A 55,259-nucleotide genomic window follows, 5' to 3' on the forward strand; every position below is an offset into this window, starting at 1 on the left:
AGCATATCTTTGGCAACGTATTGGTTTTCATAGCACAATATAACCCCAGCACAGCAGTTTTTACCGTCTATTAATAAATGAGTCATTGTACAAGATATGTTAGCGTGAGAGCACGGTTTATCTTTGGTTAATAATGGAGACAAATAATTTACCAAAAGCAATGGACAAAGAGGCATATGCCTTATTACATTGGAAGTAAAATATAAAGCCTTTTTGGTATAGTAAACTAGAATGTTCTCCACTTTTTCTTATAAAATAAGGTTCAACAAGCGAAAGCCATTGTTCACAGGATATTTTTCAAGTAAACTATTTCATGGGTTATTCCTTTATTTTGGATTTGAATTTGTGTACTACCACCCAACCATTATTTTTAGGGTTGAGTGCATTATAAAACATTCTTTTTTGTTAAATGGTCAACCATGCAGTGCTGATCACCGCCAAGAAAAGGCATGAAGATAATCATAACAAGGAAGAACGAATAAGATCTTTATGCCATTAACTTTATAGGATAGACTCCAATTCAATGGTAAAGATAACCACAGAGAAGATGATCACCGTAAATGAGAGAACAAACAACTAAATTACAAAACTCTTTGGACAGCGTTAAAGTGCAAATTGACATCATGCGGTGTTATGAAACACCGCCAATAGAAAATATAATAATCACACAGAGAGGAGCAAGTCAAATGGCAGGGTTACCAATAAAAAACAACACAGAAATCACACTTAAAATTTCTATCGTCCCTAAAACAAGAGCCGAAGGAGATTTGAACGTAGCCATCGAATTAGAAGGAAACGATCACGATGTGATGACCGTCGCGGAAATCGCTCAAAATACGAAGGTGTTGGGTGAAGCTGGTGTGGAACACATACTTTTAAAAGTTCTCAATGAGGAAAAGCCATTACATATTGATTTTGATGGACCGATCCAGTAAGTATAACGGATCGGTTTATTTTGTTAATTTTTTAAAAAAATGCAGTTCGTGACCGCAGTGGGTATTCTCCTTCTTTCTTAACACCACACTTATATAGTTGAACGATGAGCCGATCACTCCCGTCTGTGCAAACACGGCCAGTGCGATTGCCAGAGTGCGAAACAAATGCGTCAATACAGCTCTATAACCGGTGCGATAAACGCACCGGTATTTTTTTGATTACTTTCGCATCATTCGAAACCAAATGCTCTCTCAAAATCTCTTTCCCTTTCGGACTGATACACAACCATAAATACTTTTTTTGTTGAAAAGTCTTTTTTTTCCTTAAAATGTATAGTAAACTATACACACACTGAATAAAGTAGGTGATCTATATGACCGAATCAAACAAATCTCATACAGCAACCAAGCACGTCCATAATCGAGTGAAGGAATTACGGAAGAAAAACCATTACACGCAGAAACAACTGGCGGATCACATCGGCGTGACGCGTTTAACGGTCATTTCGATAGAAAAGGGGAAGTATGAACCTTCGATTGGGATTGTATTACGTTTAGCAGCTGTATTGGGGTAACCATTGAAAATAGTTACTTCCATTAACGATTTTACCCAATTCACTAGATAGCTGCGATTTACCTGTTCCTGCTTCACCAATAAACAGAACATGTTGCTTACTTAACATTCCAATCAACAGACCTTCTACTTCATTTTCTCTTTCATAATACTTTTTGTTTAATGCTTCTTTTATCTCTTTAATTTTATTCACAATAATTTCTCTCCTTTGGTTTTTTAAAATTGAATTTATCTTTGTTTCATCTGAAGATTAATTAAAGCTTCTTGCTGATCTAATTCTCTTTCTTTTAATCTTAATTCTCTTTCTTTTAATTGATTAGCTCGTTCTAATTCATTACCAATTCTGTGTAAGGAATGAACCATACTTGGAATTTGATTTTCTAATAGATTTTTGCCATACCCTGTTTCATGCAATTTCATATTTTTTCTCTCCTTTTTTAAGTTTTTAAAAAAAGAAACCACTTTTTCTCACGTTAGAAACGTTAAAAGTGCTTTCTTATTTAGTGATTTTTTGAGTTAGCTCGACAGCCGAGATTCGCAAATCATTTAGCATTTCTTCAAGATTATTAACATCAATTGTTAATGTTTCCTTATATGCCTTATAAGTATTTGCGACACGTCTTGCTTCCTCAATACTATCTTTGTATATTTGTTTTTTAAGGTTTTCTTGATCAGACAATTCTTTACAACGATTTAAAACTTCTTTCATCTCATTTTCGAGTTTTGATAGTACCAAGTTTTTATTTTCAGATGTGTCTTGAAGTGGTACGGATACACCTTCTGATTGTAAGTATTCACATAATAATTGAAGTTTCTTTAAATCCTTTGAAAAAGATTGAGGAATAAAGTAAACTCCACCATTACTTCTAACAGGTGTTGGTGCTAAACTCGATAGATATTTGTTAATCATTACTCGTAACTGTTGAGCTGAATAGTAATCAATATATTTTTGGAAACGTTGTTTAGCCTGTTCTGCAAGTTCACTAGCTGTATTATTACTTGATTGAATTGAAAAGCTATTATCCTCTTTATTTAATTGCATAACAGTTGCATTAGAATCGTAGTCTAATCGTTTTCCATTGTGATCAACAGTTTCAATGACAATGTTTCGTTGTATTAATTTATTGTCTGAATAAACCTCTCTTACTAAGAAGTTTTGAAACATATTTGGATCGCTTGTAGGTACTTTTTTTCGTTGCACCTCTTTAGTAGCTCTCCTAAATGCGTCACTAGAACGGATAGGATTTGGTAACCAATTTTCATCAATTCCAATCGTTTGGAACTGTTGCTCTAGCTCAATTCTGGTTACTTCAACATTAGAAGTTACTGAATACCAGAAAATATAGCCTAATTGTTCAATTCCTTCCGAACTTGTTGCTACAACTTCTTTACTTTTGATTTTTTCATTTACACTCGCCATGTAAATACACTCCTTTTAAATGTAATTTTAAAAATCTCTTTCTTCTAGAAACATTCGCGATAAGCTTCATCTGGTACAAGATTTTCATTAAATGCTTCAACCAAGCAATCTTTATCGCAAAAATAATGATCTTCCCACTTTATAACCTTTTCATCATCTTCAAAGACTTCATCATCACAAAATGAACAACAACCAATTGACTGTTCTGATTGTTCATCTATGTAATGTTTTTCTCTAGGAAGATAACCATGTTGGTTATAGTAGGTAATTGCAGGGTGTTCCATTTTAATACTCCTTTCTTATTAATTTTGTATATAAAAAAAATCAATTCTCCCTTATCTGATAAGAGAAAAATTGATTTTTAATAAAACAATCTATATAAATGGTTATTTGACGCTCACTATTAAATGATTTTTCGTAACTATATGTAGTTACAGCTGTTCCGTTAGTAGTGATTAATACGGACAGAATGTTTTTTCGTCAGTCTTTTCTCCAGAATTGTGGAGAATACACTAACCACTCAATAATAACGAGTGAGTAAAATACTAAATAAATATAGTTTTATTATAACGGAATGCTGTTATAATTTTCAACCCTTTTTTATTAGATATTAATTTAAAGTGATATTAATGAAAATTTAAATATTGATTAATAATAATATATTGTTAAATTAATGAATTACAATCATTAATATTTTAATAACTTTACATTAACATTAATATCAATATTACATTAACTATGGTCAGCATGATCCAACCTTCAGACGAAGATTTTATTACATATGACATATCAGTTCATGACTTCCACGAAATGCTTGGTTTAGAAGGACGTGAAAAATATAGTGAACTTAAAGAAATCGTGAAGGATTTAATGTCAAAAGTAGTTGAGATTCCCCGCAAGGACGGTGGGTAGTTTTTAACGCACTGGGTATCTACTGCTGAATATGTATCAGGAGAAGGTGTTATAAAATTTAAATTTCCACCTGAATTAAAACCTTATTTATTACAGCTTAAACAAGCATTTACTTCTTATCGACTAAGTAATATTTTGTCGCTAAGAAGTTCTTATTCTACCATTTTTTTAAAACTTTTTGATAGAATTAAAGGCGTAAACAAGTACTAAAACTATTATTTTTTTGATAAAATGAACGCAAGGCTGACACACCGTCTGTATGTTACACGATTTTATTAAGATTGATAAAAGTCGCTTTAAAGACGCAGTAAAAGCTTACTGGTTATGGAAAGAGCTTAATTCTATTATCAAGAATAGTCATAATCGGGGGATTAATTTCCCTGAGACAATAAGTGAATCATTAATGTGTTATGCTCTTGGTTTTGAGTTAAATAGAGGTACTGGTGGCGATGCCCGAAACCCTGAAACGGGTGAAGTGTGTGAAGTGAAGGCAACTTCTAACTGGGATCGTGACACTTCAAGTTTTTCTCCAAAGGAAGAATTTGATTCTCTTTATTTCGTCCGATTGAATCAACGAGATGATCATGTCTATATTTACGATCTTCAGTTAGATTCAAATAGTTTAAAGAAAATACCAGTAAGCAAAACTCAAACCGTTGAAGATCAACAAAAGCAAGGCAGACGACCTAGATTTTCTATCATAAAACAAATAATTGAAGCTAATAACCTTGATCCGATAGCGTTTATTGACCTAAGAAAAGAAAAAGTCAAAAAGCTTTAATACGGATAGAAGGGAGAGAAGGTGTGTCGCCTTCTCTCCAAAATTTAGCAGCGTGCCGCAAAAAAATACATAGGGGGTAACATAAAAATGAATGCAGCAGGACTTTTTTCAGGAGTAGGTGGAATTGAATTAGGTTTTGAAAGAAGTGGTTTTAATATAGTTTGGGGCAACGAAATAGATGAAAAGGCTAGTCAAACGTATCAACTTAACCATAATCACGAATTAGTTACTGAAGATATCAACGAAGTTAGTAGTGCTGATATACCTGATCACGATATATTATTAGCTGGGTTTCCATGCCAAGCTTTTTCAATCGCTGGTTACAGAAAAGGATTTGAAGATGAGCGAGGCAACATTTTTCTTCAAGTAGTAAGAGTCTTGAGAGATAAAAGACCATCTATTGTGTTTTTAGAGAACGTTAAGAACTTGGTAGGACATGATAAAGGGAATACGTTTAAAGTGATTTTAGAAGCCTTGCATGAGTATGGCTATTACGTTAAGCACAAGGTCATGAATGCTTGTGAATACGGAAATGTCCCTCAAAATAGAGAACGAATTTATGTAGTTGGGTTTCAAGATCCCGAAGCATTTAGGAATTTTGACTTTCCTAATCCTATTCCATTAACTCGAAACCTTTCTGACATAGTGGACTTTAAAAGTAAGGTTGATGACGCTTTTTATTATACGCCTGAAAAATATTCTTTCTATGAAACACTAAAAGAGAAGATGAAAAATAAGGACACTTTATATCAGTGGAGAAGAGTTTATGTGAGAGAGAATAAATCGAACTTATGTCCAACGTTAACAGCGAACATGGGTACAGGAGGTCATAATGTTCCACTTCTTCTATCAGATCATGGGATACGTAAGTTAACACCGAAAGAGTGTTTCAAGTTACAAGGATTCCCTGATGATTTTATATTACCTAGTGATATGGCTAAATCTCACCTTTATAAACAAGCAGGTAATTCTGTTGTGGTGCCTGTTATTGAAAGGATAGCCCAAAACATAAGACAGGCTGTTCAAAAACATAATATCGAAGAAGTGATTTATTAAATATTAGCAGCCTTAGGGCTGCTCTTTTTAATTTTGATGAAAAAATTAAAAAAGGGTTTAACAAAAAAGATTGCAATAGTAAATACAGGAGGTGATTCAATGAACATTCAAATTCAGATTGATTCTAAACTTCTGGTCACTATTGCAACGTTCTCTTATCTGTTTTTTCTGTAAAAGAAAAAGAACTCCGAAAAAAAGGATTCCTTTTCCAGTGTGATAAGATGGTAGAGATCTTATAAATCCTGAGTTACTGCTCTAATTTCATCTTCACGTCTGCCAGAACTCTGCCAGAACGTAATTCTAGTTCTTTAATTGAAGGTTTGTGACCTTTTCGAGTGTTATGCTGAATAATAGTTATTAATTTTCGTTCAAAATCTGTTAATTGATTAACTTCTTCCATTAACAGCACTCTCCTTTGGTTTATAGTGTCCAACTGTACTCAGCTACCTTGATTATAACAATAACATAATGTATATAAAATATTTGTAATATATTAATATTATATTAATGTTAATGTTTTATTAATATTATTATAACATCAAAAAAACGTAAAAATTATATCAAATTAATGATATGTTTTTATATAATTAAAATTTACCTATATGATTATTAATGTTAAACTTACTACAAAGTAGTACGGTATGTCGTTAAAATTTATATTTAAAAGGGGAGTGCTGTGTAATGGCTAAAGTAATCTCAATTGTTACGCACAAAGGGGGAACTTTAAAAACATCTATAGCAACCAATGTGGCAGGAGTGCTATCACAAAAGAAAAATAGCTCTAAAGCTTTTTCTAGAAAGAATCGAGTATTAATTGTTGATACTGATGGACAAGGAAATGTGGGAATGTCATTTGGTTTCATTCCAGAAAAACAGTTTGAGACGAATGTTTATAGTGTGTTAGTTGAAAACTATCCAATACAAGATTGTATAACTAAAGCTTATAAGAGCATTGACATTCTTGGTTCAAACACTTATATGATTAGATTTGAATTAGATATGTTAACAAAAACTGACCTTCCAAAGAAAGACTATTTTAATATTATAAAAAAAGCGTTAGAACCGATTAAAGATGAATATGACTACATACTTATTGATACTCCACCCAGTCTTGGCTTGCTTGTCGGTAACGTACTAAATGCTTCTGATGAAGTTATTATCCCTTACTCGCCAGAACCTTATTCTGTTCAGTCTGTTAAAACAATTATTAGTCAGATAGAAAGTTTTCAGGAAAAAATGAATCCAGACTTAAAAATAAAAGGAATTGTTGGAACATTAGTAGATTCTAGAACTACATTACATTCTGAATTACTATCTGAATGTAGGAAATATGCACTCAAAGAAAACATTACTTTTTATGATACGGTGATACCAAAAACTATTCGGTTTTCAAATAGTATTGCATATGATGGTTTACCAGCAACATTAGTAGATAAAAAGAATAAATTAGTTCAGTCATATTATGATTTAGTAGATGAAATGAATTTATAAAATCATGGAAGGGGAATATTATTGTGTCTAGGAAAAGAAAATTAATGACTTCTTTTTTTGATGAAGATATTGACGAATCAATTAAAACAGATGGAGAAACTGAATCCAAAGATAATACTGATAACCAAAAGAAAGATAATAAATCTAATAGTCAAAAAGATAAAAACAAAGAAAAGACTGAAAAACAATCCAAAGATAAGGAAACAGATAAATTGAAAAATGAAACTAATTATACTCCAAAAGGTAATAGCAGCGATCCACAGCAAGAAGAGACAAACGATAGTGCACTAGAAGAAAAAAATGATATATCACAAGGTTCGGAAGAAACAGAAGAACCTAATGCAGAATCAAACCAGATAACACCTAATAACGATGAGAAAGAAATGCAGAAACACAACTTATTGCAGGATTTAATAGAACAGAAAAAGAAAAGAGACAGTAAAAAATTGATTGGCGTTTACTTTGAGGGTGATGTAGCCAAAGTCCTCGATAAGCTAGGAGATAAAGGGGGAAGGGGAGCTAAATCACAAATTGTTAATGACGTAGTAAGGGAATTTCTTGTTAAACAGGGGTTATTAGATGATTAAAGCTATACTTCAATGAAGTACAGCTTTTTTATTTTTAGTCGATTAATACTCTTTTTATCCAATCAAAACTTATAATATAAGCTAAAAATAGAGTAATATATATTATCGTAAAAAATACAGGTGATGTATCACTTGTTATTAATAAATTAATTGATAGGCCGAATAAAAATGGAGCTATTATTGAAAGCAAAGCTATGCCTTTTTCTAAGTATTTATGTTGGTAGTACATATAAACAAATGGTGTGATCGCGATTACTATAAGTAAGATCATAATATCCTCTAACACCTTAATATCCATAAAAATACAAAAAATAGCAGGTATAAAGATATAAATTAAAGCTATAATTATGCCATCTGTTCCCACATTAGCCAACTTTTCTTTTATATTCATTGATTCATCTCCCTTCTTATACACCATATATCGACATAATTAAAATATTAATTCGAGGTATAAAGACTCCTCTCCTTCTAGAATAATAAACAACTAGAAAAAAGAGCGACATTTGCGCCGCTCCTTAATCATTTATTAATAGTTTCCGAATTTTCCCTTTCGCCCGCCGCCCCCAGTTTTTCACGGCATCCTTCGTAACCTGCTCCTTATTCGCAATCTCTTTTATCGTTAAATCCTCAAAAATAAACAGCCTAAACCACTTCATTTCATTATCCGTAAGCACTTCTTTGATCTGGTCGTACAGGTATGGATCAAAGCCCATCTCAAGCGTCGCTGACACCTGGCTCATGTCGGTTGTTTGATGCGCCCTGTACACTTCATCCTTTTCCTCCTGATGATTCCGCGCCCGAATGAGGCTGAGCAAGGCCTTTTGAATCAAGAAATACGCATAGCTCGAGAACTTCCCTTGCTTTTCCTCATACGTTTCATAAGCCCTCCAAAGCGCAAACAACCCCTGTTGGCGGAGATGAGTTTATCCTAATTTCACAGAATGTAAAAGAAGAGGAAATGACTCAGCTTGCGAAACAGTTTATAAAAGAAATGAACCAGCCCGTTATACTACAAGAACATGAAGTGATTGTTACAATTAGTATTGGAGTTAGTTTGATGCACGAAGGAGAAAGTAGCGTTGATGACCTCATTAGGCAATCAAATCAAGCCATGCTGTTAGCTAAAAAGACAGGAAAAAACAACTATCAGTTCTACACAAAGGAATTACATGAGAAGATCACACGCAAACAACAAATTGAATGGGCTTTACGCAATGCCATTGTGCAGGATGAGTTCTCACTAGTCTATCAACCACAAGTGGACGTAGTAACGGATAAAATTACGGGTATGGAAGCCCTACTTCGGTGGAATCCAGCTTTTGGTGTTGTACCTCCTGATGAATTTATTCCTATTGCGGAAGAGACAGGACTGATTCTTCCAATTGGGGAATGGGTATTAAGAGAGGCGTGCCGTCAAATTAAAAAGTGGGAGAAACAAGAACTTCCGAAAGTAAGGGTATCTGTCAATGTATCGGCAAGGCAATTCAAAGATAAACAGTTCACATCAAAAGTAAAGGCCATTGTCGAAGAAGAAAAGGTTCAGCCATGTGATCTTGAAATAGAGATTACAGAAAGTGTGATGCTAGATGTCGAGGGGGCATCACAACTGATCCAAGAGTTGAAGGAATTGGGCGTGAAAGTGGCAATTGACGATTTTGGTACGGGGTACTCATCCTTGAACGTCATGAAAAATGTTGAAATTGACACTTTGAAAATGGATAAATCTATGATTAATGATGTTTCGGAGAATGGTCGTATGATGTCTTTGTTGATTGCTATGATTCGTTTAGGGAAGGATTTGAATACTCAAGTTATTATTGAAGGCGTGGAAACGAAGGAACAAAAAGAATTTCTAAAAGAGTATCAGGTCATCGCACAAGGTTATTTCTATAGCCGGCCGCTGCCAGCAGGTCGGTTACAACAAGTTTGGGAGAAACATGGGGCGGTGCTTGGCGTAACCAGTGAATGATTACATATATATTACTTTTCACTTGTAAGATAATTGAACAACATGTTATATAGATATTTTAAAAGAGTCATTAGCATCATCATAAGAAGTGTCCCAATTGACCAATATAATCTCTATATATGTATTACGTCAATCCAAGATAATTTATGCAAAAAGTATTAAATTTAGGCATAGGAGGAGATTACGAACGTTATGTGTGAAACGTTAAGAGAAAATATAAAGCAGAAGTTGGAAAATGGTGATTATAATTGTGAGAAGGAATTAACATTATCGATTATTAGTGGAAAGTACAAAGTAGTGATTCTTTGGCATCTTGGTGTAGAAGGTCCTCATCGATTCAGTGATTTAGAACGCCTCTTTAATCATGTATCTCATAAGACATTATCTAATCAATTAAAAGAATTAATAGATGATGGGATTATAAGTCGAAAGGTTTATCCAGAAATGCCACCTAAAGTGGAGTACGATGTAACAGAGCTTGGAAAGACATTAGTGCCAATTGTGGAGATGATGTACGATTGGGGTAAAAAGCGAATTTCCCAATTGAAGGAAGAAGGAATAATAGGAAGTTAAGTTTTATTGTATTCAAAAATCACCAGTATGCTGTTACAGACAGCATACTGGTGATTTTATTAGATTCTTATTTTAGCAATTTTAATGCTTCACGATTGAAAGCAGGTAGGTCATCAGGTGTTCTACTTGTAACAAGGTTACTATCGACAACAACCTCTTCATCCTTCACAATAGCCCCTGCATTCTCTAAGTCTTTTCTAACTGACACGAAGCTTGTTAATTCTTTCCCTTCTAATAAGTCAGTTTCTACTAAGAATTGAGGACCATGGCAGATTGCGAATACTGGCTTTTCTTCTTCCATAAACGCTTTTGCGAATGCTCCATTTTTCGGATTAATTCGGAGCAAGTCTGGAGAGAAGCCACCAGGAACTAATAATGCATCATAGTCATTCGCATTTACTTCATCAATTCCTTTATCTGCTTTTATTTCTTCACCGTTTTTCCCTTTAATCATTTTTCCTGCTTCGTCACTAATAATTTCTACTGTATGACCTGCATCTTCATAAGCTTTAACAGGATCTGTTAATTCTATTTCTTCCACGAGATCTGTAACGATAACTGCAACTTTTTTTGTCATTTTTATCTTCTCCTTTCTATAATTCTGTATTAATGGTATCGAAAATTCATTGATCTGTGAAGAACGCACTTTTATGTACGGAGGTTACTTTGAGGTAACTTAGATGTAATTTTCCGTTACCAAAACAACGAGTATTTAGAAGAATACAGGGTGTCTATCGATTCGTACTTTTGTCTTAATATAAATGGATTATTTTTATGTTGTAAAAAGTAAAAATATGTTAATATAATATTACTTTTATTTTAGTAGCTTTCCCTAATACAGTAATTGGTAAAGTTTGAAGTGTTATTTAGGGGAGGACCTTACATAAAGGTAAATACATCACAAGAATCAACTAGGGAGGTTTTACACAAATAAAATGGCCGAATGATTAGTCTTAGTCAAAAATTAAAAGTACATAAAACCAGGGGGAAAACTACCATGAAAAACAGAATATTATTCTTTTCAAATTCAACTATTTTTTTCACAGTACTTTTTAAGTTTATTTGAGGAATTTACACTATTTAATAGTAATTCATAAATTATTTCTTTATCTTCATTTGTCATGCCTTCTTTCTCTAAACATCTGCTATAAAAGTTGGATATTTCTCTTGTCTTGCAATAACAAGCCATTAAATCTTCAATCTTCATATATACCTTCCTTTCTTAATTTTAATTATCTTTTTTTAGGTCTTTAATGACTGCCGACAGCTCTAAAATCACTGCTTCAAGTTGATCAAACTTTTTTTCAAATCTAACGAATAGATAAACTGTTATGGCAATAGGAAAGCCAAAATTTCCAATTATACTTACCCATGTCGGAATTGTTTCAGGTGTCATTTTCAGATCCCTCAACTTTCGAGCATTTTATAATACCTAAAGAGATACATAGATAAATATATAAACCAACTCCGACATTTTAATTATTTGGTTTAAATCCAACAATAATTTTCACTTTATAATTTAAAGTCTAATTATGAAGGGTGAAAATGTGATGAAACAAGTAATTTTATATTCTAGTGACCATTGTATTTTTTGTGTAAAAATGAAAGAGTGGCTTAAACAAAATCAAATAAGTTACATTGATAAGAACCTAAAGAAACGGGAATACTCACAAGAACTTAAACAGTACAATGCGGTAGGAATACCTTTTATTTTAATCATTGATAATAAAACAAATGATAAAAAGATAGTACAAGGTTTCCAGCCTGATTTAGTTAAAAAGTATCTAAATGATTAATAAATTAAAAACCCCACCTATCTAAAAAAACGGTGGGGAACTATCCTTTAACGTCTATTGGTTTTAGAAAACACCATATACTAGGAGGATCTTTAAATTCAACAGTAAACATTTTCTCTATAATTTTTAATTTGATTTCTTGCTCTAAATCACTTTGTTCTTGATAGCTTGTATTTTTTAACGATTGCTTTATTTTATAATCAAACTTGTTTAGAATTTCTTCTATTTCTCTACAATCAATTTCATTTCCTTTCAATTTGATTCACTCCCATTATCACTTGATCCAATAATTTTATATAACTTTTTTAAAGCCTTATTATGTTGATTTGAAATATTTTGAGAGGTTGTACCAATTAATTCAGCAATTTCATTAATACTCATTTCTTTTAGATATTTCAATTCCAGTATTTCCAATTGTTTTTTTGTAAGTGCATTCAACGCCTGATATAATTTATCATTCTCTATGTGATCCTTTAATTTCTTACCATAAGCCTCTTGTTCAGAATACAGGGGTTTTGTTTCAATAAGGTCTTTGTATGTGGTATTACCTTCCTCTAACACTTCTTTATCAAGAGTTAAGGAGAAACGCTTATTCAATTTTTTAATTTTTTTATCGTAGTCAATACTAAAGTATCGAATCAAATTGCTAATGTACTTTATCTTCTTTATCTTTTTATAGTGTTCTTTAAAAGCGTTATCAATCTCTCTTTTATTTTCATCAGTTGGATTAGTAATTGCCTTTTGTAATAACTCGTAATTTTTATCATTTTCCAAAAAACTCTCAATTATAGGGTTTTGAATTGCTTCTTTATTTCTTTCGATAAATTTTAACATCAGGCTTTCTTTTGATGATTTCTTTTCTAACATTAGTAATAAACCCCCTATCTTTTTATTAAGATATAAAGTGAACCACAACTAAAATTATAAACCAAAACAGAACAAGCGTTCGTATATATTTGCAATTTTTTAAAAGATTGAGTTTATATTCGATATACTTTATCATTGGAAATATATAGTTTGTGTTAATACTTTTCTTGAAGGTGATACAATGGATATTTTCATTCCAATTGGAACAGGTTTTATAATTAACGTTGTTATATTTATAATTTCTTTAGTAATTACTAAGGAAAAGAAAAAGTCTGCATATATAACTTTTTTTGCGTCAATTCTAACTTTTATCGTATCTTTAGTTGTTGGATCATGGACTGGTATGGGAATAGGTGTTATTAGTTCAGGAATGTTAATAGCTTCGTTATTCTTTCTCGCTTACAGTTACTTATCCAAAGAAAAATAAAAGCATATTAAAAAGCCTTCAAAAGAAGTAACTCTTTTAAAGGCTTTTTTTATTGAATCTTTAACAGAGCAATCCCTGTGGTCCGAAATATGCTCGAATACCAACTGCTGCCCAAGTATCGTGACCTTCAACACAAGAAACCAATTCCTTATCACAACAATTATCATTATCCCCAAATACTCTGTAACACCTGTCGTGTGCAACACAACAAGTATCTGTCGCATTTATAGGATCATCACCGCCATGGTCTAAATTATAACCACAGTTACCACCGCAATGTTGATACCCACCTGGTAAGCAACCATCACTTGTCCACCAAGCTTGAGTGCTGATACCATCTGGATCATTGACTTTAATATCTTCCTTTGTAAATTCCAATTTTTCTAAATCAGTTTCATTGTGTGTAATTAAAATTTCCTTGTTTTCAAATTTGTATCTGTAAACGTTGTTAGGACTTCCTTTTTCTATAATTTGTCCGAAATAATAATCCTCATATGCTGGTATTTCATTGTATAGAATGTTGATATTTTTTTCTTCATTAACTAAATTGATAATCGTTGCATTAAACTTCATTACACTTCGGTCTTTTTCTCCAACTACTGCTTCAAAAGCGTATGCTTTTTCTACAGCCAATTGTTTAGGATTAAATTTTTCCTTTTCTTGCATTTTTTCAACCAATTTCTTGAATTTCTTTTGCTGAAATAAAACATCTAGTTTAGTATCTAAGTCAGATCCCGTTAAATCTTTTTTAGAAAGAACTGTACCAATCATCATATTCACCCCTTTTTTTATGCAATAACTACATCATCACAACCACAATGATCAAAAACGTAGGTTGATCCATACAACGGAACGAAAGTACCCATGCAACCAGGTTCTAGGCAACATTTCCGAATTGGAGAACACATACTTTGAATAGAAACATCACCATCATTTTTCACTTCAATAATAGGCTTTTTTTCATTCATGTCATTACCTCCTTTCTTAACTTAAAGAGAAAGAAGTCACTAAATAGTAAATTGAAAAGAGAAATTATTTGGTGAAAAAAATATTTCATTTATTTTTTTAATAAAGGTTGTTTTTTTAGCTACTTTAACTCCTTTTATTTTAGGTACGTACCTAAAATAAATTTAAAAGTAAGGAGTTGAGTTGTATGGCAAATTTGCGTCGTGTTGAAGAATATAGAGGTACTTTCACAGCAAGTTTAAGCACTCTACGAGATATGGAAGACGCTAATTATCAAGCTTTTACTTCTTTGTATCGACAATATAGAGATTCTAATGTTGTAGAAAATTTACTAACTGGAATAGGTGGGGCTGCGTTGGGTATTATTTTTGCCCTTGCACCTGTAAAACCCCCTATTGTTGGCAAGAAAAAAGATATATTTCATAAAATCATCATGAAATCAAATTTAAATTGGAAAGTAATAAGAGATTAATATGAATTACATATTAATCTCTTATTTTTAGGTATTTGCAACAGCATTTACTTTTTTTAAATATAACTTTTCAATTCCTAAGTTCATTAAACTAAGTATTATGTTTATGGCAGTTGTACCTAAAAAGACATATATTATATTTATAAATTGATTTTGAATAGCACCTTCAATAGAATATTGGATCATAATTATCAATGTATATCCTAACGAAAAAACAAAAACTTGAATTACAAGGCGTTTCCATATGTTTTTTACCTTATATGAAGTAAATCCAAACAATAAAGCTACTATATAAGTCATTGGGTTAATCAGCGAAGATATAATTCCTATAAATATTGATGTTATTACTGCCACGGAAGTAGACATTGTTTGACTAAACCCGATTAAAGCAAATATAAATCCTAATATAATCGTAGGTGTCATAGCTGGAAACAACGCTATAAAAAGGTATTTTTTCATTTTATAGTTCCTCTCCTGTTAATAAACCGTTCCGCATTGTTTTAAATAGTCTAATGGAACACCATGACCCGACTTTATCAAATCACATTTATAAACAAACCATTCATATGGTATGGATTTTCTACCACCGTTTTTCATGTTTTCCCACCATTCATTTGCTTTATCAATAGGTAAGAAATAATGTTCTAAGTGTTTAGCAAATTCTATAATAAAAAACGATATACCACCTTGATCTTTATGTTTTAAAAGGTATTCCATTTGATGTTTTTCAATATTATTTAAAGGAAAAGATGTGCGACTGTTGGTACTTTTAGTATCAAAAGCAATAGAACGACCATGTGAAATTCCTAAGAAATCGACCAGCCCTTTTTTATTGGGATAAGCATATATAACTTTTCTTTGCTTTTTATCATAGTGTACTGTCCAGTCTGTAGGTACTTTATCCACTAAAGCAAGACCTTTATTTTTGTAAGCATTATTAGTGAACTCAATAATTTCTTCTAATTCCATACCTCGTTTTCCGTACCCCATAAAATCACCTTCTTTATTTCCTTCCTATCCGAAACATTTAGAACAAAATTATTTTCAGCATTGAGTTTTATGGCTTGTAATCAATGATTTGTATGCCAATAAGAAAATCAGAGCATTCTTCTAAATCGAAATTAATGGTTTCACCGTTAGGATAATAAAATATAATCTCTCCTACTTCTCGGTAAGATTTATCTTTATCTTCATCATTATAGAACTTAACGTGTTTTTTGGTTAAATCATGGTCTGCCGGTACTGTTAATCCTGTATCGAATTCCGTTGTCATTACACTTCCACCCGAAACATTCCCACCCATAGTTGTGATTATTTCCGCAAAAGCAGTTTCAAATTGAAATGTGTAAAGAAGTGTATGTTCTTGATCAATATTTCTCATTTCATCTGGCTGATAATAATCCATTTTATAATTTTCATTCATCACACTATTCTCCTCTCTTTTTATAACTGTGAACTGTTATATTTATATTATAACTGAATACCGTTGTATATACAATTACTATTTACTTAGTTTCAAAACTTAAAAGAATTGACACCGTTTTTAAAACCCTGTAAAATCAGGGTATAAGCTTGTGTCGCAACTTAGTGCCATAAGTAGGAGGTATTTTAAGTGAAATATGGGTATGCAAGAGTATCAACTATACACCAAGATTTGGAATTTCAAATTGATATGCTAAATAAAGAAGGGTGTGAAATGATTTATAAGGAAAAATTTACAGGAACTAAAAAGGAAAGACCTGAATTTCAAAAACTGTTAGATGTTCTCCAATCAGGAGACACATTAGTGGTTACCAAATTAGACAGGTTCGCCAGATCCACAGCAGACGGAATACAAACTATCAAAAACTTATTTGAACGTGGAATTAAAGTGCACGTTCTTAATATGGGGATCGTTGAAGATACACCAACCGGTAGATTAATTTTAAGCATTATGTTAGCTTTTGCAGAATTTGAAAGAGATATGATTGTTGAACGAACACAGGAAGGTAAAGCGATCGCAAAACGGAAAGAGGACTTTAGGGAAGGTAGACCAAAGAAATATAGTAGGAAGCAAATTGATCATGCTATTAAGTTAAAAGATGAAGAAGGATTTTCTTATAAGCAAGTACATGAAATGACTGGAATATCAAAAAGTACACTTATACGAGCTAAGCGTGAGAAAGGGTTAATATAATAGGAAGAAACTTTTTGAAAGACTAAATGGGGAAGGGGTGTGATTATATGAACTCGCTGTATGAGAATAGTTTAGAAATACTTAATTTATCAGATGTAGAAATTGTTCAAAAAGAAGAAGGTAAATCATACACAGCTTTATTATTATGTTTAAGAACCCAATTAAAGTACAAAACTTCAAATGACTATGACGATGAAGATAATAATTCAAAAGAGATTTCTTTTTATTACCTGGTTCAAATAGTAGATGGTAAAGTGAATGATACTGCATTAAGTGAAGATAATTCTAATGAGTTCTGGTTAGACATTAAAAATCAATTATCTGAAGATGAAGTTTTATCATTAAAGAACAAACTTAAAGGTATTTTTAACGATTATCTCAAAGGGAGGGAATTAATCAAATGAAAAATATAACTACGAAAGAAGCTATGCAGGAATTGGACAACCTTAACCATGAAATAAAACGATATTTTAATAAAGTTGATATTGAATTAGATTGTGAAAATATTAGCTTCGATTCAAATAATCCAGATGATTACTTTATGAGGAATGAAATCCGTTCTATTTCAGATAAGCTAGATGATATTCATAGAAAGCTCAATTATTTATCAAAACCCATTTCAGACCAAGGATATATAAGGCGCAATTCGTCTGGAAGATATGAATTGCCAAGTGGCGATTATTTTACAAGTGGTTCAGCCTGCGAAATCTTATATACTGATGATATAGATAATGAACAATATTGGATTTATACCCGAATAGAACATAATGGGGAAGATTACTTTGCTACAGCATTAGGTAGAGATATTTCTATTAATGGAATGATGGTAAGAGTAAGAAGGTAATTTATAGGGTGAGTGGAAAATGAAATTTGATAAGTTTAAAGCAGAATTTGAAGAAAAATTACGATTAGAACGTTTGTATGATGTTAAGGAACTTAGTGAAGGTCAAACTCTCGGGTTACCAAATGGAACAAATATAGCAATTGATGATAATACGAAAGGTTATTTAATTGAAAGACCTGAAAACACCAATTATGAGGTTTATTTAATCAAAAAGGTTGTTGTAAAACCTATTATTTGGGTTTTTAAAAGAAGTGGTGAATACATTGATAATAAGGAATTTAACGATATTGACGAAGCTCTTAAATGGATGAGAGAATCATATATAAGAGACGCAGAAATTAAGCTAAATATAAAACAAAATTAAAAAAATAAAAGACTACACCGATTGTTCTTGTGTAATATGAACAATAAGTGTAGTCTTTTTTTTGTGTTTATTATCTGCTATTTTCTCCTTCTAAATATACCTGCTTGTTATGTTTTTTCGTTTCCCCTTTAGCGTATGGTAAAGAAATTTAATTAACTTATATGCTAAAAAGGCAAATAAAATAGGAATACCAATTTGAATGCATATCACTAAGAAAAACATCAGCATTGGTAAGGCAACAATAAAACCCATAAGAAAGAAGATTGATAGTATTATCATTGCTACCAATAAAATTTTCTTTGCTCTTTCTGATAATTCATTGTATCCCTTTTTTACTGACTTTCCTACTTTCATTTTTCATTCCCTCTTTCTTAGTTTTTCCTACAGACTTATCACTTACTTTTAATACCATCATTTATATAAGATTCTTTAATATCTTTATCCATCCGAAAATTGATAACCAAAGAGGAATACTTAAAGTAATTCCCCATGTAAATCCTTTAAGAAAGTTGGATTTATCAGTATCAGTATGATAAATACTTTCATTATTTTTAATTTCCATTTTGTTTCGTTCCTTTATAAGTTTCTAAATAACTTTCAATAACTTTCTTTATAAACTTTAAATCCCTATCATTTAATAAAATATTCTTATAATATTTTTGATTCACTAGATCTTCTAAGTGATAATTCAAATCATTTACAGGGTAATCAAAAGTATCGCTTTCTAAGCTTTCATTTTTAATTTTGCAAATAGTAAATGGAGAATTTACTTGTTTTGGTTTTTCTGTGAATCCTGCTAATTCAAATAATTTAAATGTTATTTCCTTACCATCTAATCTATTTGTTTCAGCAAGTGCTTTAGCAATCTTTACTAGAATTTTCTTGCTCGGCTTTACAGATTTTCCACTAGCGCGACTATATCCATTCTCAATATCAAGCCAATAACTATGACTTATACCAGCCCTATCAGCAATTTTTCTAGCAGATTCATTCCCTCTTAATTTCCTTATATAATGATTAAGTTCCAAAGCATTATTTCCTTTCTTCCTATTATTAAGATATTTTTAAATGTTTAAGCTCCAAACTCCACGATCAACAGCTGTAAAGTTGTCGTGTAATTGCAATGTCTGTCTAATTTTTTCTTTCCAATGGTTATTTTTTAAAGCTTTTTTACTACCTTCTATGACCTTATAAATTTGAGATAAGGTTGCTTTTCCACCAAGCCATTCTAGTGCACCTTGAATCAAATCTCTCCAAGTGATGTTCTGGAATTGACGTAAATCAAAAGACTGTGTGACTGTGCGTTTTAATTGAACAGCCCATACCTCATTCTTTTTAAACACCAAAAGATGTTCGTGAACAATTGGAATGAAGTTGTTGTTAGAATACGTTTTGTTATTCGATAAACAGTTATGCTGCGCTTTGATGATATGACTTTCCAGATCACCAAACCAGGTCATGTCTTTTATTATCGAATAATATTTCCCTTTTTTACGTACATCACCAATAAGGAAGGCGTGTCGCCCACCATTTAATAAGGACTGATAGATTTTTGCATTAACCTTGTCCAACTTTGCTATGAATTCTTCATAGCTCATTACATTGGATAAATCATCTGGATCATATGAACCTCTTTGAGTTTCATATCGAATAATATCCCAATAAGGTGGATGGCTAAAAACAAAATCTGATCCTGTCGGCATTTCCGAAACTAACGCATTCCAGCCATTATTTAAATCTAAATGAACTGAATTTGTTATGCCTAAATCCTTTGCAACGTCTAAGCCTGTTCCACCACCAGAGAATACTTCAACGAACTTTTTAGGCTTGGAATTTGGGTAGAAATGTTCAATCAAGTCTTTAATAACAAAACCAGAGCAATTCCCCCGATAAGAAGAATTGCCCCAGTTTCCACGATTGGAATAGCTGATTAATGACTTCATTTGTTTCAGCCCCTTCCAACCACTAATTCATTCTTGAATTTTTCTTCAAGCATTTTCATCTTTTGAAAAATTAATGCATTCGTTTGAGCTTCAATTAATATTTGGTTTAAATCCGTTTCAATTTCAGTATTTTTCCACCCATTAGCTTCAACATAAATGTCAGTATCATCATTCTCATGATTGATTACAACCAACATTTTTTTGCTTGGAGAAATGTGATTATTAATGAAAATATGGTAATTATCATCTTCTACTTCCACATTTTCTACAAAAAAATCTAAAGCTTCAGTAATGGAATATACTTTCTCGATAGCAAATAAACTAATTAGCTCTATTCTTTCTTCATTCTTGATTTTTAAAATCTCTTTCATTTTTATAACCCCCTTGTAACGCCAATAACATTCATTTTGCCTTCTAATTTTGTCATTAACTCAAAGGCTTCCTCTGTTTCCATACCAACTAAGCTAACTCCATCTTCATCAATTTCTTTTTTTAGAAAGAGAAGATTACCAGCTAGTTGGATTCGACCATACTGAGTTTGAATATCAAAGACGGGGTTTCCTTCTACTAGCAGACCTTCATCATCAACTACAATGTCGAATTCATCATCAAACCTTGCAATATCAATCATGTCTGCATTAATTAGTTCGCGATATTTTTTCAGGTTATCATCTTCCGTTTCAACTTCTACAACACCAACTCTCACCATTTCAAAGTTGGGATAGAATTTCACTAATACACCTTTCTTTGTGTTTACTGCTGTTTTCATAAATACTCTCTCCTTTTAAATGTAATTTTAAAATCTCTTTCTCTTATAGCTTTAAACTAAGCTATAAACCTTTTTAAATTGTCCGATCGTTTTATATAGCGTCTGCTTATGCTGACCATTAACAAATGTTCTGTTCATGATTTGAACATAATCATTCAATTTATAATGGTTAATTATTGAATGCATAAAGCTACTTGCTATATCTTCGGACACGTTACTTACTTGATCTATGATTTTATTACCTAAATCACTAATTTCTACAAGTAGAACGTGATAATGAAGGAAGTCGAACTCATAGATCACAATGCAGTATTTCTCTTTCTGCAAACATTTTTCACTCCTTTCCTGTTTTGGTTTTATATAATAAAAAAAGCCAATCGTATCCCTTCGAAAAAATAAAGAGAACAATTGACTTTTTTATATCAACTATTAAATTTTTCATTAATAACGAGAACACAATTTTTAGTAACTAAGTAGTTACAACTTCCTTATCCCATTTGGGAAATAGAAGTAACAATTTTTCGTTAGTCTTTTCTCCTGTATAGTGGAGAATACACTAACCACTCAATAAATAATGAGTGAGAAAAACAAAATAAATATAATTATATTATAACGGAATGCTGTTATAAATTTCAATACCTTTTCAAAAAAATAAGAGCATATCAATGATATATTGATATGCCCCATTATCTATCTATTTACTGAATTCTGCTCGATCCATTCTGCTATTTCACTAATTTCTGGCTTTTCCTTAACAACCATTACAGTAAATTCTACTGCTTCTCTTTGATTAGCGATTAAGTTATAACCATTTAGCCACAAAAATTGTTTCATAGCCGAAAAACCTGTTCGTTTATTAGCATTATGGAAAGAATGGTTTTGTGTTAAACTCGCAAAAAGTGCAGCTGCTTTATCAAAAATTGTAGGATAAGCATCTTGACCAAATACAGTTTGTTTAGGTCTGTGTAATGCACTTTGTAAAAGTCCAACATCTTTTACTCCTTGTTGTTCTCCTGGTGTGTACTTTTGTATTACTATTGAATTGATAAATATTACTTCTTTTTCTGTTAGATATCTTACCATAATTGCCTTACCTACTACCTATCTGCTAAATTTTCTAAGGTTTGATCGTAATTATCAAATAAGTCTTTTAAACCTTCTATAAATTCTTGATCAATACCTTCTAAAACTTCAACATTTATAGGATTGTGTTTTTTAATTATTACAGTTCCATCTTCTTCTAAATTGAATTTTATTTCATCACCTTGTTTGATGTTTGCATGTTTTAATACTTCTTGTGGCAAAGTTAATCCTAAACTGTTACCAATTCTCGTTACTTTTCGTTCCATTTCTTTCACCGCCACAGTCATCATTTTTATTTCACTCCTTTTAATATTCTTATCACTTTTCATTAAAGTTATAACAAGAATATAAAATTTTACTGTTATAACGGTTATTACTTGTATATTATTATATCAGTCAACCCTTTATTTGTACATAATAATACACCAAAAAGTAATAAATAGGCACAAATCATATTTAGTGTTCTTGTCTTTATTTATTCAAATACTGTCCAATAAGAATCTCCTTCACCATCTGCATACAACTTTGTGTATTCAGCCAATGTCATATTTTGAGTTAAGCATTCATCAGAACAGTAGTAATTTAAACCATTATCAATAACATATCCTGAATACATTTTACTGTTGCATTGTGAACAAATTCTATATTCGTTTTGTTCTTCTGTCTGGTCAAGGTGTTCTTCATAAATAGCTTTTGTCACTTTCTTCACTCCCTCATTAAATTAATAATTTCTTAAAATATCTTCGTTTTTCTTTGATTTCCTAATGAACTATTGAAGTTTCATTAATTGGTGGCCACCAATTAATGAAAAATTAGGTTGAATTTGGAATCAATTATTATACCTAAATAAGCTTCAAAGGATTTTTTCCTTTTTTTAGGATAAATTAATATAATCGCACCTTTGGATCTCCACATCAAACATGGTGGTACACCCTCCCATATCTCACAGCGTCGATGCGCAAAAATTCCTTCGTTCAACCTAACCATGCGTGGATGCCGAATATGCTCCTTTAGTGGGTCTATGCCCTGAGTGATTAATATTGATCGGCTAATCCTGTGCTTCAATTGTCAATGTCTTATCAAAGTGTTAACGGTGATATTTATGCAGCTTGGTTGATATTGTCTAACATAGGTATGTCAGCCAACATTCTTGATTCGCTAAACGCACACTCACGTGTGCCTAATACAAAGAAAATCTTAATTAGTTTACGGCTCAAAGCGACAAAGGATTGCTTTCCAGTCAATGGGTTGTTAGGTCGATTTCGATAATATTCATGTAACTGTTTAAAACCTTCATTGTGACAAGATAATGGTCTCGCTACTTGGAATAGAATGGAGCGTAGACGCCTTCTCCCACGTTTTGAAATCGATGTCCGACCTTTATGAAGTCCTGACTGGTTCATCGTTAAATTCAGTCCCGCTAATTTAATGATCTGGCGTGGATCTGAGTAATTAGAAAGGTCTCCAACTTCAGCGAAAAAACCTGCAACGGTCATCGCACTAACCCCTTTTATAGCTGTCATTTCAACAGCTCCGGGAATATGTTGGATGAGTACCTCAAGTTGCTCTTGATGAACTTGCAATCGCTTGGTTAGTAACTCATATTGCTCGACTAAATATTTGAGCTCTTGCTTTGCCATGTTCAATCCAATCTGTAAGCCAACAGATTGTTCAGCGGCTTGTTTAAGCTCTTGAACCCGCTTTAGGCCTACGGCTCTTTTCGCTGCTTTGTTTATTTCGTTTAAAAGCTCTTCCTCAGTTGACTGAATAATGTCACGGGGGAAATAGCCCTGTTTTAGTAGTTGAATCGCAGCTTTTCCAGTCCAGCTTTTGAACACTTGCTGGAACTCCGGGAAATAGCGGTCAAGCAAGTTATGCATTTGAGCTTTAATCGATGATAAATCCTCTTGAATGATGTCATAAAGCTTCATGCCTTCGCGAAGTTCAGCGTACACATCTTCAGGTAGTGTCGGTTCATGAAACCGACCATCGCGGACAACTTGTGCAATCACTTTAGCGTCCTTCGTGTCGTTTTTAGTTGGAGAATCATCATCCAGTTCTTTCGAACGTTTAACCTTCATCGGATTCACCACGACTGTCTGCAGGCCTCGATCCTTTAAATAGTAAGCAAGGTTTAACCAGTAGTGGCCCGTTGGTTCCATGCCAATGATGACATGAGTTCGATTGAGTTTATTAGATAGAGATTCAATCCAATCAAGTAGATTGGTGAAACCTTCAAATGAGTTGTGGAACATGAGTCGTTTAGCGAGATCAAGCCCACGATCATCAATAGCACGCGCAACATGCTTTTGTTTTGCGATGTCTACTCCGATAATCAATGTGTTTTCTGTAATTTGCTTTAATCGTTGATTTTGTGTAAAATCCAATTTGAGTCCTCCTTCGGTATTTTCGAGGTCCTTGCAGACACTCTCTATACTACCAAGGAGGTCTTTTTTTGTATAATCACGAAATCTTCGATTTTGAGTCAAATTTTTTTATTACAGGAATGCTCCTTATATTATTAAAAAAGACAGGCTACTAAGCCTTTAATAGACTTTGCAACCTGTCGTCTGTCTTTATTTTTTCCGATTAACAAATCGATTAGATACCTTTTTCTTTGCAAAATTAGCAAGGTAATCATCATCTAACTCAAATTTATCAATCTTTGGTTTAGAAATAGTCACAACACTATATGGATCAGTTGTTAAACCATCAATCACTAAAGATTTTAGGAATTCTTTAGTTTTATCAGATTCACTAAAATCCCAAGAAACCGATTGTTGAAATTTCCAAACTGTGTCTCCTGCAACTAATTCACCATTTTCTTCAACATACTCTTTTAATTGTTTTTTCATTTCTTTTACCGTTGCTTCCAAGCGTAATATTTCGTTTGAAAGCTCAATTGCTTGTTGCTCTGTTAGTTTAGAAGTAGTTTGAGTAGCCATTATAAAACCACTTCCTTTCTAACAGGGGTGAACTCTCTTTCTTTATCTAAAGAAGGAACTAATGAAGGATCTTTTACAAGAACATATGTCTTTAATTTATATACTTCTCTTACAATCAATTTAAGGACTGCTAAACCTTCAGAATAAGGAATTTCTTTCACTCCCAATAAATTAGGGTTATTGTCTACTGTAACTAATCGAGTAAACTTTCCATTTTCGTATGAAAGAACCCCTTTTCCAATGCCTGTGTCCTCATAAGATACAATAATTCTGCTAATCCCGTCTTTTCTCATTCGTTCCATGCTTTCTTGAACAGTTAATACTTTACCTTTTAAATTCATTTTTAAAATCCCCTCTCTTAAATTTTAAAATTGAAATGAGTTTTGTTTATAGCAATCAACTACAAACGGACAATGATCACATAAACTAGAAGCCTTATATGGAAATAATTCATTCCATTTATTTGGCGCGAACTCTAACATTTCTAATTTGAAGTTAATCTCGCTTACCAGGTTTCTAGCCCACTCGACAGCTTCATTCATTATGGTTTGATCAAACACATGAGAACTTTCTCTACGCTGACGTAAAAATAATAGTGATCCTTGTACCTCATTAAATCCTTTCAATTGAGATAAAGCCCACGCATATAACGCAATTTGGTAATTGTCCAATACGTTGTAGGCTACTCGGTTAGTTTTGTAATCGAAGATCCGATTACCATTAACAAGGTCGATATATCCCTGTAGCTCTGGAGAATCTTCGTTATCATAAAAAAGAGGGATACGGAAATATAATTCCGTTTCCCCCTCTAAATTTTGAATAGGTGCTTTTCTCACAAGCTCTCTGATCTCATCAGGAGTTACTTCTTCGTGAAAATCGCACTCTATCAATCCTTGTTTTATTGCTTCCTCAAAATCAGTACCTTTTACTAATTGCTCTAACGATTTATGAACTGCCTTACCCAAAGCTAATGGTTTAGTAACAGGTTCTTCTTTTTCAAGAATGTACTTGTAATAAAACCTTTGAGGACATTGTTCATATAACTTTAACCGACTAAACGAAAATAGTTTCATGCTGATCTACCCTTTAAAATGGTAATTCATCATCATTAATGTCTATCGGTTGTCCAGCATTAGTAAATGGATCTTGATTTTGAGTTGGCTGTCCTTGATTTTGGTATGGCTGCCCTTGATTTTGATAATTGCCATTATTACTGTTGTTGTTTCCATTCTCCCACTTCTTAACTTTTAAGAATTGTGGAAAACCCTCAACTACAAATTCAGTAACGTAAACTTTCTTACCATCTTGTCCATCATAGGAACGTGTTTGAACACGAGCTTCAATAGCGATTGTGTCACCTTTAGATAGCTGATTAGCCATGTTTTCTGCTGGTTTATTCCATACAATACAACGAATAAAGTCAGCTTCACGATCTCCATTTTGATTTGGAACAGCTCTAGTTAATGCTAAATTAAAATTAGCTACAGCCTTTCCATTTGGAGTATAACGAAGTTCCACATCACTACCTAATCTTCCTACAAATACACATTTGTTAAGCATTTGAAAATCCTCTCCTTCATCATTTTTTAAATTTGATTTATTTATTAGATACGTCTCGTATGGGTGAGTACGCCCAACTAATTCACAAGCTGTGCTTTCCACTTGAAACGTTTTGTCACCTTTACTTTCTTGAAACACTAGATTAAGAAGGTCATCTAAAAACTCTTCTCCAATTTCCTTCTCAACCTCTTTAACTTTTTTAATACATTCATTAAATTCACCTGAACATATACCTACAAAGAGTATTTGGTAACAAAATCTCTTTTTATCACTCACGTAAGATATCCATTCATTCCAAACCTTGTCACGAAAGTCTTTATATAAGTGATAATCATACTCACGATTTTTCACCCAATTAATATCTGGATAGCCAATCATTTTGAGTTGAGATTTCGTCAACCGTTCTGCAGGGTGTTTCTTATAATGAGATCCACTTTGCTGTCGGATTTCTTCGATTAAATCCTGTTCAGATTTACCTTCCAACAACGAAATGAATTTCAAAACGCCCCCACTTTCTTTACAGTACCAACATTTGAACACATTCTTTTCTTCATTAACTGATAGAAAGAATTTATTACTTCTGTTAGCGTCAGCTTCGCAAAAAGGACATTTATATCTCACTTCTTTTTTGTTAATTGATTTAGAATCAACTTCGAGATTGTTCCTTTCAGCTACTTGTAATATGTTGGGTAACAGGCTCGTTTGCACTCTCCTTCACCTTCTTTAAGAATTCAGCCATTTCATTTTTGGTTAGTTGATACCATTTAGGGTTCGGAGTAACTTTTCTTTGTAAGATAGAATAAGAAGGATAATCTTTTTTTACACGTTGTTTATAGTAATTGATCCCTTCTTTCACATAAGGACAATTTTCATGTCCATAAGCCTTACAAATCATACAATCATGAATTACTCTCACTTGTTCAGACCCTTTTTCTTTGCCACATAAGACTGCGGTAAATCCCTGAAATATTGAAGGAAAAAGGGTTACGAAAAATAACCCTTTCACTTCAAAAAACGTTACAGGCTGAATATTAAGCTCTGAAAGATTTTTTAAATCGTCTTTCATTCTGCCTTAGCCTCCTGCACTTCAATTCCTTCGATAAAGTGGAAACCTTGCGCTGATAAGATCTTGAAGTTTGCTATAGAACCTTCCTCAAGACCTTTGGCAACCCCAATTACTTTTTGATCTTTGGCAATTGTAGTTAGGAATTTTCCATCTTTTTCGAGAACTAGCTCGATAAATGGATTTCCCTTACCTGATTTACCTTCTGTTTTCTTTGTCACGACAGCTTCATAAGATTTCAAATCTACATTTGAATTTGCCTGATTATTTGAAGGCTGTTGTTGCTGTTGACTATTTGGTTGACCAGAAGGTTGCTGATAGTTGTTATATTGGTTGCTTTGATTATAATTTTGTTGGCTATTTCCAACTGCGTTGTTTCCATCATCATCTTCTTCTTTTCCTGCAATACCTAAAATGGAAGATAATGAATACCTTCTACCATAAGTAATTGCTGATCCAATATTTTGAGGTGTATTTCCACTTGCTTTAAAAATCATTGGTGGAAATTCTAGTGTTTCACCACTTTCATGTATGAGTGTTGTAGTCACTTTAACCACACCAATTTCGGCAGGGTATGTTTGACCGTTTTTTCCAATATTTTGGATTGTTTCATACATGACATAAGGTGTTTGAATAACAGCAAGACCATGTTTCTTTAATACAGGTTTTGCGATAGACAAAATATCGGATAATGGAACATATTTTGATTTGAAGTAAGTATTATCAACTGAATTTTTTGGGTTCTCCAATTCATTAGTTGCTTTAACTAAAGCAGAATAAATTTCTTTGTTTGAATTTTGATTTTCCATAACAATAATTTCTCTCCTTTGATTTTTTAATTCTTTCTCTCTCTTTGATTGTTAAAATAGATACTGCTTACTAGGTCGATTTCTTAGAATAAATCTAAATTTCATAAATACCGACATATCAGCTCCCCTTTCATTAGTGTTTTTTTATATAAAAAAAAGACAATTGTAGTCCATGTCTAAAGATAAACACAGAAAAACAATTGCCTTTTTATATAAACTATTAATTTTTTTTACATACAAATAATTTTTTACGTTTCCATACAACTAGCCATTAAAATATTCATGGAAAAACAGTTTTTCGTTGATCTTTTCCCTAGTTTGATAGGGAATACACCAACCACTCAATAATAACGAGTGAGTAAAATACTAAATAAATATAGTTTTATTATAACGGAATGCTGTTATAAATTTCAACCCTTTTTTAACAAAAAAATAAACCCTGCCGATCCGTACCGACAGGGTATTGGTCATTAAAAAACCAAAAGAGAAATATTATTGTTAGTTATTATTATATTCATTTGGTCAATAATAGTCAATACTTTTACTTACCCTTTAATCCACTTTTCTGTACTGCTGGAATCATAATGATATATGTCAAATTCACGTTCCTTTAATTGTTCGTCTAATATGACTCTTAACATTAATGGCTGATCGCTTTCCATAAATATTTCAATATCTTTAACATAGTCCAGATTTTCAGTTATCAAGAATATTCGTTTATTAAACTGTCTTTTCCATTTTAAATACATCATTAAGTCTTTAATTCCATTCCGTTCAACATATATATAATACGTCTTATTATTCATTCGTATCCCAGCTGTAAATGGTTTTGGGGTTGGTATGATTTCAAGATCATTAAAAAGATAGCAAAATTGGAAAAATGAAAGACATTTTAAAACTTCTATTGTATTCATTTCAATCCAATAATTAACTTCGTACTCTGGCATAATATGATTTGCACCATACTTACCAATTGTATATATTGGGATTTCTTTATCATTTTTCTCAATCGTGTGTCTTACTAATAGATGGCGATCACACATACTTTTTAATTGCTGTTTTCCAATACCAAAAATATTCTTTATTTGTAATCCCCCTATAACACCTACACTTGCTATGGCTTCTAGGGCTTTTTCTTCCTGAATAGTCCGATTTTCATTAGGTCTATCATATTTCTGATTAGAGGTAATTAATTCCCAATTTATTTTCCATTTGTGATGGATATACGAAAATGGACTAATAAATTCCTCTGTTTTTAACATAAATCCACCCCTTCCTAAATGAAATGTTGGAACTCTTGATAACCTGCGACACAAATCAGGACTACGGTTGCTAACCTTGTTAAACGGTCAATTAATAAATAGTTAAATCTCGAAACACTTATTCCTATACTTTTAGGTAATGGATATAATAGTTTTACTTTACCTGTTGCCATATCGCCTAAGATATGCGTTAATACGCCAATTATAGAAGCTATTGCTATTGATGGACTGAATAAACTCACAATTCCACCTAATAATGCCACGAATAATAATGAATGCGTAAAGGTTCTGTGACCGAACAGCATATTTAATGGTATAGATATAAAGAAAAATAACTTTCCAAATCTGGATCTAGGTTCATCTAAATCTGGTACAACTGCCATAGCCCCACTTATCAATGCAATTTTCCAATCACCTGTAAAAGCATAACCTAATCCTATTCCTGTAACTGCATGAGTTGTCCACTCCAATTATTCCATCCCTTTCATACTCAAATATAAGAATATCGGTCTATAATTTTCTCGACACTATTCAAGTCAGGATTTCCATTTTTATATACATCATTGTAGTACCTGGATAAAATCAAGATTATTTCGTTTCTTTTTTCATTAGTCATTGCGTCATACATAGCGACACATTTGTCAGGTATATTGGCTTCTCTTTCTCTCAACAAACTATTTAATGTTTCATGTAGTGTTCCTAAGTGATGATAAAGCAACCAAGTTATAACTTCTCTTTGTTCATTTGATAAGTTCATTTTCTTCTTTTTAAGATTAATTGAAACCATATTGCTTCAGCCCTTTCAAAATTGGATTTGAAAAAAGGACTGTTAAAAGAGAAACTCCTTTAGCAGCCCTTTATATGTCTCCCCCTGCATAGTTTTGAAACTAGTTTAAAACTCGAACAATTTTAGTTCTGATCTGTTCTTTTTCGGTATCTACATTTACGATACGAACTAAGACTTTATCGCCTTTTTTAACATTTTGGAACTTTAAATGTGGTGCTAGGCTATCAACACCTTCTTCTAAATTTACAAATATACCATAGTTTTGAACACCTGATACTTTCCCTACATATTCACCATTCTTAATATATCTAGTTGCACAATCAGGGAATGGGTTTTTTAGCAATGGTTTATGAGATACCTTAACCTCTCTGTTTTCGTGATCAATTTCTGTTACCTGAACTCGTAAATGATCCCCTGTTTTATAGTGGTCACGTAAGTCGTCAATCCAACCGTAAGTCAATTCAAATACAGGAATGATAACGTCAATACCACCAATATCACCAATCACATGACCTTGATAAACTTCTCTAATAACACAATGAATGTTATAGCCTACATCTATTTTTCGTAACGTAATATCAGCCATTTCTTCTCTTGCTTGTTTTCTTGAAGCTACAAACATATTGGCTTCTTTGTCATATTGCAATACTTTAAAAGTGATCTCTTTTCCTGATAAAGCACGATATTTATTAATTGCTTGTTGATCCTCTATATCAATCCCAGATTCCATTAATGGAATAATACCTTTGATATTCCCTTTCCAAACAATCCCACATACTTCTTTCTTTTGATTAATTTTTAAGCTCTCAAATCCTACTAATTCACCATTAATAATTTTGTTGTTTTGGTATGCTGATTGTATTTCTAACCAATGGTTATCTTCTTCGCTTGTTGGTTTATACTCTGCTTTCTCTGGATCGAATCCCTCAATTAAGATACTGTTTAATACTTCTGCCATTTTTAAATCCTCTCCCTTTATATTTTTATTAATATTAATGTTAATGTTAAGTTAATAAAAAATTAACTTTTACATAAAATCATCTTCGTTATATTTATTTTTAATTAATTCTTCATTATCTTTTTTTGTTTGAGAAGGTTTTGTTTTAACCGCAACACCGCCATGATCCATTTCTGGTTCATATACATTTTCTAAATTAATTTCTTCTTCAACTCGAACCTCGTTAGGAACACGTTTTATTTCTTCTCCATCATTTGATTTAATTTCATTTAAATTGGTTTCATTATCTATATCTGTTGGCTCAATTTCTAAATCAGACAGCATTACTTCTTGATTTTTACTGTTTTCATCTGGTGTATATTCAAGTTCGTGATTAGAAGAAATTGCTTCTATTTGTTGTTTTTCTATATTCAAATCCTCTTTTGTTTCTTGATCATTGATTAATTGTTCCTCTTCTGTTTCTTGCTGTGGTTGCTCTTTAGCTTTCTTAGAAGTGACAAAACTTGTTACCTTTTGTTGTAGACCTTTACTTTGTCTGATTAGCCTTTTACCATTGGTAATAAATTGCATGATTTTGTTTTCATCAATCTTCTTCATATCCCATTCTCTACGGTCTTTCCAATCTCTAGGAACAAACTGTCCGATACCTTCAAACGGCTTTTGAGGTGTACCATTTTTCAAAATTCGACATAAAAAATGGAATCGTTTCATACTGTCTTGTAAATAGGTGTAATGATAACGATATTCTTCAATCTCTGTATCACGATAATGGTCTGGAAAGAACCGAGGTAATAGTATTCTGTTCTTGTAAGTGGATTGTCGCATTACTACTCGATCCTTACCGAATTCTTCTGCAAACTCTTTAGCATCTTCTGAGGATAAACCACAGAAAGCTATTTTATTTCTGCATGAAGTTAATATTGCTTGTTTCATAGCTTTTCCAGAGATTTTCCCTGTTTCTACTTCTAACTGTCCAAGTGATTGTGTCGCGAATACTCCTGCAACACGATAACTCGCTGCAATAGAGAGAAACATTTCTACATCAGGATTAATATACCGACTATATTCGTCTGCAATTAAGAAATGTGGTGTTCTTGTTTTCTCTGTTCCTTCTCGTCTAAATGTTGCACTCTGCAGGTGCATAATAACGAATTTTCCAAAAGCGTCACCTGAACTTTTTAATTTTCCTAGAGAAGTATTGACTAGCAGTATTCCCCCTTCTTCAAGGTGTTTATCTAAGTCAATATCGCTTTTACCGGTAATAATTCGTCTCAATTTTTGGTTTGACGTAATATTTTCTAATTGTGAACGCAAACCAATAACAAGCTTTCTGTATTGGTCTTTTAAAGATCCTAATAGCTCATTTTCAAAGAATGGAATTAGTTCTGAATTAGGATTTTTCATTTTCAACTCTTGAACACGTTTGCCTAGTAACTTTTCATCACGCAACGTTTCAAGTAAATCCATTAAGTCGCAATCATCACCTTTTAACTCTTTTAAAAGTTTAGTTACATTACGTGTAGATAACTCCTGAACAGTCTGGAAGAAGGCTTCTTGTTTCCCGAAAAGACTTTGTAACACTGCTACTGTTGCTTCAGCTACATCATCTTTATCTCCTTCCATAACATTAAAACGGTGGGAATCTGGACTCTCGGGATCAATGTAGATATAAGGTACTTCCATTTCATCACAGTACTCTTTTATATCTTGTACCAAATCACCTTTAGGTTCGATTAAACTAAAACCCACCTTCTTACCTCTTTTCTTTTGCAAGAGTAACTGGTAAGCCATTGGTGAAAGAACCGTTGCACTCTTTCCACAACGTGTAGGACCGACTGCTAATAAATGGGTGAATGGATCATCTCCCCCCCACATAATCGGTTCACTCATGTACTACACTCCTTTCTCTTATTACAACCCTATTTTGTTGCGTTTTTGATAAAGGTTTGGTATATTGAAATTAACCTTTTAAATGTAAATTTTTAAAATCTCATTTCTTAACACTCCCTTTTGTCCGTTACAAAAAGGGAGTGTTTTCTTTTGCTGTCATGCTTATAATTGCAAAGACAGTTCCGCACTTGCTCGTTGCAAGAAAAACATACTGATTAACACTAAAGCATAAGTGGTTATGATAGTTCCGATCGAAAAGATGTCCAATGTTAAGAAAGTGTTATACAGTTCATTTGCAAAACCAACTAAAATTATTGGTAGAGCTAATACCATTCCCATCATTAAAGCAATTTGTCTCTTAGCAAAAAGCTTCTTTCGGTATAGTTCATCTCGTTTTACAATTTCAAAATTGATAGTTTGATTGATTTTGGTGAATAAATCCCCTGATTTTCCACCTTTCTCGTATTTAATTCTCAAAATTTGATGAAATACATCAATGGAATAAAATCTATATTTTTTGAAGTGATTAGTATCTAGTTTGGCTTCATTTTTTAAAGCCTGGATTGTTTTATCAATGTCCTTCTGAATTTCTGGATCAAGGTTACGTTTAGAGCCTTCTAATGCTTTCATTACGTTATATCCAGACTTCAAATAGAAAGTTACGTTAGTTGCATATTTTTGAAGTTCTTTTAATAAATGATTTTCTCGTTTTACCTTCTTTGGAATAAATACTAAGAAGTAAAATGAAAAGAACATAGTAAGAAAACTAACAATTAAGCTAGTAGTAACGTGTTGCGTTGTGATATACAAATAAACTGCTGAAATTGCAAATATCATTAAAAGGTTTAATAGAATTTGTACACCTGTAAATACTCTTAAAATTGGTTCAAGAAACGTGTTTATTTTTTTCTTCATCATTCTTCACCCTTTCGTTAACTACCAATAGCAGCACCTTTTAATGCACGAGGTTTATTGGTTTTAAAACCCGTTTCGTTTTTATACTTAAACACATCAGGCAGTAGATGATACAGCCCTTTATATTTCAGCTCATTAATGGTTTCTTTTGATAGAGGATTCGTAACTAATTTTTCAATGTAATCATTGGCTTTCTCATCATACTCACTTTCAATTGCATAAACAGGAATGTATTCTACACCTTTATCTGTGAAGTCAGTAAACTCAACAATTTCTCTTATGAAACGTTCTATACCATTCTCTGTTTCTCTCATGGTCATATAAATTCCAAATTTTAAGGTGTTCACAATGTCTTTACCTAAAATTAATTCGTTAACTTGGTATTTTTGTCCAATCATAGAAAGCAATCGACTTGGGATTGCCTGTGCTTTTTTAGCATGAAGTGTAGTAATGATAGAGTGATCCGTTAGAGCACTCTCAACCATGTCATATGCTTCTGTACCTCTTGTTTCAGCAATGATTAACCAATCAGGGTTGTTACGAAGTCCTGCTTTTATTAGATCATTATAAGTAACCTTATTTTCTCTTGTTTCTTCCATTAACGTTCTCCAACTGTTAATGTCCTTCTCTGGATAAAGCTCTTTAATATGGCTGTCCATTGTATCCTCAATTAAGGTGATTTTCTTATCAATAAATCCTACTAATAGTTTTTGAAGTTCTGTTTTACCTGAACCGGTCTTACCTGAAATAACCACACTTGTATCTGCCTTAATTAAAACTTCTAATAATTTGGCAACATCTTCATTTGCTAATTGTTCTAGACTTTGAATTGCTAACTTTGGCCTTGAAATACGAATCGCAAATGTACACCCTGAAGGACTGACTGATGAATGGATAAAGTTTACTCGTAAATAAGCTAATTCTGTATCCAAGATAGCGTTGTTATTCGTGAATTCTTTCCCCATTTCATCAGCAATTTTCTTCCCGAGTTGAAAGACTTCATCTTGATCTGGTTGATATTCTGTTTTATATCGCCCTTTTACATTGTTTTGTACAAACATCTCCGTACCATTGAATGAAATGTCTGTAATATTCGGTTCTTTAAGGTATTGATTTAAGAAACTGCTTTCTAATATTTCTTGAATTCGGTCTTGAAGTTCTTTTTCCATGCTTTTATCTCTCCTTCAATCGCTTATAAGTTTAGCTGTGAAAGGTAGGCAATCATTGTGATACCTGTAAATAGGAATATGAAGATTAACCCATAAACCAGTATTGGATTAGCGTGTTTTCCCATTTGATTAACTTTATATTCAATCAGCTCATTTATTTTGTTTTGCTGTAAGTTATTAATCGTATTCTCAAGCTCTTGTACATCTTCTTTATTAATACCTTCCTCGTGAAATTCAAAGATCATTTCCATAATCATGAATGCTTCACTTGAACCGATACTTTCGGCAAACTCTAAAAAAGCCTCTCGGTTATTGATGTTTTGCCTATCTAAATCTTCAACTAATTTTTCTAATTTAGATTTCATTGGCTCATGGATATAAGGAATTGTCGCTTTTAGTGTTTGATACACGTTACCTTGAGTGCTTAATAGCGAAATAAAGTAACGCAAGAACGTTGGGAATTCATATTGAATAATGATGTCATGCTGGTTTTTCTTTGAAACCAATTCTAAATACGGAATTTTAAAACCAATAAACATGACTATAGGAACACCTGCAATTAGCCATACATTCCCTGTTCTAAAGATGATTACTGCATAGATCAGAAAGAAAGCTAAAGCCATCATTAACCGTTTATTGAAGAACTTTTTTTCATCAATATGGAAATGGGAATAATACAATTGACGATTTCTTTCTAATAGAAATTCCATTATTCAAAACTCCTTTCTAATCCGAATTCCTCTTTAATATGGTGGTAGAATTAGATGTTTCAAAGTCACCATATTTATAGTGAATATTGATTTTTTCACCAACAGGAACTCGACCTGTAACTGGATTTCCAGCACTATCTTTAAAAGTGATTTCTACACCTTTTCCTGATAATTCATTGACAGCATGTTCGACTTTATCTGTTACTCCACCTTCTGCCGATACCATTTGTTGCATTTCAGTTGATAAAGTTAATAACTTTGAACCTTCAATATTGTTGATATACATTGTCAGCATGAATGGAATAACGAAAGCCCCAAAGATAAATAACACTGTCATGAAACCTGTTTTTTCACCCATGTTTCAATCACCTCACTAGTCTCCTTTGGTTAAAGTAGTTCTTTGTGTTGAGGTTGATAAGACTGTTCCATCATCATCTAAAATTTGAATTCGGAATTGAACACTCTTAATCTCGTTATCATTATTTGTTACATTTCCACTTTCATCTAAAAAAACATAATCAACTTTTATATCCTTTCCTTGTTCTTTATGTGATCTAGTAATTTCTAATAATAAATTGGCGACTAACGCTCTTTTGTCGAAAGCATTAGTCGCACTCTCTCTCAATTGACCTATACTAGCTGATTCTGTTCCAACTTGTACTTCTTGAATGGCTGAAACATTTGTAGAGTGTCTTAAACCAATATTGGATACCCACAATATTGCTAAGACAAAAATCAATCCAATCACCGTATATTTAATCCAAGTTGTCAATTTACATCCCCACCTTCTTTGTCAGTTTTAATCTGGTAAAGAAGGAAGGATATTTTTTAGTTGATTATATTTCCTTTGAATATCTGATGATCTGAACGAATGTATTAAATCACCTCGTTCATTTGCGAGTGCTTTAATTTGTTGCTGTTGCTCGTATGTGATAACCACAGAATTATCATAATCCTCAAGGTCATGTAACACACGATCATATTCCTCAGAAATTAAAGCATTATCCATTGGACTGCCTATTAAATACTTATCAAACTCGATATTTTTTCGAATTTGAATTTGAATATCTGACAATCCTAATTTGCTGATTAAATAAACGTGTTGATACCAAGTATTAGGCTTTTCTTCTCCGTTACCATCAATATTGAAATAGTAACGAGATCCCTTTGCAAATCCGTTTAACACTTCATCATTGAATTCTTCTCCTGTGTAATCTTCATATTTTTCCTTCGCCTTGTCGTTAATCTCCAATGTGCTGGTCACAGATGAAGGTAAGGAGAATATAAAACCTGTTTCTTTTGTAATAAAGAAGTTGTCTTTCGTGTTAAACGTTAGTTCATCATCTTCCTGTGAACCAACTCTTAATGGAATCGCATAGTCACTAAATACAAAAGATGTTTCATTTTGATAATCTTCTTTCAATGTGTCGTCTACATCATTCGGATAATAATACATATTCTCTGGAATGATATAGAATGGATTGTCGAAATCTGTTGAATACTCAATTGTTTCATTAATTGGTATCCAATTCTGTGAAAGAAGCATTATTGGTGCGTTATTTACTGTATAGCTTTCTCTCTGAACATCTTTATCGATAGTAGAGGACTCTTTTCCATCAACTGTTGCTTTTCTTCCGATTACCATTTGAGTAGTCGGACTTGATGAACCATTAAATATGAATGTTTCACCATACCTATGGTCAGCTTTTAGGGTTTCTTCCCATTTTGCTGTATTTGCATATTCGCCCCAAACTGGTGTATTCTTGTCGAATTTCCATTCAAAACAATCATCACCTTGCTGATCGACACATTTATAATTCTGTTTGTAATGATTGGTGTATTCATATTCAAAGGTGTATTCAATGTTTCGATTTTTAAGGGCATTAGGGTTGCTTACATAAACGTTAATTGGATTGCTATCTGTTTCATTTATTACCCTTGTTGATGAAACGGTGTAATTCTTATTTCGAGTGCGATAATGTGTTCCATCAATTTCTATGGTGTTTAACAATCTTAATCGACTGTCATTATTTTCGTCAGCCTTTTCTAATCTCCATAAGAAATCACCTTTAGCTTTTCCGACTGTTCCATTTGAAATTTCTTTTATTGTTGTAGGATCTGGTAATGCTACTCTGTAATAAAAATTAATCGTCATATTACTGTTCGGTGTTTTTCCAGACTTTTTCTGATCACTCGGATAAGCTACATAAGGGTTGCCATCCTTATCTTTAAATGTACCTCTTGAAACAGGTGAATAAGAGTAATTTTTTCCTACAGTAGCTTTACTTTTATTCGTTTTAAGTTTTTTCCCTGTATCAGCGTCAATATGGTTAATTGTTACATTCACTCGACAATCTTGATCAACATAAACAGTTGAACCATCAGGACAAGATTTTTTGTTCATGCTGTAAGAAAGGATTGCTCTGTCTCCACCAAATGTCCAATAAGGTGAAGCCGTATAGAAAGTTCCACTATTGCGAACCCCATACCATATAGCTGTCCAATCTTCATTTTGTGTTACTCTGGTATAAGCTCGACCTTTTATAAAATATCGTGGTGTATAGGTTTTAAGTCCTCTTGGACTTGAACGCCTAATAACATGGTCACCATTCATAACTAAAACGTTATTATTTACACCACTAGAAAGGTTTAATTTCCCATCGTTATAGCTTAATTTATTGATATTGTAAGGAATTCTTAAATCATCATATAAGGTTCTGTAAGATCCTGATGTTCCAACACGTTTAATAAGATACATTTCCCATTCGGCATCTCTTGTTCCATTTGGAAAAAGCTCATTTAAGGGTAGGTACGCTTTAAATCCAACCCAATCATATTTCATGTTACAAGAGTTAGAACCAGTGTTACTTCTATCTCTTGCCCCATTGGAACACACATTTGTTAAAGTAGATGACGTGCGATAGCCAGCAACATCTAAAGAAGCACTTAATTTAGTCATTTTTGCTTTGTATGTTTTTTGTTCTCCTGTTTTCTTATTAATAGCTCGAATATACGTTGCTTGGTTATCACGAGTATGGTGTCTATAACCCAGCATGGCACTCCAACCTGTAAATGTGAGATAAGGTTGTTTACCTTTTCCAAAGTTTTTATTTTCCACTTTCCAAGCTTGTTTTTTGGATTGCCCTGAAACACCACTATAAATGTCGTAAGCTAGTTTTCTTTTAGATGTAAAACTTAAATCTTTATCAGCTTTATTCCATCTTGAAAGCTTGGTATTTTTAATGGAACTTGTAACTTTATGTGGGCTATAGCTACTACCTGTTGCGTCTCCATCAGGTAGACTAGCAGCGTGAACTGTCATCTGATCGAAAGGGAAGATTGTCAAGGATAATACAATAACTAACATACCAACCAACATACATTTAAAAGATTTTTTTAACATTACCCTTTACCACTTCCTCTTTTATGGAGTAATAAAAAAACAAGAGTATTTATCCAATGTCCTAACTGAATAAATACTCATTTATTTAAATACTCCAATTCAAAATATGTTTTGTTGATTAATTGTTATGGTGAGACACCATCACTTGGATTGTAGCTTCCGAATGTGCTTTCTACTACACCTTGCATATCATCTGTAACTGTTTTTGTCAGTTCAGGAAATGCTGTGTCAACAACTAACAAAATTGCTACTAAAGCTACAACTACAATAATCATATTTGTAAGACCACCTGATTTTTCACCCACGTTTTTCACCACCTTTCCGAGTTATGTAGTATATTGTTTTGTGTTACTAGGAAGGATTACTTGCCCTGGTACTACTGATTTTAGGACAAGAAAAAGGAAGCGTTACTTTTAATAGAAAAAGAACACTTCCTTTTGCTTATTCTAAAACCTAATTATTTTCCAAACTTGAACAAATTAAGGATTTTCTTTAGGATTTTATCGATTGCTTCACGACCTGATGGATGGAAGTAATAAATCCCACCAATTGTTCCTGCTAAAGCACCTGTTGTTCCTACAGCAATGACTGTAGTTTTAGTTTTATTTCCTTTGTCGTTATCTTGATCTTTGCTAGGTTCTTCCTCAACAGCTTCTTTCTCATTTTCTTTTTCGCTGTTTTCTTCCACTTCTTTTTCTTCATCTTCCTCTTTTTCTTCATCATCTTCGTCTGATTCTTTTTCATGACCTAGCTCTTCAGCTTGTTCTTCTGTAATTTCACGTTTGACACCATCAATTTCGACAAAGTATTTTCCATCTTCATCAATGACTTTAGCGTTTTTATCCTTCATTTCCTCAATTGTCCATTCTTTTTCAGCGTCAGGTAACTCTTTATCTCCTTCGACTACATTTTCATTGTTATTACTGGAATTGTTGCTTGAGCTTCCTTTATTGTTTGAAGAAGTTGAGTTTGTTCCACTTGAATTAGATCCTGAGTTGCTTGTTCCTGAATTACCGGATTTTTTACTTCCTGAATTATTAGTATTGCTACTTTTATTTCCTGAACTATTGCTCCCTGAATTACTGCTGCTAGAATTATTATTGGATTTCTTACTACTAGAGCTATCATTGTTTGATTTATTATCTCCTGAACTACTATCCTTGCTGTTATCTTCTTTTGGTTGTTTAGGCTTTGTTTCTTTAGGTTTTTCTTTTTCAGGTTCTTTTGGTTCAGGTTTAGGTTCAGGTTTAGGTTCTTCTGGTTCAGGTTCAGGCTTTGGTTGTTTTACAACTGTCTTTACCGTTAATTCATATTCAGGATAATCATCACCAACAGGTAAATGAGTTCTAATTTTTTGACCATTTGTTACTTCACCTGTCCATGATCCCGTAACTACAAATTGCTTAGCTTCAGGAACATAATATCCCTTGAAAAATTCGTTACAATCACCTGATGGTCTAGCAAATTTCCCCCAAGTATTATCAGAGGTAATGGTCATATCACATTTCCTTAGATCACTTGCTTCTACATGCGATGATGTGAATGGACTGAATACTAGCAATAGAGCTAGTCCAACCGATAAAATAGAAATAGTGTTCTTCTTCATCATAATTCCTCCTAAACGTTCATTTTTGGCTTGGTACGAACAACCTGCACGAAGCACGAATTATAATGGTTGCAGATAGGTTTTGAGTTTCTTACCTATCAAACTTATCGGACTATTGCACTATTATTTAAGCAACCTTTTAACAAATAGTGCTTTTTATTCAGTTTTCAACACCATCACACATTATACTTTTTTAATTATAAACACGTTTTAATTCGTCTTTAGGATTTTTCCTTTTAGCCACTACTTCTTGGTATTTGTTTTGCACTGTTCTTATTTCATAATAGATTAAAGGTAACTTAATTACTTCATTACTTTCTAATTCCTTTGCGACCAGCCCCCTTATTTTATAGATCTTCCTTGAAAATGTTTTGACAGTTCCACCATCAGCTATAACAGCTAACTCGTAGTACGGAACTCTCTCTGTGGTCTGTTTAATAGCATTAGACATAACCACCACCTTCTCCATATATAAAATTTAAATTACCCAACTGCTAATTCCTTCTCTGATGACGTTTCTAGATGTTTTGTAGTAGTGAATTCATTCACCTTAATTGTGTCAGGCTTAGGTTCTAATGGGAGTTCACAAACTCTCATTGAGAATACATGTGCTATCATTGCTAATCTTTCATCAACTCGGAAATTAGTGATTTTACCAGTTTCCCAACCACTAATCGTGGTTTGAGGAACACCACTCTCTTTTGCGAGTTGTAATTGTGTCCAGCCCTTTTCTTCACGTTTATTTCTTAGCCATTGCCCAAATTCGACTAAACACACTTCAATCCCATCTCCCTTACTAAGTATTTATGCCTATAAAATATAACACATTTTAGCGAACAAATGTTCCTAACTGTTTTCTGTTATATCTTATATATAAGAATATATAGGACTAATTTAATTTTGTCAATACATTTATTTCTTATTTTTTTAAAAATTACTAGCTTTATATATCGTCAACCCACATAAAACTTGAAAAATAAAGGAATTATATTGATTATTGGTATATTTTTATTATGTACAATATAACGTTTTATAGTTATACTAAAATAAAGAGTGTTTATTATTTGCTATTATTCAACTGATATTCAAAATTAATCTGTTTTGTGTAAAAAACTGTTAATAGTATATTGTGCGTGTATTCAAGGAGGATCTAAAATGGAAAACGAAAATCAGAATAAAGGAGAAATGTACTCGATGGTTGACGCTGTTGTTTACAGGATAAACGACTTATGTGAAAAAAATGACATGAGCATATATGAACTCTCAAAGTTATCGGGAGTATCACAATCCACTTTAAATGAAATTATGCAGGGTAGATCCAAGCGACCTAGACTTGATACTCTAGTTAATATTGCTTTTGCCTTTGGTATTAGACCAAGAGACTTCCTTGATCACCCTGTTTTCGATCAAATAGAAGGTGTTCATGACAGAGAACCTCAGGAAAGACTGAAAAAGCACCGAAAGAAACAGGAAAATCAGGAAGATCAAGAATAAGATATTTCCTTTTAAAGCTCTGTTTATATAAAACAGGGCTTTTTCCTTTATTTATACTCCTTGTTTTTATTCACATAATCTTCTATCCATTCTCTCACCTTTTTAGAATTCTTCGTTTTCTTTTGCTTATTAATTAATGTGAAGTCTTGCTTTAAATCTTTTTCAATTCTGATGATTAAATGATCATCCTTTTTTATTTTTGCATTTCCCATTAACATAAACCCTCTCCCTAAAACTGTTGAATCGCCTTTTCAATATCATAAAATTGTTTTTCTATTACAATTTGGTTCATATCTATATTGTAACCTGCTGCAATTTCTTTTAAGTCCTCTCTAGCTTCCGTTAAATGATTAATTTCATCTACTAATGCTTCATAAAGTTCTTGAATAACTAAACAATCATTACCAGAACAACCTAGAGAACTTAATTCTTTTTGTAATAAAGATATATCTTTTATAGATATTAATCCTTCCTTTATTCGATTGAGTGCATTAAGCTTTTCTAAGTCTTTTTCAATAACCTCACCAAGCTTGAAATATTCTTCAATAGCTTTATATTTTTTATATTCCATCATTCAAAACCCCTTTTGTTTTATTCATTGTTTACTTTCTTTACTGTTTGCAAATCATCTAGCTCTTCAAACATTGGTTCAGTTAAGTTTTCTACTTTTCCCTCAACAGATTCACACCCAACCAATAGAATGGTTAGTAGTAATAAAACTATCGTAAATCTGTTTCTCAATGTTTTTCACCTTCCTTTCTGAATAATATCCTCATTGACGTTAAGAGTTATAATTCGATCACTTTCCAACAAAACATATAGTCTCCCGTTATCATCTACCAGTTGAACTTTACCGATAGTTCCGACAGGAATGCTAATGAAAGGGCAATTAACTGCTAATATTCTAATTTGTAACCCTTTCGGAAAGTCTTTTTTGATTTTATTAACAGGTATTTTTCGAGTTTTCACCATAATTAAACTCATACCTTTCTATCATAACTTTATACCTAACAGCAAACCGTTGTATATACAAAAATTATAACAGAATTCAGTTACAAAGTGTATATTTTTTTAAAAAAAATACTCCAATCTATTGATTGGAGTTTGTCTGTTAATCGTTAGTTGTTTCGTGGTACTTACCTAAATTAATATAAATATCTGGTGACTTTTCCATTTCTTCTATTTCTTTCTTCGTAACGTGCCATGTTTCATTATGACGTTGATTCCCTTTTACTTGTTTATAAGTAATTCTAGCTCGTATATATGCTATTGCCAGATAGACACTCATTGCCAGAAATACAAAGATACTCAATTTGGTGATCCCTTGTTGGGTAAAGATTTTTTCAGTAGACCAGATATTATGAATGAATGTTGAGATTGCTAAATTAATATAAATTGCTGTAATCGATAGCAAGTAAACTTCTTTATTTTTATTGCCCTCTTTTTGGTACATATGAATTCCATACAAGCCAAGTGAAAGCAACGCTAAATTAAAATGAATTAAAGGGCTGACAAGAAACCATCCCTGCCAAGTGGTAATTAATAGTACAGCTGCAAGAACTGTAAGAATTATGATTAACCATTTTTGGATTTTTAGGCTTTTTTCTCTCATGTATCATCAATTCTCCTTTCATTTATAAAACAAAACGTGTTTTATATTAACTTCATTAATGCTTCGTACCTGGATTATTAGTTTTGGTGATCTGTTGCTTCTCATTTTCCAGCACATTCATAACAAAATGTATTTCATCTGCAACAATACCTTTGAACATTTCAAAAATTTTATTTTGTTCGTCTTTGGTGAATTTCTCATCAAGTTCGTGTCTTATATCATTTCTCTCTACTAAATCTAAAATTAAATGTAGTTTACCGTAATCTTTATTTGCGTCAATCATACCCATATCTCCTTTATCTCGATATATATTGTTTGTTTGTGAAATTGTTCACAATCGGTGAAGGTGACAGAATTTTTATGCCGAGAGTGAACAAATATCTCTTAATTCAGCGTTTGTGATTGTTTTGAAATTAACACCATGTAACTCATCTATTCTTTGATTTGTTTTCGTTGGAATACTAAAAGCAACTGCAATAATATCTCTTTTTTCCCAGTGTCTACTGGCCTGTGAGTTACAATAGACTTCAATATCATTGTACTTCTGTAAATCAGAATCAGTTAGATCAACGAGATAGTATTCTTTTCCCTGAACTTCTACTATGAAGGGAAATGATTGCCTTTCTCCTTCAGGAATGGCTGTAGACTTTAATTCATATCCATAGTGTTTACATATCTTTTTAATCCAGTCAATTTCACTATTATATACACTAGCCTTAGTAATAAACGGTTTGTAAGGATATAGTTTAATAGCATGCCCTGTCAACAATGGTTCTTTCTTTTGTCCATTGTTCTGGATTGTTTCAACAGCACGACTAATAAACTCTTTATACGAATCTAACCCTTGTGTAACAATTATATAATCATGCAATAGCAAATCAGCATTTGCTTTAATCTCTGATTGAATTTTACCTATGGTTTTAAGTGATGATCTATTACTCATTACATAAAGTCCATAACGCTTTTTATCTGGAGAAATTAATAGACCTTGTATGTTCATACGTTGATCAAGGTTATATTCTTCTTTAACTTTCCTACTATCCCATATCTCCCATTCAGTATTTGTTAAATCAACTACTAAATCATTTGTCATCAAAAGGTATGGTACTTGTTTTGGCTTAACATATATATTGGACTGAACCTCAACACTCGTATCGTGCTTTACCAAGCACTCCACTCCCGTTTCGGTCAATCGGTGATAAGCATACCCTTTTTTGTTTTTGCGACTATTCTTTAAAATATTTGATTTAACATATCCTTTGTTCCGCATTTTCCACAGCACTTTATTTACATAAGTACCTGAATTATTAAAGTGACGTTTTCTAATCTGTTCTGTTGTCATTACACGATAGTTATATAAGTCTTGCATAATACTTAATTCTTTGTCCGATACTTTTATATCATAGTCCATTGTTAGCAATTTAAGCTCTCCCTTCTTCATGTGCTGTAATGCCTGTTTTGTGTTACACTATCCTACACTTTTTCGGAAAGCTTACACAAAACTGTTCTCTGAAAATCTGGAAATTGTGATTCGTTACATGTTTAAATAAACCTTAATTTATCAATGGTTTGATATAATCACACCAGGTTATTTTTAAGGTACACTTTATGGTAAAAATGTTTTATTGAAATTCTATTAATTTTTACCCTTTTTAAAAGTTCATACAAAAGGTAAAAAAAGTGGTAACAATGCAATTTAATCATTAAAAAAAGTCATTTGCTAACTTTTCCATTTCTTCTTTTTCTCTAATTGATTGAATGTTGAAATCTTCTGTAAATATATATTTTAATTCATGAATTAGAAAGTCAATATAATGCTGAAATGGAACGACATACAAATCTATTTTTTCTTCTTCTGATAATACACCTATATTAGTGATACTAGATTCTCTCCATGTATCATCTTCTATTATTTTTAATTTCCTGATCGTATCTATGAACGGTTTATATGTGTAATTGTCCAAATCGCTAATTACGTTATAACCTGCAAAAGCATGAACAATTATTAACATTGCTTTTTCAAAAACTACGTAATTACTATTAAAATCAAATTGTTTAGCTGTTTCTGAACTGATAAATTGCGGTAAATACGTTCCATCAGCAAATAAATATTGCCTATTATACTTGGTTTTTCTTACCCTTAATACACTAGAAAAATCCTTTTGATAACTAAACTTATAAAAAGGAATAACCTTGCCATCATCATTTTTAAAGCTATACTGCGTTTTCATACCGAATTTCCCCTTTCATGTAAACATTGTTAAACCCTAATACTTCTAGCTTCAAAGTGTTTTTATTTAAATGATTAGTTTACAATTTAAGAACATAAGATTAAATAATCAAAGTGAATGTTTACACTTTCAAGTTTAAAATGCTCTAAATCGGTGTTATTGGTAGATTTTTAATTGTTTACATATTAAAGCGTGCTTCGTTTACTTTTTTTCTTAGTTATTAGCTGAAAGCCTTTATTTATAAGGGTTTATTTATGTTTACACTCTGTTTCTATTTCAAGAAATCACTTAAATAAGGTAATGGATTTACAGGATTATCATTAACTCTTACTTCAAAATGTAAATGAGAACCTGTTGATTTTCCTGTACTTCCTACATTTCCAATAACCTGCCCAGCCTTTACCTTTGTTCCAACAGGTATTCCCTGACGTTGCAAATGTCCATAATATGTTTTTACGTTATTTTCATGTTGGATTATAACTAAGTAGCCATAACCACCACTATTAAATTGTGAATAAACAACTTCACCATCTGCATAAGCGACTACAGGCTTTCCATGAACACCACCTGCTGCTATATCAATTCCATTATGTTGTTTAGTTGTACCATCAACTGGATCTGTTCTTGTACCAAATGAAGATGTTATATTCTTTGTGAAAGGCACTACCCAAGCTTTATCCCCTTTTATTTCTGCAACAACTTCTACACCATCATATCCATCTGCATAAAGACTGTAATAATGTAAAACTTCTTCAACGTACCAATCTGCATTGTTATAAGCAAATATTGCACTTTTTAAGGCTTCCTCACCTTCTCCATTCATGTTAGCTGATATATATTTAGCAGTGGCATAAATACTATCTTCTATTTCAAATGGATCTGCCTTTCCGTTTCCATTCCCATCAACACCATAACCACCGTATTGTGCGATTAAAGAAGGAGAAGTTAAAGCAGAATCGGGAATATTTGCATTTCCTAATGAAGAGCTTTGACAGGCTGGATATCCCCACCCTATCCATGTACAAGGCATAAACTGTGTGTGTCCAATAGCACCAACTGGACTAACCATTGGATCTAGAGTTGAAAAGTGCGTTTCAATTCTATGGATAGAAGCAAGAATTAACCAATCAACACCAAATTCTTCTCCTGCTTCTTGGTAAATAGGGATATATTCTGCTGGTATTTCCTCAGCTCCATATTCAGAAAGTGAAGTTTCATCATCAACTTCAAGAACCACTACCATACCCATGATAATTATGAAAACCCCAATACAAATGAATAAGAAAAACGGTGATAAAACAATACCACCGATTAAAAGATACTTTTTAATTTTTCCTGCTTTTTTTATTGGATTACCTTGTGATTCTTTATCAGGCATATTATCTGTATGCATTGATTGTTCAGCTAGTCCACTCATACGCATTAACTCCTTAACTTAAATTATCATAAGACATTTCATTAACCCTGAATGTATCTTCAAATGGAATTAATTTTAAATGATAATCTATCGTTTCTTCTTTAGTTACATCACCTTCCATATTAAAAACTTCCCCTTTAACCCGAACACTTAATTCCATATCTTCACTAGAAGGATTATATGGTTCATAAACCTCAATGCTTATCGTTTCTCGTTTGTAATAATCTGCTGTTGGTCTTATTACTTTTGCTTTTATGGTTTCTTGTAAATCTTCAGAAACGTATTCCATTGCATTTTCGATATTTTCTAAAGGTATTTCCCCATTAAATGAATAATAGTTTTCTACAAACTGAATTGCTACTTCTTTTGCTTCTTCTACTTCTTCATTTGTGAAATAATCTTCTAAAACCCTAACTTCTCTTTCTACATTTTTATCAAAATCAGATTCAGGATCTTCCATTTCATAATCATCCATAGGTTCATTATTTTCTGCTTCATGACTATCGTTCTGAATATTATCATTTTCAGAACCTTGCAATTCTGTATAAGAAAAACCGTCATAAGATGTTTCTGAATGTGTTTCTTCTTCATTTGCACTATTACTTTCTTCTTGTTTACCTAACATAAAACCAATTATAAAAAGCATAATCGCGAAAACGATTATGCCATTAAATACAATCCTCTTTCCTCTTTCACTTAATCTATTAATCACCTTATTCACCAACCTCATAATCACTAATGTTAGTATCTATATCGTTGTTATCAATAAAATCATCTAACTCAAATTTTTTATCTTCATTAATTTCTACAGGTTTGTCATTCCAGCCTTCATCTACAAAATTCCCTAAACTATCTAAGTTACTTGATGTAACATTATTGGATTTTCCTTTTGACTGTTGTGAACCAACTGGATTACTTCCTGTTTGACCTGCATTAACTGATTGTGAGTTAACTGGATTTGATTTTGTATTTCCTGATTGTACAGGTGTAGTACGAACTGGATTTGATTCTGCGTTTCCTGATTGTACAGGTGTATTATGAATTGGATCTGATTCTGTATTTACGTGTTCAACTGGTATAGATTGAACTGGATTTCCTTCTGCTTCTCCTTGCTGTTCAATTGTTGGAGAATAAACAGGGTTTGTTGCTTTATCTTCTTGTTGTTCAACTGATGGAGAATGAACTGAACTACTTGATGTATCAATTTGATTCATAGATTGTTGTGGTTTTGGATTATTAACATTTTCTTCTGATGGATTATTCACTTGATCATTTCCAACAGACATTTGTGAGTTTACTTCTTCCAAATTATTTAAATCCAAATCCTCTTTATCTTCATTACCTGATTGTTCATAATCTCTATCACTTTGAACTGAATTATTAAGTTCTTCTTCATAATTGTTATTTACGTACTCGCTATCTCCTATTGAGTTCGTTTCATTTGATATATGTTCATTAGAAAGGTCATGAGTATTGTTGCTTGTAGTATCTTCATTTTTTTGGTGAGTTTGAGACATTACATTATCTTTACTATATTCTTCATTTTGCTCGTTTAAATCAGATAGTTTTTGTCTATGTTGCATGTTTTCATGCATAGAGTAATTTAGAGCAACATCACGACCAGCGTCACCTAACGATTTATCACCTGTCATTGTTTGTCCTACACTAGAACCTATACTAGAACCAATTAAAGCACCTTGTGGTCCTCCTACAACTGCACCTGCAACTGTTCCAACTGCTGTTGTTGTTCCTTGAATTCCTTTTTTAGCAGGTTGAACAAAAGTATTAGACATACCCTCTCTGATGTATTGTAGTTGCTTTGAACCCATTGAAAAGATATTTAATATACGTTTTCTTAATAGGAATATCGTAAAGAACAATATACCTTGAATAAATACTACAAAAATGTAAGCTAATAAACCTTGTTCATTTAATGTAGTCATAGCCACATTCGATATAACGCTAGTTAAAGAGAATACAACCAAAGCAAGAACTGATACTGCTAACTTTAGAACCAATGGAGTAATTAACTCTAGTAAATACCTAGCTAATACTCCGAATTGGTTAGGAAATGCACTCCAAATAAATGCAAATGGGGCAACCATCGCCATAGCTGTAAACCAAAACTGGAAGAATAACAAGGCAAATGCTAACAATAAGACAGGTAGTGAGTTAAATGCGTTTGCCATTCCTGCAATCATTAAGATTCCCCATCTTTCAAACATTTTGTCTCTTGTCATCATATCGTTTCCATTATCAAGAATTTCTTCTTTAACTAAATTATATCGTTCTTCTGAATCTGGTTTTTTAGTCATTAAATCTTTAACTCGATCATTACCAATAGCACTCTGATCCATTGTTCCATACTGCAACATTAAATATGGTTGATGGACAAATGTATTCCAAAGAGTTGTATTCATTTCATCTTGTGCAGAACTATCAGTAATATTTCCATCACTATTTACATCAATTCCTCCTGAAACAATCATTCCAGAAGCTTCAACAGAAAGCTTATTCAGACCTGTAACAAGTGTCGTATAGTTACTAAAGAACACCAGGGCTAAAACTAAGGCAATCAATGACTTTAATAAGCCACTAAAAGCTGAAATTGAAGCTCTCTTTACAGCAAACTGATAAAGAGTGTATAAAGCTATAGTTATGGTGATTATTCCTAAAAAACCACCAAATAAACCACTAGAGCTAAAGCTTGAACCTGATATACCAGCAATTGACTGGATTGAGGAAGCAATTTCTCCGACAATAGCGTCAACAAAATTAACCTCATATATTTTATTAAACAGCCATATCATAGCTGTTGTGGCTGTTTTCATCATAAAGAATGGTAAAGCTACAAATATTTCATGAAGTAAGTTATAGAAAAAACCGACTACACCATCTTTTAGATTAGAAAATATTTTAAACTTATCCCAGAATCCTTCATCTTCTAATTCTGTAGGATCAATATAATCTATATGATAAAAGACATTTTCGTCTTGATAATCTCCATATGTTACCTTAAATATTTCATCTTGTGGTGTACTAGCCGATACTACTTGACTTCCTGTTGCGATAAATAAAACGAGGACTGAAAGCAATGCTACAATAGTTTTCTTGAACAGTTTCACATATATTCACCCCTTAACCTTCGGGATATTCCTTAACGACGAATGTATTATCAGGGTTTTCACTCATGACTTCCTTAATATTTGAAGGATTAAAGTAATCTCCATTATTAAAATCTGTTACATGGCTACCACCTATACCACCATGACCAAATGCACTAAAAACTTTATAATCATCATTTTCTTTTTTTACACCAAATACCAGAGATTCTTTCCCATCTCTTTTATAGTTGTAATATTCAATAGAATAGTAGATTTCATCATAATCCTCGTGGAAATAATCAAAACCTTTTATAGAGTAATTCACCCCCATATTTTCTTTCATATCAGGCTTTTTTGCCCCATCACCTTCCTCTGCTTGTTTAAGACCTATATTTTGTTCAATAATATCTTCAGGAAGATATTGCTTCATTGTATACAAGTCTTCTTCAACGTAAGCTAAAAAGTAATCTTCCATTACTGTGTTGTAATCTTCATAATCGGCAGGTGCTATCATCTGTTGCTGTTGGCAAGCAACAGACAATAACACTATAAATGTTAGAGAACCAAATACTAATAATACTTTTTTCAATGTTCTTACTCCTTTCCTTAAATGACTGAAATTACGAAACATACTCTACTTCTTTTGTTTCATCTTTATCAAAGTTATTTTCTTCTTCATCTTCATCTTCATAATTTTGTTCATATTGACTTTGATCTTGTTCTTTAGAATTAGTTTCGTTTCCAATTCCTTCTCTTCTTTGTTTCTCTCTTTCTCTTTCTTCGTCTGTCGAAGTAGAGGAATCGAACGCTTCTAATAAATCATTAAATAATGGATCAATTTGAATTACAGCTGTTCGACCATAAATATCTTGGAATAAACATTTTCCCTTCGTCATTTGACGTATTTTGTTTACATTTCCTTGTGTTTGTGGAAGATTTAAAAACTCTAGCATTTCCAGAGCTTCCTTCTTTGTTCTTAAACCAAAAGAAAATTTCATACCGACGTTCGCGACATCATCGCCATGATCTGTTGCATTTTGTGAGCCTTTTAATAAAGTAGTATTGTAATAACGACCTTTACGGATAATAAAGTCCATTAGCTCTCTACCAACAGGTGAACGGTCAATTGAACTTGCTTCATCTTGTAAAATAATCTTGTGAACACCTCTGTCTTGCGTAAACATATATTGTTTAGTAAAAGCCGTAATTGAAATTAAAATAGCTTCTGATATTTGCTGTGATGGTCTAATATTACGAGTATTAACATCTGGCAAGTTTAAGTTTTGCACCATTAACACTTGTAAAGGCTTATCAACTTTTAAGTTTCGATAATCCTGCCCGACTTCACCAAATAATAAAACAGATAAGGATTGACGTTTAAGTGTTAGCAAACTATCTTTTAATCCTTCTAATGCTACATATCGCTTATCAGACATACTTTTAGGTCTATTATCAAATAAATTCTCTAAATAACTAATTACAGCCCCAATACATGGATCATTTTCTGTGTCAGCAACATGTTCAATCGCTTCACTTAATAGTGTATATTCAATGTCTTTAATGCTAGAGTTTGTGAGATATGAAAGAATATCTAAAGCAATTGCTTTACCTTCATCTAAATCTACACTTGTTCGGAATGGATCAAGACACCCTGCGTCTTTATTGCTTTCTCCTAATGTCCAAATAGAAATATATTCTTCTGGAATCATAGGTAGAGCTTTCCACTCCTTACGATCTCCTTTTGGATCAATAATTAATGCTTGACTACCTGTAAGGACTGATAGATAGGTAAATAGGTTCATAAAAACGGATTTACCTTTTCCTGTTGCACCTGCAACAATAGCTGAGATACTATCCTCGATATTTCCAAGACCTTCAAACGATTTAGCAGCAAGGTCTGGTTGAATAAATACAGGTCTGCGTAAGCGTTCTGTATATCCAATATAAAAGCCACGATTGTCACCGATATTAGTAGTTGCACCAAACATCATTCCTGCTAAAATACCTGCGTCACTTTCAATTTTGTAATCATTATTAATTTGCCGACTTCCCAATATCTTTTCCATCATTAAATTCATTTGCTCTCCATACGGACACACAACTTTAATTCCGTATTTAGTTAGTTCATTTTTAAAAGTTTTATAACGAGTTTCAAGTTCTTTACGTGAACTAGCTGTAATTTTAAAAACTAATGAACAATGATAGGCTGGTTGTCCAGTCTTGGCAAAATAACTTTCTGCTTGAATTGCTCCCTTTTCCGATAAATCTGTACTTAAATCTGTTCTTGCCCCTGCTTTTTTTGCTTCTGAACGTTGATCATCAAACTCTAGAACTTTATTTGAAAGACGTTTAGTTATGCGTTCGTTAGATTGATAATAAGCTCTAATTGATACACTCACAGGAAAGTTCATCTTAGATTGAATGTTATAGAGCCATTCAAAGTTAGGAAAGTAATTCTCAGTTTCCATATCTGATACAACCATATATTTAACATGTAAGTCCTTGATTTCATCATCAACAATCTTGGTAAACTTCAAAGAACGTGGTGTATCTTCTTCAATATCAGTATCCTGTACATCAAGAAAAGACTTTGTTACAGGTCTAATTGCTTTATGAATGTTTCCTTCATCATCTATTCCTTCAACATTTAAACCGGAACTGAATTTTCTTCTTATTTGTATATCAGAATTTGATTGTGTTACAGACCATTCTTTTTCAATCAAATATACCGTTTCTGCTGTTTCTATTGGTCTAATAGTGCAGTTAAATGCTGAACGTAAACTCTCCATAATCATGTCTGATTGATCATGCCACATTCTAATTTCGCTTTCGAGAATATCATTAGGGAATAATCCATTAGCACGATTAACTTGTGCATTGATCCCTTTCCAAACCTCTTTTATTCCTTGTAAAGCACCTAAACCAACATTATCTTCTTTATACTTTGTTCTATCGGGATTCAACTGTACTCCAATAAATTGGAGATATTCACTTGTTTCATTACCTTTTTTTCGATTAGATAAGACTTTCTTAGTTGCCTCTAAAAATTGAACACCATTCTTTAATAGAGGGTATTTTCTCATTTGAATATCTTCCATAGTATTATTAAGTATTTCATCAACATTTGTTGGAAATGGTTCAAGTAAATAATGTAAATCCGTTTTATTATTGAATAAGAAAGCTAATTGAGATTGAAAAGGTGCAAATTTGTCGTCATGATCCAAAAAATCATAATTAAATCCTGATACTTGAAAATAGGCTGTCACTTGTCCATCTTTACTAAAGACTAAGTTCCCATCAATGTGTCTAATTGGAAAATCTAAAACTGCTGTTTTCATGAGTATTCTCCTTTCATTGATTAATTTTATAATCCATGCGTTTTAATAACTCTTTATCCATATATTTTGATATACGTACTTTTGCCTTATTTTTAAATTTAACTTTTTTAGGTTCAAACTCTGTTCTATCTTCTGCAAATATGATTGTTGCATAGCCTTCAAATCGATAATTTGTTGGCTTAGCAACTTCCCTTCCCCTACGGTATGTTACTTTCTTTAACTTTCTAAGGTTATATAAAAACAGAGAACGGAAAAAGGCTAAAGGAGTACGCCCTTCCGTTCTTACACCTGAAAGTAAATATGCTAACAAACCTGGTAAAAGGAGAAGATAGATAAATGGTAACCAATTAATAAGCCCACCAATTATAGGAGTAAAATAAATCACCAATTCTATTACTAGAATTACGATAAAATATAAAACTGTTTTTAACTTAATTGGTCTGCCTAATGATAGCCCAAACAACTGATAGATTTTTCTATCAAACTTTAAAAAATCGTTCAGAACTAAAAGCTTAACTCTATTTTTGTTACCATTCTCCATTTTTATCCCCTCTCCCTCTCAAATTATTATTAGCTCATATTCAATTTTTCTCCGAACCATGTAGCTACTTCACTGATGATATCTGGATTTAGAATAAAAATACCCACTCCTGCTAATCCGATAATACAGCCAACCATACCAATCCAAGCACGCTTAGCAGCGAAGTATAATACTAGAAAGATTAGAACAATAAATAAACCATACTTTGCTTGTTCTTGTATCCATTGATATAAACCTTGTAAACTAATATCCATCGATTATAATCCCCCATTCAATTAATTTTCATTTTCTTGTTCAGGTGTACTATCATCTTCTCCGTTCTCTGTATCCCCATCTATTACTTCTTCACTTGAATCATTACTGTCATCCTCTATGCTGGAGATCACCCCCTTATTGTCGTAATTATTCATACCTGAAACTAAAAACCTATCTTCTTGTTT

78 protein-coding genes and 3 pseudogenes (1 of these 81 running past the window's edge) are annotated in these 55,259 nt (G+C 32.5%); 18 read left to right on the plus strand and 63 right to left on the minus strand.

Annotation, left to right across the window (positions count from 1 at the left end; translation table 11 throughout):
• The first annotated feature begins 686 nt into the window (after window positions 1-686).
• Both GH715_RS07205 and GH715_RS07210 read left to right on the plus strand, forming a co-directional pair.
• Window positions 687-935 carry a hypothetical protein gene (locus tag GH715_RS07205; protein ID WP_205601839.1) on the plus strand — a complete coding sequence of 83 codons (249 nt, stop codon included), beginning with the start codon at window positions 687-689 and terminating at the stop codon, window positions 933-935.
• Window positions 936-1,309: 374 nt separating this feature from the next.
• A complete protein-coding gene (locus tag GH715_RS07210) occupies window positions 1,310-1,510 on the plus strand; it encodes a helix-turn-helix transcriptional regulator (RefSeq protein ID WP_153834971.1) in 201 nt (66 codons plus the stop codon).
• Here the strand turns inward: GH715_RS07210 and GH715_RS07215 are convergent.
• The 4 genes from GH715_RS07215 to GH715_RS07230 form a co-directional block, all read right to left on the minus strand.
• Window positions 1,490-1,702 (minus strand): hypothetical protein, encoded by a 213-nt coding sequence (locus GH715_RS07215; RefSeq protein WP_153834970.1) that lies wholly within the window; start codon window positions 1,700-1,702, stop codon window positions 1,490-1,492. The two genes, GH715_RS07210 and GH715_RS07215, sit on opposite strands and share 21 nt — an antisense overlap.
• 35 nt (window positions 1,703-1,737) lie before the next feature.
• Window positions 1,738-1,929: a hypothetical protein gene (locus tag GH715_RS07220; RefSeq protein ID WP_153834969.1), complete on the minus strand. Its 192-nt coding sequence runs from the start codon at window positions 1,927-1,929 to the stop codon at window positions 1,738-1,740.
• A 76-nt stretch (window positions 1,930-2,005) separates the two neighbouring features.
• On the minus strand, window positions 2,006-2,929 hold the full coding sequence (locus tag GH715_RS07225) for a DUF6744 family protein (protein WP_153834968.1): 924 nt from the start codon (window positions 2,927-2,929) through the stop codon (window positions 2,006-2,008).
• Between the two features lie 44 nt (window positions 2,930-2,973).
• Window positions 2,974-3,213 (minus strand): hypothetical protein, encoded by a 240-nt coding sequence (locus tag GH715_RS07230; protein WP_153834967.1) that lies wholly within the window; start codon window positions 3,211-3,213, stop codon window positions 2,974-2,976.
• Between the two features lie 442 nt (window positions 3,214-3,655).
• Between GH715_RS07230 and GH715_RS21515 the strand changes: the two are divergent.
• The 3 genes and pseudogenes from GH715_RS21515 (at window position 3,656) to GH715_RS07250 (ending at window position 5,678) form a co-directional block, all read left to right on the plus strand.
• A pseudogene (locus GH715_RS21515) lies at window positions 3,656-4,051 on the plus strand (replication initiation protein).
• 49 nt (window positions 4,052-4,100) lie between these two features.
• Window positions 4,101-4,622: a Bsp6I family type II restriction endonuclease gene (locus GH715_RS07245; protein ID WP_153834965.1), complete on the plus strand. Its 522-nt coding sequence runs from the start codon at window positions 4,101-4,103 to the stop codon at window positions 4,620-4,622.
• Window positions 4,623-4,709: 87 nt separating this feature from the next.
• Window positions 4,710-5,678, plus strand: coding sequence for a DNA cytosine methyltransferase (locus tag GH715_RS07250; RefSeq protein WP_153834964.1), 969 nt, complete (start codon window positions 4,710-4,712; stop codon window positions 5,676-5,678).
• Window positions 5,679-5,925: 247 nt separating this feature from the next.
• On the opposite strand, the gene GH715_RS07255 is transcribed toward GH715_RS07250, so the two are convergent.
• Window positions 5,926-6,111, minus strand: coding sequence for a hypothetical protein (locus GH715_RS07255; RefSeq protein ID WP_153834963.1), 186 nt, complete (start codon window positions 6,109-6,111; stop codon window positions 5,926-5,928).
• 248 nt (window positions 6,112-6,359) lie between these two features.
• Here GH715_RS07255 and GH715_RS07260 point away from each other — a divergent pair, with 248 nt between their 5' ends.
• Complete coding sequence (locus GH715_RS07260; protein ID WP_153834962.1) at window positions 6,360-7,169, plus strand: ParA family protein; 810 nt, start codon at window positions 6,360-6,362, stop codon at window positions 7,167-7,169.
• A gap of 23 nt (window positions 7,170-7,192) precedes the next feature.
• On the plus strand, window positions 7,193-7,756 hold the full coding sequence (locus GH715_RS07265) for a hypothetical protein (protein WP_153834961.1): 564 nt from the start codon (window positions 7,193-7,195) through the stop codon (window positions 7,754-7,756).
• A 34-nt stretch (window positions 7,757-7,790) separates the two neighbouring features.
• Here the strand turns inward: GH715_RS07265 and GH715_RS07270 are convergent, their stop codons facing one another.
• Both GH715_RS07270 and GH715_RS07275 read right to left on the minus strand, forming a co-directional pair.
• Window positions 7,791-8,147 carry a hypothetical protein gene (locus GH715_RS07270; RefSeq protein WP_153834960.1) on the minus strand — a complete coding sequence of 119 codons (357 nt, stop codon included), beginning with the start codon at window positions 8,145-8,147 and terminating at the stop codon, window positions 7,791-7,793.
• Between the two features lie 124 nt (window positions 8,148-8,271).
• Entirely contained in the window at window positions 8,272-8,658 is a 387-nt protein-coding gene (locus GH715_RS07275; protein ID WP_153834959.1) for a sigma-70 family RNA polymerase sigma factor, read from the minus strand.
• Between the two features lie 17 nt (window positions 8,659-8,675).
• On the opposite strand from GH715_RS07275, the pseudogene GH715_RS21770 reads away from it, so the two are divergent.
• From GH715_RS21770 to GH715_RS07285, 3 genes and pseudogenes are all read left to right on the plus strand, one after another.
• Window positions 8,676-8,894: pseudogene (locus GH715_RS21770) on the plus strand (diguanylate cyclase domain-containing protein); the annotation flags it as partial.
• Entirely contained in the window at window positions 8,868-9,725 is an 858-nt protein-coding gene (locus tag GH715_RS07280) for a putative bifunctional diguanylate cyclase/phosphodiesterase (protein ID WP_267463678.1), read from the plus strand. The pseudogene GH715_RS21770 and the gene GH715_RS07280, both read left to right, overlap by 27 nt.
• A gap of 192 nt (window positions 9,726-9,917) precedes the next feature.
• Window positions 9,918-10,298: a winged helix-turn-helix transcriptional regulator gene (locus tag GH715_RS07285; protein WP_153729521.1), complete on the plus strand. Its 381-nt coding sequence runs from the start codon at window positions 9,918-9,920 to the stop codon at window positions 10,296-10,298.
• A 67-nt stretch (window positions 10,299-10,365) separates the two neighbouring features.
• On the opposite strand, the gene GH715_RS07290 is transcribed toward GH715_RS07285, so the two are convergent.
• Complete coding sequence (locus GH715_RS07290) at window positions 10,366-10,875, minus strand: type 1 glutamine amidotransferase domain-containing protein (protein ID WP_153834957.1); 510 nt, start codon at window positions 10,873-10,875, stop codon at window positions 10,366-10,368.
• A 651-nt stretch (window positions 10,876-11,526) separates the two neighbouring features.
• Window positions 11,527-11,694 carry a YvrJ family protein gene (locus GH715_RS07300; RefSeq protein ID WP_153834955.1) on the minus strand — a complete coding sequence of 56 codons (168 nt, stop codon included), beginning with the start codon at window positions 11,692-11,694 and terminating at the stop codon, window positions 11,527-11,529.
• A 154-nt stretch (window positions 11,695-11,848) separates the two neighbouring features.
• On the opposite strand from GH715_RS07300, the gene GH715_RS07305 reads away from it, so the two are divergent.
• A complete protein-coding gene (locus GH715_RS07305; protein ID WP_163578520.1) occupies window positions 11,849-12,094 on the plus strand; it encodes a glutaredoxin family protein in 246 nt (81 codons plus the stop codon).
• A 40-nt stretch (window positions 12,095-12,134) separates the two neighbouring features.
• On the opposite strand, the gene GH715_RS07310 is transcribed toward GH715_RS07305, so the two are convergent.
• Both GH715_RS07310 and GH715_RS07315 read right to left on the minus strand, forming a co-directional pair.
• Window positions 12,135-12,350, minus strand: a complete 216-nt coding sequence (locus GH715_RS07310; protein ID WP_153834953.1) for a hypothetical protein — start codon at window positions 12,348-12,350, stop codon at window positions 12,135-12,137.
• Window positions 12,347-12,961 (minus strand): sigma-70 family RNA polymerase sigma factor, encoded by a 615-nt coding sequence (locus GH715_RS07315; RefSeq protein WP_153834952.1) that lies wholly within the window; start codon window positions 12,959-12,961, stop codon window positions 12,347-12,349. The genes GH715_RS07310 and GH715_RS07315 overlap by 4 nt, the downstream gene beginning before the upstream one ends.
• A 181-nt stretch (window positions 12,962-13,142) precedes the next feature.
• Here GH715_RS07315 and GH715_RS07320 point away from each other — a divergent pair, with 181 nt between their 5' ends.
• Window positions 13,143-13,388, plus strand: a complete 246-nt coding sequence (locus GH715_RS07320; protein WP_153834951.1) for a YesK family protein — start codon at window positions 13,143-13,145, stop codon at window positions 13,386-13,388.
• Between the two features lie 60 nt (window positions 13,389-13,448).
• Here the strand turns inward: GH715_RS07320 and GH715_RS07325 are convergent, their stop codons facing one another.
• Both GH715_RS07325 and GH715_RS07330 read right to left on the minus strand, forming a co-directional pair.
• Window positions 13,449-14,159, minus strand: a complete 711-nt coding sequence (locus GH715_RS07325; protein ID WP_153834950.1) for a phospholipase A2 family protein — start codon at window positions 14,157-14,159, stop codon at window positions 13,449-13,451.
• A 17-nt stretch (window positions 14,160-14,176) separates the two neighbouring features.
• Window positions 14,177-14,356 carry a hypothetical protein gene (locus tag GH715_RS07330; RefSeq protein WP_153834949.1) on the minus strand — a complete coding sequence of 60 codons (180 nt, stop codon included), beginning with the start codon at window positions 14,354-14,356 and terminating at the stop codon, window positions 14,177-14,179.
• A gap of 185 nt (window positions 14,357-14,541) precedes the next feature.
• Between GH715_RS07330 and GH715_RS07335 the strand changes: the two genes are divergently transcribed.
• Window positions 14,542-14,826, plus strand: a complete 285-nt coding sequence (locus GH715_RS07335; RefSeq protein ID WP_153834948.1) for a hypothetical protein — start codon at window positions 14,542-14,544, stop codon at window positions 14,824-14,826.
• Window positions 14,827-14,853: 27 nt separating this feature from the next.
• On the opposite strand, the gene GH715_RS07340 is transcribed toward GH715_RS07335, so the two are convergent.
• From GH715_RS07340 to GH715_RS07350, 3 genes are all read right to left on the minus strand, one after another.
• Window positions 14,854-15,285 carry a hypothetical protein gene (locus tag GH715_RS07340; RefSeq protein WP_153834947.1) on the minus strand — a complete coding sequence of 144 codons (432 nt, stop codon included), beginning with the start codon at window positions 15,283-15,285 and terminating at the stop codon, window positions 14,854-14,856.
• An 18-nt stretch (window positions 15,286-15,303) separates the two neighbouring features.
• Window positions 15,304-15,816 (minus strand): Holliday junction resolvase RecU, encoded by a 513-nt coding sequence (recU, locus tag GH715_RS07345; protein ID WP_153834946.1) that lies wholly within the window; start codon window positions 15,814-15,816, stop codon window positions 15,304-15,306.
• Between the two features lie 67 nt (window positions 15,817-15,883).
• A complete protein-coding gene (locus tag GH715_RS07350) occupies window positions 15,884-16,249 on the minus strand; it encodes a hypothetical protein (RefSeq protein WP_153834945.1) in 366 nt (121 codons plus the stop codon).
• 189 nt (window positions 16,250-16,438) lie between these two features.
• Between GH715_RS07350 and GH715_RS07355 the strand changes: the two genes are divergently transcribed.
• From GH715_RS07355 to GH715_RS07370, 4 genes are read left to right on the plus strand one after another with little or no spacing between them, the layout of a single operon-like run.
• A complete protein-coding gene (locus GH715_RS07355) occupies window positions 16,439-17,002 on the plus strand; it encodes a recombinase family protein (RefSeq protein WP_163578521.1) in 564 nt (187 codons plus the stop codon).
• Between the two features lie 26 nt (window positions 17,003-17,028).
• A complete protein-coding gene (locus GH715_RS07360; protein WP_163578522.1) occupies window positions 17,029-17,406 on the plus strand; it encodes a hypothetical protein in 378 nt (125 codons plus the stop codon).
• The gene (locus tag GH715_RS07365; protein WP_144547126.1) at window positions 17,403-17,846 is read left to right on the plus strand and encodes a DUF5348 domain-containing protein; all 444 of its coding nucleotides are present in this window, start codon (window positions 17,403-17,405) and stop codon (window positions 17,844-17,846) included. The genes GH715_RS07360 and GH715_RS07365 overlap by 4 nt, the downstream gene beginning before the upstream one ends.
• Before the next feature lie 19 nt (window positions 17,847-17,865).
• Complete coding sequence (locus GH715_RS07370) at window positions 17,866-18,210, plus strand: hypothetical protein (RefSeq protein WP_153834943.1); 345 nt, start codon at window positions 17,866-17,868, stop codon at window positions 18,208-18,210.
• Window positions 18,211-18,300: 90 nt separating this feature from the next.
• Here GH715_RS07370 and GH715_RS07375 read toward each other — a convergent pair whose 3' ends face one another.
• From GH715_RS07375 to GH715_RS07520, 31 genes and pseudogenes are all read right to left on the minus strand, one after another.
• Window positions 18,301-18,564 (minus strand): hypothetical protein, encoded by a 264-nt coding sequence (locus GH715_RS07375; RefSeq protein ID WP_153834942.1) that lies wholly within the window; start codon window positions 18,562-18,564, stop codon window positions 18,301-18,303.
• 197 nt (window positions 18,565-18,761) lie between these two features.
• Window positions 18,762-19,238, minus strand: a complete 477-nt coding sequence (locus GH715_RS07380) for a helix-turn-helix domain-containing protein (RefSeq protein WP_144547122.1) — start codon at window positions 19,236-19,238, stop codon at window positions 18,762-18,764.
• 36 nt (window positions 19,239-19,274) lie between these two features.
• Window positions 19,275-20,153 carry a hypothetical protein gene (locus tag GH715_RS07385; RefSeq protein WP_153834941.1) on the minus strand — a complete coding sequence of 293 codons (879 nt, stop codon included), beginning with the start codon at window positions 20,151-20,153 and terminating at the stop codon, window positions 19,275-19,277.
• Window positions 20,154-20,158: 5 nt separating this feature from the next.
• The gene (locus GH715_RS07390; RefSeq protein WP_144547118.1) at window positions 20,159-20,524 is read right to left on the minus strand and encodes a hypothetical protein; all 366 of its coding nucleotides are present in this window, start codon (window positions 20,522-20,524) and stop codon (window positions 20,159-20,161) included.
• A gap of 2 nt (window positions 20,525-20,526) precedes the next feature.
• Window positions 20,527-20,922: a DUF3846 domain-containing protein gene (locus tag GH715_RS07395; RefSeq protein WP_144547116.1), complete on the minus strand. Its 396-nt coding sequence runs from the start codon at window positions 20,920-20,922 to the stop codon at window positions 20,527-20,529.
• Window positions 20,923-20,973: 51 nt separating this feature from the next.
• Window positions 20,974-21,249, minus strand: a complete 276-nt coding sequence (locus tag GH715_RS07400; RefSeq protein ID WP_144547114.1) for a hypothetical protein — start codon at window positions 21,247-21,249, stop codon at window positions 20,974-20,976.
• A 363-nt stretch (window positions 21,250-21,612) separates the two neighbouring features.
• Window positions 21,613-22,005 (minus strand): type II toxin-antitoxin system death-on-curing family toxin, encoded by a 393-nt coding sequence (locus GH715_RS07405; RefSeq protein WP_144547112.1) that lies wholly within the window; start codon window positions 22,003-22,005, stop codon window positions 21,613-21,615.
• A gap of 14 nt (window positions 22,006-22,019) precedes the next feature.
• Window positions 22,020-22,295, minus strand: a complete 276-nt coding sequence (locus GH715_RS07410) for an AbrB/MazE/SpoVT family DNA-binding domain-containing protein (RefSeq protein WP_153834940.1) — start codon at window positions 22,293-22,295, stop codon at window positions 22,020-22,022.
• 185 nt (window positions 22,296-22,480) lie between these two features.
• A complete protein-coding gene (locus tag GH715_RS07415) occupies window positions 22,481-22,705 on the minus strand; it encodes a CDP-alcohol phosphatidyltransferase (RefSeq protein WP_144547109.1) in 225 nt (74 codons plus the stop codon).
• Window positions 22,706-23,105: 400 nt separating this feature from the next.
• Window positions 23,106-24,392: an IS110 family RNA-guided transposase gene (locus GH715_RS07420; protein ID WP_153834939.1), complete on the minus strand. Its 1,287-nt coding sequence runs from the start codon at window positions 24,390-24,392 to the stop codon at window positions 23,106-23,108.
• A 189-nt stretch (window positions 24,393-24,581) separates the two neighbouring features.
• Window positions 24,582-24,950, minus strand: coding sequence for a hypothetical protein (locus GH715_RS07425; protein ID WP_144547107.1), 369 nt, complete (start codon window positions 24,948-24,950; stop codon window positions 24,582-24,584).
• Complete coding sequence (locus GH715_RS07430) at window positions 24,950-25,291, minus strand: hypothetical protein (RefSeq protein WP_144547105.1); 342 nt, start codon at window positions 25,289-25,291, stop codon at window positions 24,950-24,952. Before GH715_RS07430 ends, GH715_RS07425 begins: the two co-directional genes overlap by 1 nt.
• Window positions 25,292-25,315: 24 nt before the next feature.
• Window positions 25,316-26,023 (minus strand): RecB family exonuclease, encoded by a 708-nt coding sequence (locus GH715_RS07435; protein ID WP_153834938.1) that lies wholly within the window; start codon window positions 26,021-26,023, stop codon window positions 25,316-25,318.
• Between the two features lie 13 nt (window positions 26,024-26,036).
• Window positions 26,037-26,510, minus strand: coding sequence for a single-stranded DNA-binding protein (ssb, locus tag GH715_RS21520; protein WP_144547199.1), 474 nt, complete (start codon window positions 26,508-26,510; stop codon window positions 26,037-26,039).
• 429 nt (window positions 26,511-26,939) lie between these two features.
• A pseudogene (locus GH715_RS21525) lies at window positions 26,940-27,218 on the minus strand (CHC2 zinc finger domain-containing protein); the annotation flags it as partial.
• Window positions 27,178-27,576, minus strand: coding sequence for a hypothetical protein (locus GH715_RS07445; RefSeq protein WP_153834936.1), 399 nt, complete (start codon window positions 27,574-27,576; stop codon window positions 27,178-27,180). The pseudogene GH715_RS21525 and the gene GH715_RS07445, both read right to left, overlap by 41 nt.
• Window positions 27,573-28,382: an ERF family protein gene (locus GH715_RS07450; protein WP_153834935.1), complete on the minus strand. Its 810-nt coding sequence runs from the start codon at window positions 28,380-28,382 to the stop codon at window positions 27,573-27,575. Before GH715_RS07450 ends, GH715_RS07445 begins: the two co-directional genes overlap by 4 nt.
• Before the next feature lie 545 nt (window positions 28,383-28,927).
• The gene (locus GH715_RS07455; protein ID WP_153834934.1) at window positions 28,928-29,644 is read right to left on the minus strand and encodes a hypothetical protein; all 717 of its coding nucleotides are present in this window, start codon (window positions 29,642-29,644) and stop codon (window positions 28,928-28,930) included.
• A 14-nt stretch (window positions 29,645-29,658) separates the two neighbouring features.
• Complete coding sequence (locus GH715_RS07460) at window positions 29,659-30,114, minus strand: metal-dependent hydrolase (RefSeq protein ID WP_153834933.1); 456 nt, start codon at window positions 30,112-30,114, stop codon at window positions 29,659-29,661.
• 417 nt (window positions 30,115-30,531) lie between these two features.
• Complete coding sequence (locus GH715_RS07465; RefSeq protein ID WP_153834932.1) at window positions 30,532-31,389, minus strand: hypothetical protein; 858 nt, start codon at window positions 31,387-31,389, stop codon at window positions 30,532-30,534.
• A 69-nt stretch (window positions 31,390-31,458) separates the two neighbouring features.
• On the minus strand, window positions 31,459-33,279 hold the full coding sequence (locus GH715_RS07470; protein WP_153834931.1) for a type IV secretory system conjugative DNA transfer family protein: 1,821 nt from the start codon (window positions 33,277-33,279) through the stop codon (window positions 31,459-31,461).
• Window positions 33,280-33,441: 162 nt separating this feature from the next.
• The gene (locus GH715_RS07475; RefSeq protein WP_153834930.1) at window positions 33,442-34,194 is read right to left on the minus strand and encodes a hypothetical protein; all 753 of its coding nucleotides are present in this window, start codon (window positions 34,192-34,194) and stop codon (window positions 33,442-33,444) included.
• A gap of 17 nt (window positions 34,195-34,211) precedes the next feature.
• Window positions 34,212-35,363, minus strand: a complete 1,152-nt coding sequence (locus tag GH715_RS07480) for a CpaF/VirB11 family protein (RefSeq protein WP_153834929.1) — start codon at window positions 35,361-35,363, stop codon at window positions 34,212-34,214.
• A 23-nt stretch (window positions 35,364-35,386) separates the two neighbouring features.
• Window positions 35,387-36,073: a type II secretion system F family protein gene (locus GH715_RS07485; RefSeq protein ID WP_153834928.1), complete on the minus strand. Its 687-nt coding sequence runs from the start codon at window positions 36,071-36,073 to the stop codon at window positions 35,387-35,389.
• 16 nt (window positions 36,074-36,089) lie between these two features.
• Complete coding sequence (locus GH715_RS07490; protein ID WP_153834927.1) at window positions 36,090-36,431, minus strand: hypothetical protein; 342 nt, start codon at window positions 36,429-36,431, stop codon at window positions 36,090-36,092.
• A 15-nt stretch (window positions 36,432-36,446) separates the two neighbouring features.
• Complete coding sequence (locus GH715_RS07495) at window positions 36,447-36,845, minus strand: hypothetical protein (protein WP_153834926.1); 399 nt, start codon at window positions 36,843-36,845, stop codon at window positions 36,447-36,449.
• A 27-nt stretch (window positions 36,846-36,872) separates the two neighbouring features.
• Window positions 36,873-39,476, minus strand: a complete 2,604-nt coding sequence (locus GH715_RS07500) for a hypothetical protein (protein ID WP_153834925.1) — start codon at window positions 39,474-39,476, stop codon at window positions 36,873-36,875.
• A gap of 125 nt (window positions 39,477-39,601) precedes the next feature.
• The gene (locus GH715_RS07505) at window positions 39,602-39,781 is read right to left on the minus strand and encodes a hypothetical protein (protein ID WP_153834924.1); all 180 of its coding nucleotides are present in this window, start codon (window positions 39,779-39,781) and stop codon (window positions 39,602-39,604) included.
• A 152-nt stretch (window positions 39,782-39,933) separates the two neighbouring features.
• Window positions 39,934-41,082, minus strand: coding sequence for a hypothetical protein (locus tag GH715_RS07510; protein WP_153834923.1), 1,149 nt, complete (start codon window positions 41,080-41,082; stop codon window positions 39,934-39,936).
• A gap of 193 nt (window positions 41,083-41,275) precedes the next feature.
• The gene (locus GH715_RS07515; protein WP_163578524.1) at window positions 41,276-41,551 is read right to left on the minus strand and encodes a hypothetical protein; all 276 of its coding nucleotides are present in this window, start codon (window positions 41,549-41,551) and stop codon (window positions 41,276-41,278) included.
• 14 nt (window positions 41,552-41,565) lie between these two features.
• A complete protein-coding gene (locus GH715_RS07520) occupies window positions 41,566-41,859 on the minus strand; it encodes a helix-turn-helix transcriptional regulator (protein WP_163578525.1) in 294 nt (97 codons plus the stop codon).
• A gap of 378 nt (window positions 41,860-42,237) precedes the next feature.
• Between GH715_RS07520 and GH715_RS07525 the strand changes: the two genes are divergently transcribed.
• Window positions 42,238-42,576 carry a helix-turn-helix domain-containing protein gene (locus GH715_RS07525; protein ID WP_153834921.1) on the plus strand — a complete coding sequence of 113 codons (339 nt, stop codon included), beginning with the start codon at window positions 42,238-42,240 and terminating at the stop codon, window positions 42,574-42,576.
• A gap of 47 nt (window positions 42,577-42,623) precedes the next feature.
• Here GH715_RS07525 and GH715_RS07530 read toward each other — a convergent pair whose 3' ends face one another.
• The 16 genes from GH715_RS07530 to GH715_RS07605 form a co-directional block, all read right to left on the minus strand.
• Window positions 42,624-42,794, minus strand: a complete 171-nt coding sequence (locus tag GH715_RS07530) for a hypothetical protein (RefSeq protein WP_153834920.1) — start codon at window positions 42,792-42,794, stop codon at window positions 42,624-42,626.
• 11 nt (window positions 42,795-42,805) lie between these two features.
• A complete protein-coding gene (locus GH715_RS07535; protein ID WP_153834919.1) occupies window positions 42,806-43,147 on the minus strand; it encodes a hypothetical protein in 342 nt (113 codons plus the stop codon).
• A 20-nt stretch (window positions 43,148-43,167) separates the two neighbouring features.
• A complete protein-coding gene (locus tag GH715_RS07540) occupies window positions 43,168-43,317 on the minus strand; it encodes a hypothetical protein (protein ID WP_153834918.1) in 150 nt (49 codons plus the stop codon).
• Window positions 43,318-43,323: 6 nt separating this feature from the next.
• On the minus strand, window positions 43,324-43,548 hold the full coding sequence (locus GH715_RS07545) for a DUF4314 domain-containing protein (protein WP_163578526.1): 225 nt from the start codon (window positions 43,546-43,548) through the stop codon (window positions 43,324-43,326).
• Window positions 43,549-43,687: 139 nt separating this feature from the next.
• Window positions 43,688-44,188: a hypothetical protein gene (locus GH715_RS07550; RefSeq protein WP_153834916.1), complete on the minus strand. Its 501-nt coding sequence runs from the start codon at window positions 44,186-44,188 to the stop codon at window positions 43,688-43,690.
• Window positions 44,189-44,243: 55 nt separating this feature from the next.
• Window positions 44,244-44,471 (minus strand): hypothetical protein, encoded by a 228-nt coding sequence (locus tag GH715_RS07555; RefSeq protein WP_153834915.1) that lies wholly within the window; start codon window positions 44,469-44,471, stop codon window positions 44,244-44,246.
• A 75-nt stretch (window positions 44,472-44,546) separates the two neighbouring features.
• Window positions 44,547-45,629, minus strand: a complete 1,083-nt coding sequence (locus tag GH715_RS07560; protein ID WP_153834914.1) for a replication-relaxation family protein — start codon at window positions 45,627-45,629, stop codon at window positions 44,547-44,549.
• A 262-nt stretch (window positions 45,630-45,891) separates the two neighbouring features.
• A complete protein-coding gene (locus GH715_RS07565; protein WP_153834913.1) occupies window positions 45,892-46,419 on the minus strand; it encodes a hypothetical protein in 528 nt (175 codons plus the stop codon).
• Between the two features lie 271 nt (window positions 46,420-46,690).
• Window positions 46,691-47,836, minus strand: coding sequence for a peptidoglycan DD-metalloendopeptidase family protein (locus tag GH715_RS07570; RefSeq protein WP_163578527.1), 1,146 nt, complete (start codon window positions 47,834-47,836; stop codon window positions 46,691-46,693).
• 13 nt (window positions 47,837-47,849) lie between these two features.
• The gene (locus GH715_RS07575; RefSeq protein WP_205601840.1) at window positions 47,850-48,557 is read right to left on the minus strand and encodes a hypothetical protein; all 708 of its coding nucleotides are present in this window, start codon (window positions 48,555-48,557) and stop codon (window positions 47,850-47,852) included.
• The gene (locus tag GH715_RS07580; RefSeq protein ID WP_153834911.1) at window positions 48,550-50,961 is read right to left on the minus strand and encodes a glycine zipper family protein; all 2,412 of its coding nucleotides are present in this window, start codon (window positions 50,959-50,961) and stop codon (window positions 48,550-48,552) included. Before GH715_RS07580 ends, GH715_RS07575 begins: the two co-directional genes overlap by 8 nt.
• 13 nt (window positions 50,962-50,974) lie before the next feature.
• Window positions 50,975-51,529 carry a hypothetical protein gene (locus GH715_RS07585; RefSeq protein ID WP_153834910.1) on the minus strand — a complete coding sequence of 185 codons (555 nt, stop codon included), beginning with the start codon at window positions 51,527-51,529 and terminating at the stop codon, window positions 50,975-50,977.
• 31 nt (window positions 51,530-51,560) lie between these two features.
• On the minus strand, window positions 51,561-54,278 hold the full coding sequence (locus GH715_RS07590; protein WP_153834909.1) for an ATP-binding protein: 2,718 nt from the start codon (window positions 54,276-54,278) through the stop codon (window positions 51,561-51,563).
• A gap of 13 nt (window positions 54,279-54,291) precedes the next feature.
• Window positions 54,292-54,819: a TcpE family conjugal transfer membrane protein gene (locus GH715_RS07595; RefSeq protein ID WP_153834908.1), complete on the minus strand. Its 528-nt coding sequence runs from the start codon at window positions 54,817-54,819 to the stop codon at window positions 54,292-54,294.
• A 29-nt stretch (window positions 54,820-54,848) separates the two neighbouring features.
• Window positions 54,849-55,073 carry a TcpD family membrane protein gene (locus GH715_RS07600; RefSeq protein WP_153834907.1) on the minus strand — a complete coding sequence of 75 codons (225 nt, stop codon included), beginning with the start codon at window positions 55,071-55,073 and terminating at the stop codon, window positions 54,849-54,851.
• 21 nt (window positions 55,074-55,094) lie between these two features.
• Window positions 55,095-55,259 carry the end of a conjugal transfer protein gene (locus tag GH715_RS07605; protein WP_205601841.1) on the minus strand. It continues 999 nt past the right edge of the window, so 165 of the gene's 1,164 nt are visible here — the last part of the coding sequence; its start codon lies off the right edge, out of view; it ends in the stop codon at window positions 55,095-55,097.

This window comes from Gracilibacillus thailandensis (genome assembly GCF_010994055.1).
In the GTDB taxonomy this organism is placed as follows: Bacteria; Bacillota; Bacilli; order Bacillales; family Amphibacillaceae; genus Gracilibacillus; species Gracilibacillus lacisalsi.

Bases quoted from the DNA above. Each gene is read 5' to 3' on its own strand.
- GH715_RS07490 (WP_153834927.1), bottom strand. From the start codon at position 36,431: ATGGGTGAAAAAACAGGTTTCATGACAGTGTTATTTATCTTTGGGGCT.
- GH715_RS07480 (WP_153834929.1), bottom strand. From the start codon at position 35,363: ATGGAAAAAGAACTTCAAGACCGAATTCAAGAAATATTAGAAAGCAGT.
- GH715_RS07385 (WP_153834941.1), bottom strand. From the start codon at position 20,153: ATGAAGTCATTAATCAGCTATTCCAATCGTGGAAACTGGGGCAATTCT.
- GH715_RS07470 (WP_153834931.1), bottom strand. From the start codon at position 33,279: ATGAGTGAACCGATTATGTGGGGGGGAGATGATCCATTCACCCATTTA.
- GH715_RS07570 (WP_163578527.1), bottom strand. From the start codon at position 47,836: ATGAGTGGACTAGCTGAACAATCAATGCATACAGATAATATGCCTGAT.
- GH715_RS07485 (WP_153834928.1), bottom strand. From the start codon at position 36,073: ATGGAATTTCTATTAGAAAGAAATCGTCAATTGTATTATTCCCATTTC.
- GH715_RS07365 (WP_144547126.1), top strand. From the start codon at position 17,403: ATGAAAAATATAACTACGAAAGAAGCTATGCAGGAATTGGACAACCTT.
- GH715_RS07545 (WP_163578526.1), bottom strand. From the start codon at position 43,548: ATGGTGAAAACTCGAAAAATACCTGTTAATAAAATCAAAAAAGACTTT.
- GH715_RS07465 (WP_153834932.1), bottom strand. From the start codon at position 31,389: ATGGCAGAAGTATTAAACAGTATCTTAATTGAGGGATTCGATCCAGAG.
- GH715_RS07475 (WP_153834930.1), bottom strand. From the start codon at position 34,194: ATGAAGAAAAAAATAAACACGTTTCTTGAACCAATTTTAAGAGTATTT.
- GH715_RS07290 (WP_153834957.1), bottom strand. From the start codon at position 10,875: ATGACAAAAAAAGTTGCAGTTATCGTTACAGATCTCGTGGAAGAAATA.
- GH715_RS07270 (WP_153834960.1), bottom strand. From the start codon at position 8,147: ATGAATATAAAAGAAAAGTTGGCTAATGTGGGAACAGATGGCATAATT.
- GH715_RS07510 (WP_153834923.1), bottom strand. From the start codon at position 41,082: ATGAAGAAGAACACTATTTCTATTTTATCGGTTGGACTAGCTCTATTG.
- GH715_RS07530 (WP_153834920.1), bottom strand. From the start codon at position 42,794: ATGTTAATGGGAAATGCAAAAATAAAAAAGGATGATCATTTAATCATC.
- GH715_RS07525 (WP_153834921.1), top strand. From the start codon at position 42,238: ATGGAAAACGAAAATCAGAATAAAGGAGAAATGTACTCGATGGTTGAC.
- GH715_RS07595 (WP_153834908.1), bottom strand. From the start codon at position 54,819: ATGGAGAATGGTAACAAAAATAGAGTTAAGCTTTTAGTTCTGAACGAT.
- GH715_RS07220 (WP_153834969.1), bottom strand. From the start codon at position 1,929: ATGAAATTGCATGAAACAGGGTATGGCAAAAATCTATTAGAAAATCAA.
- GH715_RS07395 (WP_144547116.1), bottom strand. From the start codon at position 20,922: ATGAAAACAGCAGTAAACACAAAGAAAGGTGTATTAGTGAAATTCTAT.
- GH715_RS07320 (WP_153834951.1), top strand. From the start codon at position 13,143: ATGGATATTTTCATTCCAATTGGAACAGGTTTTATAATTAACGTTGTT.
- GH715_RS07555 (WP_153834915.1), bottom strand. From the start codon at position 44,471: ATGATTGACGCAAATAAAGATTACGGTAAACTACATTTAATTTTAGAT.
- GH715_RS07260 (WP_153834962.1), top strand. From the start codon at position 6,360: ATGGCTAAAGTAATCTCAATTGTTACGCACAAAGGGGGAACTTTAAAA.
- GH715_RS07425 (WP_144547107.1), bottom strand. From the start codon at position 24,950: ATGGCTACTCAAACTACTTCTAAACTAACAGAGCAACAAGCAATTGAG.
- GH715_RS07550 (WP_153834916.1), bottom strand. From the start codon at position 44,188: ATGAGAGAAAAAAGCCTAAAAATCCAAAAATGGTTAATCATAATTCTT.
- GH715_RS07305 (WP_163578520.1), top strand. From the start codon at position 11,849: ATGAAACAAGTAATTTTATATTCTAGTGACCATTGTATTTTTTGTGTA.
- GH715_RS07535 (WP_153834919.1), bottom strand. From the start codon at position 43,147: ATGGAATATAAAAAATATAAAGCTATTGAAGAATATTTCAAGCTTGGT.
- GH715_RS07350 (WP_153834945.1), bottom strand. From the start codon at position 16,249: ATGAATGAAAATTATAAAATGGATTATTATCAGCCAGATGAAATGAGA.
- GH715_RS07325 (WP_153834950.1), bottom strand. From the start codon at position 14,159: ATGATTGGTACAGTTCTTTCTAAAAAAGATTTAACGGGATCTGACTTA.
- GH715_RS07370 (WP_153834943.1), top strand. From the start codon at position 17,866: ATGAAATTTGATAAGTTTAAAGCAGAATTTGAAGAAAAATTACGATTA.
- GH715_RS07250 (WP_153834964.1), top strand. From the start codon at position 4,710: ATGAATGCAGCAGGACTTTTTTCAGGAGTAGGTGGAATTGAATTAGGT.
- GH715_RS07375 (WP_153834942.1), bottom strand. From the start codon at position 18,564: ATGAAAGTAGGAAAGTCAGTAAAAAAGGGATACAATGAATTATCAGAA.
- GH715_RS07450 (WP_153834935.1), bottom strand. From the start codon at position 28,382: ATGGAAAATCAAAATTCAAACAAAGAAATTTATTCTGCTTTAGTTAAA.
- GH715_RS07560 (WP_153834914.1), bottom strand. From the start codon at position 45,629: ATGAAGAAGGGAGAGCTTAAATTGCTAACAATGGACTATGATATAAAA.
- GH715_RS07445 (WP_153834936.1), bottom strand. From the start codon at position 27,576: ATGAAAGACGATTTAAAAAATCTTTCAGAGCTTAATATTCAGCCTGTA.
- GH715_RS07500 (WP_153834925.1), bottom strand. From the start codon at position 39,476: ATGTTAAAAAAATCTTTTAAATGTATGTTGGTTGGTATGTTAGTTATT.
- GH715_RS07405 (WP_144547112.1), bottom strand. From the start codon at position 22,005: ATGGTAAGATATCTAACAGAAAAAGAAGTAATATTTATCAATTCAATA.
- GH715_RS07210 (WP_153834971.1), top strand. From the start codon at position 1,310: ATGACCGAATCAAACAAATCTCATACAGCAACCAAGCACGTCCATAAT.
- GH715_RS07230 (WP_153834967.1), bottom strand. From the start codon at position 3,213: ATGGAACACCCTGCAATTACCTACTATAACCAACATGGTTATCTTCCT.
- GH715_RS07315 (WP_153834952.1), bottom strand. From the start codon at position 12,961: ATGTTAGAAAAGAAATCATCAAAAGAAAGCCTGATGTTAAAATTTATC.
- GH715_RS07285 (WP_153729521.1), top strand. From the start codon at position 9,918: ATGTGTGAAACGTTAAGAGAAAATATAAAGCAGAAGTTGGAAAATGGT.
- GH715_RS07205 (WP_205601839.1), top strand. From the start codon at position 687: ATGGCAGGGTTACCAATAAAAAACAACACAGAAATCACACTTAAAATT.
- GH715_RS07410 (WP_153834940.1), bottom strand. From the start codon at position 22,295: ATGATGACTGTGGCGGTGAAAGAAATGGAACGAAAAGTAACGAGAATT.
- GH715_RS07600 (WP_153834907.1), bottom strand. From the start codon at position 55,073: ATGGATATTAGTTTACAAGGTTTATATCAATGGATACAAGAACAAGCA.
- GH715_RS07245 (WP_153834965.1), top strand. From the start codon at position 4,101: ATGTTACACGATTTTATTAAGATTGATAAAAGTCGCTTTAAAGACGCA.
- GH715_RS07225 (WP_153834968.1), bottom strand. From the start codon at position 2,929: ATGGCGAGTGTAAATGAAAAAATCAAAAGTAAAGAAGTTGTAGCAACA.
- GH715_RS07360 (WP_163578522.1), top strand. From the start codon at position 17,029: ATGGGGAAGGGGTGTGATTATATGAACTCGCTGTATGAGAATAGTTTA.
- GH715_RS07515 (WP_163578524.1), bottom strand. From the start codon at position 41,551: ATGGAGAAGGTGGTGGTTATGTCTAATGCTATTAAACAGACCACAGAG.
- GH715_RS07455 (WP_153834934.1), bottom strand. From the start codon at position 29,644: ATGTTAAAAACAGAGGAATTTATTAGTCCATTTTCGTATATCCATCAC.
- GH715_RS07340 (WP_153834947.1), bottom strand. From the start codon at position 15,285: ATGAAAAAATACCTTTTTATAGCGTTGTTTCCAGCTATGACACCTACG.
- GH715_RS07565 (WP_153834913.1), bottom strand. From the start codon at position 46,419: ATGAAAACGCAGTATAGCTTTAAAAATGATGATGGCAAGGTTATTCCT.
- GH715_RS07300 (WP_153834955.1), bottom strand. From the start codon at position 11,694: ATGACACCTGAAACAATTCCGACATGGGTAAGTATAATTGGAAATTTT.
- GH715_RS07335 (WP_153834948.1), top strand. From the start codon at position 14,542: ATGGCAAATTTGCGTCGTGTTGAAGAATATAGAGGTACTTTCACAGCA.
- recU (WP_153834946.1), bottom strand. From the start codon at position 15,816: ATGGGGTACGGAAAACGAGGTATGGAATTAGAAGAAATTATTGAGTTC.
- GH715_RS07430 (WP_144547105.1), bottom strand. From the start codon at position 25,291: ATGAATTTAAAAGGTAAAGTATTAACTGTTCAAGAAAGCATGGAACGA.
- GH715_RS07435 (WP_153834938.1), bottom strand. From the start codon at position 26,023: ATGAAACTATTTTCGTTTAGTCGGTTAAAGTTATATGAACAATGTCCT.
- ssb (WP_144547199.1), bottom strand. From the start codon at position 26,510: ATGCTTAACAAATGTGTATTTGTAGGAAGATTAGGTAGTGATGTGGAA.
- GH715_RS07590 (WP_153834909.1), bottom strand. From the start codon at position 54,278: ATGAAAACAGCAGTTTTAGATTTTCCAATTAGACACATTGATGGGAAC.
- GH715_RS07390 (WP_144547118.1), bottom strand. From the start codon at position 20,524: ATGAAAGAGATTTTAAAAATCAAGAATGAAGAAAGAATAGAGCTAATT.
- GH715_RS07330 (WP_153834949.1), bottom strand. From the start codon at position 14,356: ATGAATGAAAAAAAGCCTATTATTGAAGTGAAAAATGATGGTGATGTT.
- GH715_RS07280 (WP_267463678.1), top strand. From the start codon at position 8,868: ATGCTGTTAGCTAAAAAGACAGGAAAAAACAACTATCAGTTCTACACA.